General features: G+C 72.1%; 42 protein-coding genes and 3 pseudogenes (2 of these 45 running past the window's edge). 24 read left to right on the top strand and 21 right to left on the bottom strand.

Going from position 1 to position 57,671, the window contains the following annotated elements; translation table 11 throughout:
- Positions 1–321: the 3' end of a glucose-1-phosphate adenylyltransferase gene (gene glgC, locus V6U89_RS15675; RefSeq protein ID WP_210775147.1), read on the top strand. Its footprint begins 912 nt before the window's first position; the window shows 321 of its 1,233 coding nt (coding positions 913–1,233); its start codon lies beyond the left edge, outside the window; its stop codon occupies positions 319–321.
- 70 nt (positions 322–391) lie between these two features.
- On the top strand, positions 392–2,035 hold the full coding sequence (gene pgm / locus V6U89_RS15670; RefSeq protein ID WP_334571853.1) for a phosphoglucomutase (alpha-D-glucose-1,6-bisphosphate-dependent): 1,644 nt from the start codon (positions 392–394) through the stop codon (positions 2,033–2,035).
- A gap of 15 nt (positions 2,036–2,050) precedes the next feature.
- Here pgm and V6U89_RS15665 read toward each other — a convergent pair whose 3' ends face one another.
- Both V6U89_RS15665 and V6U89_RS15660 read right to left on the bottom strand, forming a co-directional pair.
- Positions 2,051–2,980, bottom strand: a complete 930-nt coding sequence (locus V6U89_RS15665) for an NAD(+)/NADH kinase (RefSeq protein WP_334571849.1) — start codon at positions 2,978–2,980, stop codon at positions 2,051–2,053.
- 88 nt (positions 2,981–3,068) lie between these two features.
- Positions 3,069–6,185 (bottom strand): M14 family metallopeptidase, encoded by a 3,117-nt coding sequence (locus V6U89_RS15660; protein ID WP_334571847.1) that lies wholly within the window; start codon positions 6,183–6,185, stop codon positions 3,069–3,071.
- Positions 6,186–6,551: 366 nt separating this feature from the next.
- On the opposite strand from V6U89_RS15660, the pseudogene V6U89_RS15655 reads away from it, so the two are divergent.
- Positions 6,552–6,790, top strand: a pseudogene (locus V6U89_RS15655) (transposase); the annotation flags it as partial.
- A 98-nt stretch (positions 6,791–6,888) separates the two neighbouring features.
- Positions 6,889–8,613: an asparagine synthase C-terminal domain-containing protein gene (locus tag V6U89_RS15650; protein ID WP_334571842.1), complete on the top strand. Its 1,725-nt coding sequence runs from the start codon at positions 6,889–6,891 to the stop codon at positions 8,611–8,613.
- Positions 8,614–8,721: 108 nt separating this feature from the next.
- Here the strand turns inward: V6U89_RS15650 and V6U89_RS15645 are convergent, their stop codons facing one another.
- Positions 8,722–9,945 carry a hypothetical protein gene (locus V6U89_RS15645; protein WP_334571838.1) on the bottom strand — a complete coding sequence of 408 codons (1,224 nt, stop codon included), beginning with the start codon at positions 9,943–9,945 and terminating at the stop codon, positions 8,722–8,724.
- A 724-nt stretch (positions 9,946–10,669) separates the two neighbouring features.
- On the opposite strand from V6U89_RS15645, the gene V6U89_RS15640 reads away from it, so the two are divergent.
- On the top strand, positions 10,670–11,389 hold the full coding sequence (locus V6U89_RS15640) for a class I SAM-dependent methyltransferase (protein ID WP_334571833.1): 720 nt from the start codon (positions 10,670–10,672) through the stop codon (positions 11,387–11,389).
- A gap of 54 nt (positions 11,390–11,443) precedes the next feature.
- Here the strand turns inward: V6U89_RS15640 and V6U89_RS15635 are convergent, their stop codons facing one another.
- Positions 11,444–11,803, bottom strand: a complete 360-nt coding sequence (locus V6U89_RS15635) for a hypothetical protein (RefSeq protein ID WP_334571830.1) — start codon at positions 11,801–11,803, stop codon at positions 11,444–11,446.
- Positions 11,804–12,102: 299 nt separating this feature from the next.
- Here V6U89_RS15635 and V6U89_RS15630 point away from each other — a divergent pair, with 299 nt between their 5' ends.
- Both V6U89_RS15630 and wecB read left to right on the top strand, forming a co-directional pair.
- Complete coding sequence (locus V6U89_RS15630; protein ID WP_334571825.1) at positions 12,103–13,302, top strand: glycosyltransferase family 4 protein; 1,200 nt, start codon at positions 12,103–12,105, stop codon at positions 13,300–13,302.
- A gap of 138 nt (positions 13,303–13,440) precedes the next feature.
- A complete protein-coding gene (gene wecB, locus V6U89_RS15625) occupies positions 13,441–14,562 on the top strand; it encodes a non-hydrolyzing UDP-N-acetylglucosamine 2-epimerase (RefSeq protein ID WP_334571819.1) in 1,122 nt (373 codons plus the stop codon).
- 71 nt (positions 14,563–14,633) lie between these two features.
- Here the strand turns inward: wecB and V6U89_RS15620 are convergent, their stop codons facing one another.
- The 3 genes from V6U89_RS15620 to V6U89_RS15610 are packed head-to-tail and all read right to left on the bottom strand — an operon-like array spanning position 14,634 to position 17,906.
- Entirely contained in the window at positions 14,634–15,545 is a 912-nt protein-coding gene (locus V6U89_RS15620) for a dTDP-4-dehydrorhamnose reductase family protein (RefSeq protein ID WP_334571816.1), read from the bottom strand.
- On the bottom strand, positions 15,542–16,810 hold the full coding sequence (locus tag V6U89_RS15615) for a glycosyltransferase family 4 protein (protein ID WP_334571813.1): 1,269 nt from the start codon (positions 16,808–16,810) through the stop codon (positions 15,542–15,544). Before V6U89_RS15615 ends, V6U89_RS15620 begins: the two co-directional genes overlap by 4 nt.
- Positions 16,811–16,856: 46 nt before the next feature.
- Positions 16,857–17,906 carry a polysaccharide biosynthesis protein gene (locus V6U89_RS15610; RefSeq protein WP_154938435.1) on the bottom strand — a complete coding sequence of 350 codons (1,050 nt, stop codon included), beginning with the start codon at positions 17,904–17,906 and terminating at the stop codon, positions 16,857–16,859.
- A gap of 874 nt (positions 17,907–18,780) precedes the next feature.
- Here V6U89_RS15610 and V6U89_RS15605 point away from each other — a divergent pair.
- The 3 genes from V6U89_RS15605 to V6U89_RS15595 all read left to right on the top strand — a co-directional run bounded on the left by V6U89_RS15605 (position 18,781) and on the right by V6U89_RS15595 (position 22,002).
- A complete protein-coding gene (locus V6U89_RS15605) occupies positions 18,781–20,217 on the top strand; it encodes a hypothetical protein (RefSeq protein ID WP_334571804.1) in 1,437 nt (478 codons plus the stop codon).
- Between the two features lie 118 nt (positions 20,218–20,335).
- Positions 20,336–21,088: a sugar transferase gene (locus V6U89_RS15600; RefSeq protein WP_334571800.1), complete on the top strand. Its 753-nt coding sequence runs from the start codon at positions 20,336–20,338 to the stop codon at positions 21,086–21,088.
- Positions 21,085–22,002, top strand: coding sequence for an NAD-dependent epimerase/dehydratase family protein (locus V6U89_RS15595; RefSeq protein ID WP_334571795.1), 918 nt, complete (start codon positions 21,085–21,087; stop codon positions 22,000–22,002). The genes V6U89_RS15600 and V6U89_RS15595 overlap by 4 nt, the downstream gene beginning before the upstream one ends.
- A 623-nt stretch (positions 22,003–22,625) precedes the next feature.
- Here the strand turns inward: V6U89_RS15595 and V6U89_RS15585 are convergent.
- On the bottom strand, positions 22,626–24,752 hold the full coding sequence (locus V6U89_RS15585) for an acyltransferase family protein (protein WP_334571790.1): 2,127 nt from the start codon (positions 24,750–24,752) through the stop codon (positions 22,626–22,628).
- 280 nt (positions 24,753–25,032) lie between these two features.
- On the opposite strand from V6U89_RS15585, the gene V6U89_RS15580 reads away from it, so the two are divergent.
- Complete coding sequence (locus V6U89_RS15580; protein ID WP_334571787.1) at positions 25,033–26,004, top strand: DUF389 domain-containing protein; 972 nt, start codon at positions 25,033–25,035, stop codon at positions 26,002–26,004.
- Here the strand turns inward: V6U89_RS15580 and V6U89_RS15575 are convergent.
- Both V6U89_RS15575 and V6U89_RS15570 read right to left on the bottom strand, forming a co-directional pair.
- On the bottom strand, positions 25,967–26,401 hold the full coding sequence (locus tag V6U89_RS15575) for a hypothetical protein (RefSeq protein WP_334571784.1): 435 nt from the start codon (positions 26,399–26,401) through the stop codon (positions 25,967–25,969). The genes V6U89_RS15580 and V6U89_RS15575 overlap by 38 nt on opposite strands.
- A 277-nt stretch (positions 26,402–26,678) precedes the next feature.
- Complete coding sequence (locus tag V6U89_RS15570; protein ID WP_334571780.1) at positions 26,679–29,180, bottom strand: Tex family protein; 2,502 nt, start codon at positions 29,178–29,180, stop codon at positions 26,679–26,681.
- A 103-nt stretch (positions 29,181–29,283) separates the two neighbouring features.
- On the opposite strand from V6U89_RS15570, the gene V6U89_RS15565 reads away from it, so the two are divergent.
- Positions 29,284–30,795, top strand: a complete 1,512-nt coding sequence (locus V6U89_RS15565; RefSeq protein ID WP_334571777.1) for a deoxyguanosinetriphosphate triphosphohydrolase family protein — start codon at positions 29,284–29,286, stop codon at positions 30,793–30,795.
- Between the two features lie 49 nt (positions 30,796–30,844).
- Here the strand turns inward: V6U89_RS15565 and V6U89_RS15560 are convergent, their stop codons facing one another.
- The 6 genes and pseudogenes from V6U89_RS15560 to V6U89_RS15535 form a co-directional block, all read right to left on the bottom strand.
- Positions 30,845–31,990, bottom strand: coding sequence for an MBL fold metallo-hydrolase (locus V6U89_RS15560; RefSeq protein ID WP_334571772.1), 1,146 nt, complete (start codon positions 31,988–31,990; stop codon positions 30,845–30,847).
- A 230-nt stretch (positions 31,991–32,220) separates the two neighbouring features.
- Positions 32,221–32,466, bottom strand: coding sequence for a hypothetical protein (locus V6U89_RS15555; protein WP_334571770.1), 246 nt, complete (start codon positions 32,464–32,466; stop codon positions 32,221–32,223).
- A 56-nt stretch (positions 32,467–32,522) separates the two neighbouring features.
- Positions 32,523–32,855 (bottom strand): annotated as a pseudogene (locus V6U89_RS15550) (alcohol dehydrogenase catalytic domain-containing protein); the annotation flags it as partial.
- Between the two features lie 170 nt (positions 32,856–33,025).
- Complete coding sequence (locus tag V6U89_RS15545; protein ID WP_334571768.1) at positions 33,026–33,787, bottom strand: succinate dehydrogenase/fumarate reductase iron-sulfur subunit; 762 nt, start codon at positions 33,785–33,787, stop codon at positions 33,026–33,028.
- Entirely contained in the window at positions 33,784–35,721 is a 1,938-nt protein-coding gene (locus tag V6U89_RS15540) for a fumarate reductase/succinate dehydrogenase flavoprotein subunit (RefSeq protein WP_334571767.1), read from the bottom strand. Before V6U89_RS15540 ends, V6U89_RS15545 begins: the two co-directional genes overlap by 4 nt.
- A gap of 2 nt (positions 35,722–35,723) precedes the next feature.
- Positions 35,724–36,455, bottom strand: coding sequence for a succinate dehydrogenase cytochrome b subunit (locus V6U89_RS15535; RefSeq protein WP_334571766.1), 732 nt, complete (start codon positions 36,453–36,455; stop codon positions 35,724–35,726).
- A gap of 35 nt (positions 36,456–36,490) precedes the next feature.
- Between V6U89_RS15535 and V6U89_RS15530 the strand changes: the two genes are divergently transcribed.
- A complete protein-coding gene (locus V6U89_RS15530; RefSeq protein WP_334571763.1) occupies positions 36,491–37,423 on the top strand; it encodes a LysR family transcriptional regulator in 933 nt (310 codons plus the stop codon).
- Positions 37,424–37,432: 9 nt separating this feature from the next.
- On the opposite strand, the gene hrpA is transcribed toward V6U89_RS15530, so the two are convergent.
- Positions 37,433–41,473 (bottom strand): ATP-dependent RNA helicase HrpA, encoded by a 4,041-nt coding sequence (gene hrpA, locus V6U89_RS15525; protein ID WP_334571761.1) that lies wholly within the window; start codon positions 41,471–41,473, stop codon positions 37,433–37,435.
- A 146-nt stretch (positions 41,474–41,619) separates the two neighbouring features.
- On the opposite strand from hrpA, the gene V6U89_RS15520 reads away from it, so the two are divergent.
- Positions 41,620–42,093, top strand: coding sequence for a cytidine deaminase family protein (locus V6U89_RS15520; RefSeq protein ID WP_334571760.1), 474 nt, complete (start codon positions 41,620–41,622; stop codon positions 42,091–42,093).
- 55 nt (positions 42,094–42,148) lie between these two features.
- Here the strand turns inward: V6U89_RS15520 and V6U89_RS15515 are convergent, their stop codons facing one another.
- The gene (locus V6U89_RS15515) at positions 42,149–42,508 is read right to left on the bottom strand and encodes a YciI family protein (RefSeq protein ID WP_334571758.1); all 360 of its coding nucleotides are present in this window, start codon (positions 42,506–42,508) and stop codon (positions 42,149–42,151) included.
- Between the two features lie 136 nt (positions 42,509–42,644).
- On the opposite strand from V6U89_RS15515, the gene V6U89_RS15510 reads away from it, so the two are divergent.
- The 4 genes and pseudogenes from V6U89_RS15510 (at position 42,645) to V6U89_RS15495 (ending at position 46,844) form a co-directional block, all read left to right on the top strand.
- Positions 42,645–43,691 (top strand): FecCD family ABC transporter permease, encoded by a 1,047-nt coding sequence (locus tag V6U89_RS15510; protein ID WP_334571757.1) that lies wholly within the window; start codon positions 42,645–42,647, stop codon positions 43,689–43,691.
- A gap of 56 nt (positions 43,692–43,747) precedes the next feature.
- Positions 43,748–44,830, top strand: coding sequence for a FecCD family ABC transporter permease (locus V6U89_RS15505; RefSeq protein ID WP_334571755.1), 1,083 nt, complete (start codon positions 43,748–43,750; stop codon positions 44,828–44,830).
- 26 nt (positions 44,831–44,856) lie between these two features.
- Positions 44,857–45,618: pseudogene (locus tag V6U89_RS15500) on the top strand (ABC transporter ATP-binding protein); the annotation flags it as partial.
- 281 nt (positions 45,619–45,899) lie between these two features.
- Entirely contained in the window at positions 45,900–46,844 is a 945-nt protein-coding gene (locus V6U89_RS15495; RefSeq protein ID WP_334571753.1) for an ABC transporter substrate-binding protein, read from the top strand.
- A 254-nt stretch (positions 46,845–47,098) separates the two neighbouring features.
- On the opposite strand, the gene V6U89_RS15490 is transcribed toward V6U89_RS15495, so the two are convergent.
- From V6U89_RS15490 to V6U89_RS15480, 3 genes are all read right to left on the bottom strand, one after another.
- Positions 47,099–47,746, bottom strand: a complete 648-nt coding sequence (locus V6U89_RS15490) for an endonuclease domain-containing protein (RefSeq protein WP_334571751.1) — start codon at positions 47,744–47,746, stop codon at positions 47,099–47,101.
- A gap of 399 nt (positions 47,747–48,145) precedes the next feature.
- Positions 48,146–48,703: a GNAT family N-acetyltransferase gene (locus V6U89_RS15485; protein ID WP_334571749.1), complete on the bottom strand. Its 558-nt coding sequence runs from the start codon at positions 48,701–48,703 to the stop codon at positions 48,146–48,148.
- Positions 48,700–50,766, bottom strand: coding sequence for a penicillin acylase family protein (locus V6U89_RS15480; protein WP_334571748.1), 2,067 nt, complete (start codon positions 50,764–50,766; stop codon positions 48,700–48,702). Before V6U89_RS15480 ends, V6U89_RS15485 begins: the two co-directional genes overlap by 4 nt.
- Before the next feature lie 100 nt (positions 50,767–50,866).
- On the opposite strand from V6U89_RS15480, the gene V6U89_RS15475 reads away from it, so the two are divergent.
- The 6 genes from V6U89_RS15475 to V6U89_RS15450 all read left to right on the top strand — a co-directional run.
- On the top strand, positions 50,867–51,577 hold the full coding sequence (locus V6U89_RS15475; protein WP_334571746.1) for a siderophore-interacting protein: 711 nt from the start codon (positions 50,867–50,869) through the stop codon (positions 51,575–51,577).
- Positions 51,574–52,830 (top strand): MFS transporter, encoded by a 1,257-nt coding sequence (locus tag V6U89_RS15470; RefSeq protein WP_334571743.1) that lies wholly within the window; start codon positions 51,574–51,576, stop codon positions 52,828–52,830. Before V6U89_RS15475 ends, V6U89_RS15470 begins: the two co-directional genes overlap by 4 nt.
- 114 nt (positions 52,831–52,944) lie before the next feature.
- The gene (locus V6U89_RS15465) at positions 52,945–54,504 is read left to right on the top strand and encodes a pyridoxal phosphate-dependent decarboxylase family protein (protein ID WP_334571741.1); all 1,560 of its coding nucleotides are present in this window, start codon (positions 52,945–52,947) and stop codon (positions 54,502–54,504) included.
- 26 nt (positions 54,505–54,530) lie between these two features.
- Positions 54,531–55,823 (top strand): lysine N(6)-hydroxylase/L-ornithine N(5)-oxygenase family protein, encoded by a 1,293-nt coding sequence (locus V6U89_RS15460; protein ID WP_334571739.1) that lies wholly within the window; start codon positions 54,531–54,533, stop codon positions 55,821–55,823.
- Entirely contained in the window at positions 55,820–56,389 is a 570-nt protein-coding gene (locus V6U89_RS15455) for a GNAT family N-acetyltransferase (protein WP_334571738.1), read from the top strand. Before V6U89_RS15460 ends, V6U89_RS15455 begins: the two co-directional genes overlap by 4 nt.
- Positions 56,386–57,671, top strand: partial view of an IucA/IucC family protein gene (locus V6U89_RS15450; RefSeq protein ID WP_334571737.1) — the 5' portion only. 499 nt of this gene lie beyond the right edge of the window; 1,286 of the gene's 1,785 nt are visible here — the first part of the coding sequence; its start codon is at positions 56,386–56,388; its stop codon lies beyond the right edge, outside the window. Before V6U89_RS15455 ends, V6U89_RS15450 begins: the two co-directional genes overlap by 4 nt.

The raw sequence follows: 57,671 nt of genomic DNA, 5'->3' as shown, positions 1-57,671 counted from the left end.
CACCAGTGGGGCGAGCGGGTCGGCCGGGCGGTCGGCTCGATGGTCTCGCCCGGCGCGGTGATCTCCGGCTCGCTGGTGGAGAACTCGATCGTGTCGCCGAAGGTCAAGGTCCACTCCTGGGCGCACGTCGACGGCGCGGTGCTGATGGAGGGCGTCGAGATCGGCCGGCACGCCGTGGTCCGCCGGGCCATCCTGGACAAGAACGTCTTCGTCCCCGAGGGCGCGGAGATCGGCGTCGACCTGGAGAAGGACCGGCAGCGCTACACCGTCTCCGACAACGGCATCGTGGTGATCGGCAAGGGCCAACGCGTCGAGCCGTGAACCAGGTGTGATCCCGGCCGTGGCCGGGAAGCAATGAGCGTCGGAGCACCAGCCCTTGGAGGTTGCAGCAGTGGCCCATCCCCGCGCCGGACAGCCCGCCGAGCCCGCCGACCTGGTGGACGTGCCGCGGCTGGTGACCGCCTACTACGCCGAGCACCCGGACCCCGACGACCCGGCGCAGCAGGTCTCCTTCGGCACGTCCGGGCACCGCGGGTCGTCGCTGCGCAACGCCTTCAACTCCGACCACATCCTCGCGGTCACCCAGGCGCTCTGCGACTACCGCCGGGAGCAGGGCCTGGACGGGCCGCTCTTCCTCGCCCGGGACACCCACGCGCTCTCCGCCCCCGCCGAGGCCGACGCCCTGGAGGTGCTCGCCGCCAACGGCGTCACCGTGCTGCGGGACAGCCGCGACGGCTACACGCCCACCCCGGCGCTCTCGCACGCCGTGCTCACCCACAACCGGGGGCGTACCAGCGGCCTCGCCGACGGCATCGTCATCACCCCGTCGCACAATCCGCCCGACGACGGCGGGTTCAAGTACAACCCCACCCACGGCGGGCCCGCCGACAGCGACGTCACGAAGTGGATCCAGGACCGGGCCAACGCCATCCTGGCCGCCGGCCTCAAGGAGGTCCGGCGGATCCCGTACGCCCGGGCCCGCGCCGCCGACACCACCGGCGGGTACGACTTCCTCGCCGGCTACGTCGACGACCTGCCCGCCGCGATCGACATCGACGCCATCCGCGACGCCGGGGTGCGCATCGGCGCCGACCCGCTCGGCGGGGCCAGCGTCGCGTACTGGGGGGAGATCGCCGAGCGGCACCGGCTGGACCTGACCGTGATCAACCCGACGGTCGACCCGACCTGGCGGTTCATGACCCTGGACGGCGACGGCAAGATCCGGATGGACTGCTCCTCGCCGAACGCGATGGCCTCGCTGATCGCCGCCCGCGCCGACTACCAGGTCTCCACCGGCAACGACGCCGACGCCGACCGGCACGGCATCGTCACCCCCGACGGCGGCCTGATGAACCCCAACCACTACCTGGCGGTGGCGATCGGGCACCTGTTCCGTACCCGGGAGCAGTGGGGTCCGGCGGCGGCGGTCGGCAAGACGCTGGTCTCCTCCTCGATGATCGACCGGATCGCGGCGGACCTGGGTCGTCCGCTGCTGGAGGTGCCGGTGGGCTTCAAGTGGTTCGTACCCGGGCTGCTCGACGGCGCGGTCGGCTTCGGCGGCGAGGAGAGCGCCGGCGCGTCCTTCCTGCGCCGTGACGGGAGCACCTGGACCACCGACAAGGACGGCATCCTGCTCTGCCTGCTCGCCTCGGAGATCATCGCCACCACCGGGCGGACCCCCAGCCAGCACTACGCCGAGCTGACCGAGCGCTTCGGCGCCCCCGCGTACGCCCGGATCGACGCCCCGGCCACCCGGGAACAGAAGGCCGTGCTCGGCAAGCTCTCCCCGGAGCAGGTGGGCGCCACCGAGCTGGCCGGCGAACCGATCACCGCGACGCTCACCACCGCGCCCGGCAACGGTGCGGCGATCGGCGGGCTGAAGGTGACCACCGAGTCGGGCTGGTTCGCCGCCCGCCCGTCGGGCACCGAGGACGTCTACAAGATCTACGCCGAGTCGTTCCAGGGGCCGGAGCACCTGGCCCGCATCCAGGAGGAGGCGAAGGCGCTCGTCGACGGGGTGCTGGCCAAGGCCTGAGCGCGGGGCGCGCGGTCAGCGCGGCGGGGGCAGCTCGCGGCGGTTCAGCTGCTTTCGCATCCCGTCCGGCAGCAGCTCGCGTAGCTGCTCGGGCAGCAGGGGCAGGTCCAGCAGGCTGAGCTTGAGCTGGTTGCGTTCCGCGTAGCGGCGGGGGTCGAGGCGGACCACCAGGCCGGCGTTCTGCTGGTACCGCACGTGCACCGCACCCTCGGTCGAGGCGTCCCGGATGATCACGCCGTCCATCTCCACGGCCACCGGCGCCGAGTCGGGCAGCAGGTCTAATCGGATGAGCTCGTCGGAGGAGAGCACCACCGACCGGGAGATGCCGGCCATCGGCGCCGACGGCGTCACCACCACGGCCTGGGCCGCCGGCGAGATCAGCGGCCCGCCGGCCGCGTAGCTGTACGCCGTGGAACCGGTCGGCGTGCTGACCACCAGCGCGTCGCAGCGGTAGTAGCCGTACCGCTGCCCGTCGACGGCGAGGGTGGCGGTGACGAAGCCGGACCCCGGATGGCGGACGAGGGCGATGTCGTTGAACGCCACCACGTCGTCCCCGCACACGTCGCAGGCCAGGCAGGCGCGCGACTCGACGGTGAAGTCGTGGGCGACCAGCCGGTCCAGCGCCCGGGGCAGGTCCGGCGGCTCGACCTCGACGAGGAAGCCGAGCTTGCCCAGGTGCACCCCGAGCACCGGCTTCGGGTCCCGCACGGCCGAGCGCAGCGCACCGAGCATGGTGCCGTCCCCACCGATGCTGATCAACGCGTCCGACCGGTGGGCCAGCTCCGCCGCCGGCACCGGCTCCACCGACGGTGGCACCCGGTGCCGGTCCTCCGCGCGGACGGCGAGGCTCTTGCCGTGCCGGGTCGCCCACCGTTCGACGATCTCCACGACCTCGGAGGCGTCCCGGGTGGGATGCAGCACCAGACCGAACACGTACCCCGCCACCGGTACAGCTCATCACACGGGCGGACGGTCCGGCAGCCGTACGGACAGGTGCGGCGGCGGTGGGAGTCCGCCGCCGCACCCGCGTCCGTCAGCGGCGCGGTCGGCCGCTCAGGTGGGCCAGCGACCGGGCGACCAGGTCGTCGCGGACCGCCGGGGCCAGCCCTTCCAGGCCGAAGCCGAGGTACACGGTGTCGTCGGTGACCACCGCCGCGCCCTCGGTGAACGCCTGCTGGCTACGGGCCCAGTCGTTGCCGCCCGGCGCGGAGCCCGGCGGCGGCCCGGCCACCGTCCATCCGCCCAGGTCCGGCGTCTCGAAGGAGGTCTCCGAGACCACCGTGCCGTCGGTGATCACCCGCGCGTCGTCCAGGAACACACCCAGGCCCTGGGTGCCCCAGTCGGAGACGTACGAGATGGAGATCTCGACCTGCTTGCCGGCGTACGCCGACAGGTCGACGGCGAACTCCCGCCAGCCGCCGGAGCTGCCGGTGGCCGCGTTCCAGCTGCCGGTGCTGCCCGTGGGTGAGCAGTCGGCGCCCTGGTAGTGGGCGAGGAACGGATGCAGGGTCTCCGTCCAGCCCGACTCGCAGCTGTCGCCGGTCTCGGTGCCGGTGCGGCCGTTGGCGTCCGGCAGCGTCGTCCAGTCGTCGCTGCCCACCTCGTGCGCCTCGACGATCAGGAAGTCCCAGTTCTGCTCGATGTCGTACGAGGCGAAGAAGCGCAGCTGCCCGCTGCTCGCCGAGGTGAGGTCGACGGTCCGGGTGAGCCGCTTGTACGACTCGTCGGACCGCCCGCTGTACAGGTACCAGTCGCCGGTGCGGGGGTCGAACGGGGCGCTGCCCGGCCGGGCCCAGTCCACCGCCGCCGAGCTGGCGAACTGCGGGAACTCATCCGGGGCCAGGAAGCTCGACGTGGTCAGGAACGAGGCCGTGTGGTCCTGGTTCCCCGCCGAGCCGGGCGCGTTGAGCTGCCCCTCGAAGCCGGCGAAGGCCCCGTCCGCGCCGCGCAGCGGATACGGCGTGCCGTCCGGGTCGCTGCCGCCGTCGCTGACGTAGTTGTACGCCCCCAGGTAGTACTGCTGGAAGTCGTTCAACAGCGGCAGGCAGGTGGCGTCGTCGGGGTCGGCGCACTCCGGCGCGGCCGGATCGGGCTGGTAGACGTAGCTGCCGTTGGCGGCCTGGGCGAAGAGCGCGTACTTGCCGCTGACCAGGAGCTTGCCGCCCTCGTTGAGGTAGTCGCGGACGGCCAGCTCGGTGTCGAGCGCCGCCCGGGCGGCGGTGCCGCCGACCTGGCCGGGCGAGCGCAGGATGATGTCGTCGCCGGTCTCCCACACCACCGCCCGGTAGTGCGAGAGCACACCCAGCGGGTGCGGGGCCGTGCGGCCCATCGCGTCGAAGTCGTACACGTCGCTGCTGCGGCCCGCCTTGGCCAGCGACGCGGCCACCTCGTCGGCGTACTTGGCGCCTGCGCCGCCGGTCTGCGCCGGGCTGAGCCCGGTCACGTCCTCCACGGCGAGCACCAGCACGTCCCCGCCGATGTCGGTGTGCACCCGGTAGGTGAAGTGCTCGCTGGCCACCGGGCCCTGGCGCGGCTTGACCCCGGTGAACCACACCTCGACCCGGTCACCCGGCTTCGTGCCGGTGACCGTGCCGCGCAGCTCGGCGTAGTAGTCGTCGTTCGTGTCGCCGTACCGCTCGCCGCCGCGCCACTCGCGGACCTTGACCGTCTTCGGACGGCCGCCGTTGACCACGTAGTGCATCCGGACGTCCTTGAGCGCCCGCCGGGTGATCGACGCGACCTGCTGGGTACGCCCGTACGAGGTGTCGAAGGAGTCGACCACGAAGTCGGGGGTGCTGCGGCCGACCACCGACACCGGGTCGTCCGGGTCGGCCGCCGACTTGGCCACCGACAGCGCGAACGGCAGGTTCTTCGCCACCTCGGCGGAAATCAGCTTCTCGTCGTCGGGGAAGATGAACCCGCTGATGCAGTCCTCCGGCCGCCACTGGTCGTCCGGGTCGGAGGCGGCTGCCGACTGGCAGGTGGACATCTCCGGGGTGAAGCCGAGGGTGCCGTAGCGGACCTGGGCGTGCGAGTCGGTGTCGCCGTTGGTGGTGTACAGCTCCGCGGAGATGTCCGGGTCGTAGCCGGGCACCGCCGGATGCGCGTCGTCGCCGGCCATCGCCTGGTAGATGACGTCGTCCGGGGTCGGCGTGCTGACCTGCCAGCCGACACCGTAGAGCAGCAGCTGGGCCGCCGAGTGGTAGTTGACGAAGAACTCGAAGCGCACCCGCTTGAAGAGCGCGTCGAGTGCCTTCGTCTCCGGCTCCGAGTTGGGGGCCGGGCCGCGGTAGGTGTCGCTGTTCGGCTCCGGCGAGGAGCCCTCGTCGTCGTACCCCCACTTGTAGCTGAAGTTGCGGTTGAGATCGACGCCGTCGGCGGTGGTGATCTGGCCGTTGCCGTCGTTGTCGCGCAGGTTCTTGCGCCACAACCGGTTGCCCGGGGTGAAGGTGTGGTCGTAGCCGTCCGGGTTGGCCACCGGCAGGAACCACAGCTCGGTGCGGTCCACCAACCGGGTGATCTCCGGGTCGGTGCCGTAGTTGTCCAGCACGTGGTGCAGCAGGCGGCGGGTCATCTCCGGGGTGATCCACTCGCGGGCGTGCTGGGCGCTGCCGTAGATCACCGCCGGGCGTCGCCCGTCCGGCACGGTGCGCGCGTTCTTCGTGACCTTCACCGCCAGGATCGGCTTGCCCTGGACGGTCCGGCCGATGGTCTCCAGCTTCGCCAGCTTCGGGAAGCGGGCCGCGGTCGCGGTGAGCTCGTCGCGGATGCCGCCCGGCTCGCTGTACGACCGGAACGCGTCCCAGCCCGCCGCCGCCTGCTTGCGCAGCGCCTGCGACGCCTCCTTGCCCCTTACCTTCTTCACGTCCAGCTTCACGCCCTGGTCGGCGAGGCGGGCCGCCTCCCGCTTGCTGAGCACCGTCTCGACCCGGGTGGTTCCATTCGCGTCGGTGCCGCGGTGGTCGTGGCCGAGGTCGACACCGGACGCGCGCAGCTTCTCCAGCTGTTGCGGGTCGAGCGTGCCGACGTACACCTCCAAGCTGTCGCGGCCGGCCGGGTCAGACGGTGGCCGCGCACTCGCCGGAGCGGTCAGCGTCAACGCGCCGACCAGGGTGAACACGCCGGCGATCGCCAGCCGTGTTGGTCTCATCGCATCCCCTTTGGTGGAAGGACCGGTAACGGAGAGCCTTCCCAACATGACTCACGCGTGTCAATGGGGCGCTCGGCTCCGCCGGTGTACCGGGATGCCGTCGCTGTCGTCGGTGGTGGCCCACCTGGCCGGCCTGCCTTCGTAACCCGCCTTCTGTCGCCTCGTTGAGGGAGGTGCTGATGAATGGGCGGTGCGGCGAAGATCAGGACGCCCCGGCGGTCGGCAGCCAACCCAGGGAGCGATTGACGGTGGATGCGTTGACGCGGGCGAAGGTGATGTTCGCGGAGCGTCGTCGGCAACTCGCCCGGAAGGCTGCCCTGCATGACGAGCGCCGGCGCACCCCCGACCGCTACCGGCGCGCACGCCCGGTCAGGTGGGCCGATCGTCCGGCTGTGAAGAACGCCTGGGCCGAGTTCACGCCGTTCCTCGCCATCGGCGTCGAATTCCACAAAGTCATCTGTTCCACGAACGCGATCGAGAGCGTCAACGCCCCCAATGCGCAAGGCCGTACGCGCCCGCGGGTGCCTCCCCAACGAGCAAGCAGCACTCAAGTGCGTGTACGGCCCCTGATGAGCCTGGACCTCACCGGCACCGGCCGCCGCCGATCCACACTTCCAGCCGGATGATTTCCGGATACACCCGCGGATTGATTAAAGGCCCTAATATTGCATTTCGGGCTCGTCTAATTGCGTTGGAGGAGTGAGTGATTTTCGCCATGTACCGTGGCCCGGGCCAGCTCGATTGGCGCCGGCAGGTTGAGGAGCATGCCCGCTGGCTCGGCCTGGTATCGGCGTATGTCACGTATGGAGCCGTTACGTGCGCACAGCTTTCCAAGCTCGGGGAATCCCCTGCGATCAGTCAGATCGGTGATGTGATCCGGCTTCGTACGACGCGATCAACGGCGGCCAACGCCATGGCGATCGCGGCCAGCGAGCCAGCTGGGAACGACATCTGGATCGATCATCGGCTGGGCACTGACACCGTGCAGGTCCACGTACCGCCAGCTACGCCGGAACAGCTGGTCTTCCGGGCTGCGGACGGCGGCTTCTGCCTCAGCAACGACCTACGCCTCCTCGGCCGTATCGGGTGCAGTCGCCTCGATCGCCGCGCGGTGCACGCGCTCCTGCAGTACGGCGCCATCCCGGCTCCGCTCACCCTGCTGTCCGGCGTCGAGCGTGCGGCACCCGGGCATGTCACCAGCATTGATCTCAGCAGCGGCGTGGCAACTGCCGCCGTCAATCACCTTCAGTCCCCGAAGGCTGTCGACGGCATACGCTTCGATCGATGCCTCGACGTCATCCTCGACACCGCGCCCAAGGGTTCGGTACTTACCTTCAGCGGTGGAGTGGATTCGGGGCTTCTCGCGGCCCGACTGTCCGCCCTGGGCCGCACCGATGTCTGTTTGCTCAACTTCTCCTTCGGCGACGCCGACCCGGAGGCGAAGCATGCGGCCGCGATGGCCAGGCATTTCCACCTGAACTTCGAGCAGACGACGTACGAGTCTACGGAGATGAGCGCCTTTCTGGCCGACGTCGGCCGCGACTACACGTACCCGTTCGGGGACTTCGCCACCATATCTGCCAACTTGATGGTGCGGGCCGGCATCAAGATGGCCCCCGATGCCCCGCAGTTCATCGACGGAACCGGCGCGGACGGCGCTTTCGGCGTCGGCCAACTGGCAACGTGGCAAAGGCTCTACCGGCTGCCTCGGCCGCTACTGAGTGGCGCAGCAGGGCTCTACTCCTGGGCCGGACTTTGGCGGCGGCCAAGCCGGTTCGAACATCGCACGAGGGCTCTCCGGCGAGCCGCCCAAATGCCGCTCTTGGAAGCCGCGGTGGTGGCAACCAATGCACTCGACGGCGTCCTCTACCGCTTGCCCCCGCCGGACCGCGCGTACCTGTCGCGGGCGATACGCACGTACATCATCGACTGCGCGCCCTCGACCGACGTCCGTGACCAGTATCAATGGCTGGACCTTCTCCATGTCTGCGCCGGCGAGTATGCGGCCAAGAGCTTCGATCCATTGCGCATGCGGGGAGTACGTGCATCCTTCCCTTTCCTGGAGCCAGATCTGCTCGCCGAAGCGTTCGCCATGCCGCGGGAGATCAAGTACACCTTCCGAGATGCCAAACTAGCGCTGAAAAACAGCCTTGCCGCGTCCGTACCGGCTGAGCTGGTCTACCGCCCCAAGTCCGGTTTCGTTCCGCCGCTAGACCGGTGGCTGACCGAGGAGCCGCTGCGTGGTGTTGTGCAGCGGATCTCGGCAGAACCTGGGGCATTGGCCGATTACCTCGAGATCACCCGTCTACGGAGGATCGTCGAACGCGCTGCAGAGGGCCAGCCGTTGACCCAGGGTGTGAGGAACTTCGTCTGGATGGTGACTTTCTTGAAGCTCTGGTTGGATCAGCAGCCGTGGTTTGCCGATTAGCCTCGCGCCTTCAGGCTGGCGGTGGTGGGTCGGGAACATGAAGGTGCCCTCTGGGTTGGGCGGACGTGACGTGGCGGCCGCGCCACCGGGGCGCCGGAGCGCTGCTCGTCACCTGCCGACGGCAGTGGAGGAACGGGGCCGGTCACGATCCTGTTCGGCGGCAGCGGTGTGCGACCCGTTCGCCCTCGTGCGTCCGTACCAGCGCAACGCGGCCAGCGCGACCAAGACGCCGGCGACGGCCGCTTCCGCGATGCAGGTTGCGGCGGCGACGCCCGTCGGACGGAGCGTCAGGGCCTGGACGAGCAGTCCACCGGTGACCACCACGGCGATGGACACGGCCACCCGGGTGGCAGCCCGGTAGTTGCCGTCGCCAATGCGATTCAGCATGAAGGCCCGGTTGACCGTGGCGAACGGGAGGGCGAGCGCCAGCAGTTGTAACCAGATCGCCGATTCGGGGATCGGCAGGCCGAGCAGGCTGGTGGCCATCCAGGGAGCCCAGGCGACGACGCCTGCGGCGATCACCGCCCCGGTGGTCACGGAGATGACCTCGGCCTCCCGGCTGACCGCACCGGTCGGCCCCAGATTGTGCCGGCGCCGCGTGCGCATCGCCATCGGCACCCGCAGCCCGCTGAAGACGACGGCGACCAGCGCCTGATAGACGCTGACCAGGGCACCGAAGCAGCCCACGACGTGCGGGCTGGCGACCAGGGAGAGGGCGATCGTGCCGGCTCGCCCGGTGAGCGACTCCGCGAAGCTGTGGGTGAACAGTTGACGGTTCAACCGGAACGCCCGCCTCGCCCACGAGGGCGACAACCCGGTCCACATCGGGGGGCCGCCGGACGGGCTGCGGCAGACAAGCGCCTCGGTCGTGGCCAGGTAGGCGGCCGCGCCGGCCGCCAGCGCGATCGTCAGCGGCACGCCGGCGATCAGCAGCAGCAGCGCGAAGAGCCGGGTGGCGGTCATCGCTGCCGAGGCCGCGATGAATCTCATCTGGCGGACGAGATCGCTGAAGCGTAGCTCGGCGAGACTGTTCAGGATCATTACGCCGCCGGCGCTCAGCAGGGCCACCGTCCCGTACCCGCGACCGCCATACAGCCAGGCGAGCAGCACGGTGGCGGCGGCCATGGCCGGCGCCGCGATCAGTAGACGCTGACAGCGGACCGACCGGCGTTCGTCCTCGCTCCCCGTCGCATAGAGGAGCGACGATCCGCCCATGATCAGGATCGCGATCCAGGTGAGCGCGGCGGTCATGACGCTGTAGGCGGCGATTTCACCGGTCTGCCCCTGCCGTGCGCTGTAAGCGAGTATCCCGGCGTTGAGTACGCCACTCACCAGACTCGACGCAGACGCCACGATGGTGTTCGACCGGACTCCTGTCCCGCGGGTCCGGCCCGCCCTGGGAGGCGCGGCGGGCGAGGGGGCCATCGTCTCCCGCGTCAACCGGTCGTTCAAGCGCATTCCTTTCGCGGCAACGAGCGGGTCGACGAGCCAATGGTTGATTGCTCGCCGGTGAGGCTGGCCCCACAGGCTCCCGACGATCCGGCGTCAGTGCCCCCGACTGTCAGCCTGATCCGGTCGAGAATGTCCAGACGGCTCCGACGAGCCCAGCTCCCGGTCCCTGGTCACCATCGTGACCTCGACCGCTGGCGACACGACGCCGAGCAACTGGGCGATGGACCGGGCTGGCCCCCCGGCGCGGAATCCCGGCTCGAAGAAGTCACCCGTCAGCGGCACGCGAATCGGCCGGAAGGGTGCCGGTGGATGGGTGCTTTCCCCGGGACGTGCCGTGGGTCGCCCCGGATGGACCGTCACGGCGGATCCCCTGGGCCGAGAATATGGTTCGAGGCTGAGCGCGTGTTGCCGCCAAGGGAGACGTCGGACAATTCAGCCACGCTGGACTAACGCTGAAGAGTTCGAGTCGGTGACGCCGGAACTGCTCGGTCGGAGTGTCGGCGCTCAGCCGGAGCGCCCGTGTCGACGGCCTCGGACACGTCCCGGGTCGGATGCCTGCCTCACCGGACGTTGCATTCCAGGATCTTTTCGGGGAACGGACAGCATGAACAAGATCACGATTCGCGAGCTGGTGCGGCACGGCCTGCACGCCACGTCGCTCGACCAGCTCCTGCTCCGACGCCGCGCGTCCCGCGGTCTGGACGTGAGCTACCTGCGGGCGGGGGCCCGTAAGGAGGCGTTCGAGCGGATCTACCGACAGGGGATCTGGCTGGTCGGTCCGAACCGCGACTGCCTCTCCGGCGCCGGTTCGCGGCTGGAGGCGACGGCGGTGCTCCAGGCCGAGCTGCCGAAGATGATCGCGCAGCTCGGCGCCGACTCCCTGCTGGACGTCGGATGTGGCGACTTCACCTGGATGCAGCACGTGCAACTTGGGGTTCCCTACCTAGGGGTGGACATCGTCGAGTCGGTCATCGAGGAGAACCGGAGGCGGCACGGCTCCCCGCTGCGGGAGTTCCGGTGCGTCGACGCGGTCACCGAGCCGCTGCCCGCCGCCGATGTCGTGCTCTGCCGGGAGGTCCTCTTCCACCTCTCGCTCGCCGACGCGACGAGCCTGTTGTCGAACGTCCGGGCGTCCGGTGCCCGGTACCTCATCGCGACGACCGACGAGGCGACCGCGTTCAACGCCGACATCCGCAGCGGCGACTTTCGGGTGCTCAACCTGCGCAAGCGTCCGTTCCACCTGCCGGCGCCGATGTACGAGATCAGGGACGACGCGGTCCAGCACGGGCGGGTCATGGGCGTCTGGCGGGTCGCCGACCGCTGAACGGCGCGGACGGGGTCGACCGCAGGGCCGGGCGCGTGTCGCCGCGATCCGCGGTCACCGCCGAGCCCGGCCCACCGGCGGCGGGTTGATGATCCAGGCCGACAGCCGGCCACGCCGGCGCAGCACGGCCAGGCCGAGCACCTCGGCCGCGAGGGTGGCGGCCGCCGCCCCCACCGCCAGCATGGTCGGCAGGGTCAGGAAGACCCGCTGGCTGCGCACCGCGCGGCGTTGCCCCGCGTCTCCGCTGAGGTACAGCAGAGGCGAGCCGACGGCGACGGCGACGGCGACGAGGGTCAGGGCGGCGGTGACGACGGCGTAGGTGGCGATCTCTCCGGTCTGGCCGGTCCGGGCGCTCAGGGCGAGCACCGCCGCGTTCAGCAGACCGCTCGCCAGGCCCGAGGCGGAGGCGATCAACGAGTTGCGGGTGGACGAGGGGAGCTGCCGCGGTACCCACGGGCGTCGCTGACGCGGTGTCGGCGTGGCGGTGCCGAGTGCTGACCAAAGGCTACTTCGGGGTTTCTGAATGGCGCTCTGTTTCCTGCCGTCGGAAGCGCCGGTCACGATTACCGCGGTTTGTCGCGGTGATCCGTGACCTCGGCGCGCGGAAACGGGTTTGTATGACGGGCGGACCCGGTGTCCAACCGGGCCGACCCCCAGCAGGCTCTTCGGGTCGGTGTTCGAGGTGATCGCATGCGTATGAAGGCGAGGTCGGTGTGAGCGGAGACCGCGGGTTGCTGTCGATCGACATCGACCAGATGTCGGACGGGACGCCGGTGACCTATCGCGTGCTGGCCACCAGCCGGGCCTTCCAGCCGGGCTACCGCGGCGGAGGTCCGGTCCGGTCCCTGGAGAAGATCCTGGACAGCTGTCCGGCGCACGTCGAGGTCATGCTCGTCACGCGCGACCGGGACCTGGGCACGTCCGACCCGTACCCCGGCCTCTCGGGGCGGTGGGTACGCCGCCGGGGGGCGCTGGTCCACTATCTGCGGGTCGGTGACGTCCGCAACTGGGTGCGCCTGGCCCGGCAGCTGCGGGCCCGCCGGATCGACCTGCTCTACGTCAACAGCCTGTGGTCGCTCTTCTCGCAGGTGCCGGTGCTCGCGGCCGCCGTGGGGCTGCTGCCGGTGCGCAGCATCCTCCTCGCGCCCCGTGGTGAACTCTCGCCGGGCGCGCTGCGCCTCAAGGCCGGCAAGAAGCGGTTCTTCCTGCTGTTCTGGGCGCCTCTGCTCAAGCGGCTGCGGGTCCGTTGGCAGGCCTGCAGCGATCTGGAGGCACGGCACATCGCCGCGCGGTTCCCCTGGGCCCGGATCATCGTGCACGGCCAGCAGACGTCCCTGCCCGACGACGCGAGGCCGCCGCAGGACCGTCCCGACGGGCCGCTGCGCCTGGTCTTCATCAGCCGGATCTCGCCGATGAAGAACCTCGACCTGGCACTCGCCGGCCTGCACAAGGTGACCCGGCCGGTGAACTTCGACATCTTCGGCCCACTCGAGGATCAGGCCTACTGGGCGCGCTGCCAGCGGCTGATGGCCGGCATGCCGGCGAACGTCACGGTCCGCTACCGCGGATCGCTGCCGCCCGAGCAGGTGATCCGTACCTTCGGCGAGTACGACGCCTTCCTGCTGCCGACCCGGGGCGAGAACTTCGGTCACGTCATCCTGGAGAGCCTGGCGGCGTCCTGCCCGTTGATCTGCTCCGACGAGACCCCGTGGAACGATCTGATCGAGGCCGGCGGCGGCGCCGTCGTGCGGCCCCTCACCGCCGACGCGGTCGCCGCCGGCGTGGAACGCTTCGCCGCCCTCTCGCCGACCGACCGCCGGCGAGCCAGGGACCACGCCGCGGAGGCCTTCGGGGCCTGGCGCGGCCAGCAGCGCTCCACCAACCTCTTCGAAGAGGTACGCCTGCTGGGCTGACCGCGCCACCGGGTCACGTCGGATCCGCCGCCACATCCACCATTTCGATCGGTGACGTTTCTCGTCGACTCCACGATTCGTTGTAGCTACGGGCGCCCGGTGCGTCGGACACCGGTCGTCGGTCGGAAGGGACGTGAGATGACGCGGGTTGTGACGGTGGTAGGGACGCGACCGGAGATCATCCGGCTATCCCGGGTCGTCGACCGGCTCGACCGCACGGTTGACCACGTCCTCGTCCACACGGGGCAGAACTGGGATCCGGCGCTGTCCGAGGTGTTCTTCCGCGAGCTACGGATGCGCGAACCCGACCGGTTCCTCAACGTCGACACCACGTCGCTGGGCCGGATGCTGGGCGGGGTGCTCGCCGGTGTCGAGGACGTCATCCGGGAGGTCCGGCCGGACGCGATGCTGATCCTCGGCGACACGAACAGCTCCATCGCCGCCCTGATCGGACGGCGGATGCGGGTGCCGGTGTACCACATGGAGGCCGGCAACCGGTGCTTCGACCTGAACGTGCCGGAGGAGACCAACCGCCGCCTCGTCGACCACGTCTCGGACTTCAACCTGGTCTACACCGAGCACGCCCGGCGCAACCTGCTGGCCGAAGGGCTGCACCCCCGCCGCATCCTGCACACCGGGTCACCGATGCGTGAAGTGCTGGATCACTACCGCGCCGACATCGACGCCTCGACGGTGCTGCGGCAGCTGGAACTCGCCCCGGGAGGCTACTTCCTGGTGAGCGCCCACCGCGAGGAGAACGTGGATCAGCCGGAGCGGCTGCGCCAGCTGCTCGGCTGCCTGCGGGCGGTACGCGACGAGTGGGACCTGCCGGTGCTGGTGTCCACCCACCCGCGCACCCGCAAGCGGCTCGAGGCGCTCGCCCCCGACCCCAGCGACCTCGACGGCCTGGCCTTTCACGAGCCATTCGGCCTCTTCGACTACGTCCAGCTCCAGCGCAACGCCCGCTGCACGCTCTCGGACAGCGGCACCATCAGCGAGGAGGCGGCTATCCTGGGCTTCCCCGCGGTGACGCTGCGGGAGTCCATCGAGCGTCCCGAGGCACTGGACGCCGGCAGCGTCATCATGACCGGACTGGACCCGGCCGGCGTGTCGGAGGCCGTCCGGGTCACGGTCGACCAGAGCCGGGACGGCGTCCCGTGCCCCGCCGACTACCAGGTGCGCGACACCTCCCGCCGGGTCGTCGACTTCATACTGTCCACCGTTCGCCGGCACCACGGGTGGGCCGGCATCCGGCGGTGAGGTCGGCCCGGGACGGCGGACCCAGTCGTCCGGCCGGGTGACCACCCGGCCGGACGAGTCTCCGAGGTCGGTCAGATGGCCGGAGTGAGACCCGCCGGGCGTCCCGACGGCAGGTTCCACCGCGACATCGCCTCGTGCAATTGGCTGATCATCTCCGGCCAGGCGGGCGGGCGGTACCCCGTGGCGGCGAAGAGCGCGTCGGCCGACAGGGATCGGTCGCAGCGGAAGCCGTCCTCGGGCAGGATCCGTCCCGTCCAGCCGTAGGTGCGGGCGACGAGCCGGAGCAGGTCGTACTTGGACACGGGCGCGGCCGCGAGGTGGTAGAGCCCCTGAAGATCCTCGCGAGGCAGCACGACCGTCCTGAGGAATCGGGCGAACTCGGTGGTGGTGACCCCGGTGTAGATCGCCTTGGTGTAGCCCCGGACGTCGGTCGTCTGGGACAGGAACCAGTCCACGAGTGACCGGTTGCTGGTCAGCTCGTGGCCGATGATGGACGTCCGAAGCGTGAGGGTTGGGGGAGCGGTCTCCCCGAGCAGCTTGGACCGACCGTAGAGGTCCGGGGGATCGGGAATGTCCGTCTCCAGGTAGTTGCCACGGTCGCCGGAGAAGACACAATCGGTGCTCACGCTGACCAGGCGGACACCGCGCGTCCCGCACTCGTGCGCCAGGATCTGGGGAAGGAGCGCGTTGATCGTGACCGTGCGGACGGCGTCGTGCACATCGGACCGTTGCTTGATCACACCGACGCCGTTGACCACCAGGTCGGGTCGGACGTCGTCCAGCAGGCGACGGACGCGGTCGGTGTCGAGAGCGTCGACGCCGGGCGTGATGCGACGTGCGAGGTGCGGCGGGAAGAAGCGTGACAGGTCGTCGGCGGAGCGGGCCGAGCCGAACACGTCCAGCTCACCGCCGCGGTCCAGTTCTCGCAGCAACGTGTGCCCCAGCATTCCGGTGGCGCCGAGGACGAGCACCCGCTGACTCATGCCATCTCCTGTCCCCGCCCGCGTGGCACCCTGCCGGTGTTCCGGGCCGCGCAGGCGACGGCCACGTCCGCGAGCAGCTGCGAGCTGACGGATTCGCTCATGTGTTCGAGGTAGTAGGCGCGCCCGGCCTGCCCCATGGCTCGCCGGCGGTCTGCGGAGGCGGCGTGCGCCTGTCGGAGCGCCGCGGCCAGTCCGGCCGGATCGCCCGGCGGGCAGGTGAAGCCCGCACCGGCGTCGTCGACCACCCTCGACGCGTCACCCGGTACGCAGGCCACCACCGGCTGCCCACAGGCGAAGATCGACTGGATCTTGCTCGGCATGGTGATCCTGAACAGCGGTTCGTCCGCCAGGGACACCAGCTGGATGTCGGCCGAGGCCATCAGGCCGGCCATCCGCTCCGGTGGCTGCGCCGGCAGGAAGTGCACGGTACGCAGGCGGAGCCGGTCAGCCAGCGACTGCAGCGCGCGCTTCTCGATGCCGTCACCGACCAACACGAGGTGGACGTCCGATAGATCGTCGAGGCGTGCCAGGGCTTCGATCGCGACGTCGAGTCGCTGGGCCATGCCGTGATTGCCGCCGTACATGACGACGAACTCGTCGGTGAGGCCCAGCTGCCGGCGCAGCTCCCCGTCGGGCTCCGTCGGGTGCATGACCTTCTCGTCGACCCAGTTGTAGACGACGGAGACCCGGTCCGGGGCCACTCCCCGGGCGACGATCGCGTCGCGTTGTCCCGGAGACGTGACGGTGACATGGTCCGCGCGCCGGTACGTCTGGTTGGTGAACCAGCTGAGGGCGTTCTCCGCGACCCGCCGGCTCACGCCCCCGGTCAGGAACCCGGACGCGAAGACCGAGTCGGGCCAGAGGTCCATCACCATGGCCACGTAGGGCGTCCGCCACCGGAGCCGGGCGGTCATGGCCGCCGTCGCGGCGGTGGCCGGGCCGGAATAGACCAGCGCCACGTCGGCGCCCCGGAGCGCCTTCGCGCCGAGGGCCGAGGACGAGGCGGCGTAGCTGAGGTAGTTCGCGGCCCGGCCCACCGCCGAGTGGTTGTGGCTGGGGTAGAGCGGGGTCCGGACAACGCGCAGGCCGTGCTCCGTTCCGGTCGTCCGACGCCAGGCCCGATATCCCGGCTTGAGCTTGCCGTCGGGATAGTTCGGCATGCCGGTCAGGACGTCCACCTCGAATCCCCGCCGGTGCAGGGAGTGGGCGATGCTCAGCGGGACGGGGGTGGGCTCGGGTGGGAACCACTGGGTGATGAGTGTCACCCGGCAGGGCGTCTCCGACTGGACGTGGTGGCCGCGCACGCTGCCGTCAGGCCCTTCCCGCGCCAGCGAGGTCCATGACCTCGGTCAGCCGGGCACGCACCTCCGGGAGCGTGTCCAGCAACCTCATGACGTCAGTGACGTCGAGGCGCTCGGCGTTGTGCGAGGTGTAGTCCCACGGGTGGTGCCGGCGGGGGTCTCCCTCCTCGAAGTACAGCGAGTAGTTGAGGTCCCGACTGTCCACCGGCACGCGGAGGAACTGCCCGAGGTCTTCCGCCCTGGCCAACTCCTCCTGACTGGCCAGCGTCTCGTGCAGTTTCTCGCCGTGCCGGATACCCAGCACCTCGATCTTGGCGGGGACCTCGAACAGGTTGCACATGGCGGTGGCGAGGTCGCCGATCGTGCAGGCGCGGGCCTTCTTGATGAAGATGTCGCCGCTGCGCCCGTGCTGGAACGCGTGCTCGACGAGTTCCACGGACTCCGGCAGTGACATCAGGAAGCGCGTCATTTCCGGATCGGTGACCGTCAACGGCACGCCGTTGCCGATCTGGTCGAGAAAGAGCGGAATGACGGAGCCCCGCGAACACATGACGTTGCCGTACCGGACGATGCAGATGCGGGTGCGGGCACCGGGGTTGTTCCGTGTGTGCGCCTGGGCGACCTTCTCCATCAGGCCCTTGCTCATGCCCATGGCGTTCACGGGGTAGACCGCCTTGTCGGTGCTCAGGAACACCACGGCCTCGACGCCGTTCTGCACCGCCGCGTCCGCGACGTTCGCGCTGCCCAGGATGTTCGTCCGGACGGCTTCGAGCGGGAAGAACTCGCAGGAGGGGACCTGCTTCAGCGCCGCGGCGTGAAACACGAACTGGACCCCGCGGCTCGCCTTCGACACGGTATCGAGGTCGCGCACGTCACCCACGTAGTACCGGACGCGGTCGTCCCGGAGCCGGAGCCGCATGGCGTCCTGCTTGGACTCGTCCCGGCTGAGGACGCGGACCTCTGCCGCCCCGGTGGACAGCAGCCGGTCGACCATCGTCTGACCGAATGAGCCGGTCCCGCCGGTGATCAAGAATCGTCCGTTCGCTAGCGAAGGCGTCACCCTTTGTCCTTTCGTCTTCGACCTCCGGCCGGAGCCGGGTCGGGGCGGTCTCGCCAAAGGCTGAGGTTAGCCCAGAATCGGACTCTATGCCCTTAAAGCGGCAAAATGGCTTTTCCGGCGTAAGACGGGACCTGCGCCCCGAATCATCGGCGGCGTCCGGCGGGTCCCGCCCCCGGCGGCCGGCCCGAGTGCGACCCGCCCGACGACCGGGCCTCGGAAACGACGCGCAGGCGCGGCAGGAGGCGGCGCGGAGCGGCTGAACGTCGGAGGCGACGCACGGGGCCACCGGCCCGGAGTTCGGTCACCCGGATCGGGGTCCCGTCGTCGGCCGCGACCTCTGGTCGACCTGACCGCTGGCGCTGGCCCGACCGCCGGTCGCGCCAGGAGATCGCCGCCGTCGTGACCTCAGGTCGGACGCGCAGTCGGCGGACCGCCGCGTCGTTCCGCCGGCCTGCCTGGTCAACGACGAGCGGTGCGCCCGGTGACGACGGCCCGCGTACCGTCACCGGCGGGGCGCCTCCCGGGGTGGTGACGGCCGTAACCAACCCGCGACGCTCCCGTTGAGCCCGGTGTTCCGGCCCGGTCGGAGGTGACTCCTCGCCGACGTCGCACCCGAGCTGGTCGCGACCGCGCCGGTTCTCCGGTCGCGACCGGAAGGCCGTTGCTCGCTCGTCGGTGCGCTCACCTGTGCATCCGCTCCGGCCGGCAGTTGCGCAGCGCTCAGGAGGTAGTCGTCATGGGGGATCGCCGGCCGGATGAACCGCGCCCACTCGAGCCGCGAGGGCGGCCCCTCGTCGGAGCACCCAGGGGCGGCCCGGTCGGGTCGGTCGAGCCCGAGGCGCGAACTCGGTTCGCCGAGCGGCGGTACGCGCAGGTGCTGGCCGGTCTGAGCTGGCTCTGCCTGGGGTGCGTTCCGCTCGTCCTCGACTCCCTGACCGCGATCGAGGATCGGCGTTACCACGGCACCATGGTCTTCGCCGTCCTCGCCCTGTTCTTCGGGATCTGGGTCTTCTGGCGGGATGGCGGGCCGAGGATCACTGTCGTCGGCACCTACAACCTCGGCTTCGCGCTGTTCGTCGGCTTCGCCGCCGCCTACCACGCCGTCCGGGACACGTCACCGGAGCTTCCGCTCTTCCGCGCGGTGACCCTCTGCTACTTCGTCCACGTCCTGACCTGGCTGCTGTTCTGGAGCGCGCCGTCCGCCAGGCCGGCCACGAGCCCGGCCCTGCGGGTGGACCCGGCCGTCTCCCGGTGGGCCGTCCGGTGGGGTCTGGCCCTGCTGACCCTGGCGGTCCTCCTTCAGCTGTCGCTGCCGGAGCAGGACAAGCACATCATCATCAATGCGGCGGGATTCGTCGGTGTCGTGCTGTTGAGCGTCGGATTGCTGCGTACCCCGCTGCGCAAGCCGCCGCTGGTGTACGGCCTTGTGCCGGTCGCCGGCTTCGCCGTCTACTGCACCTTTCTCTTCGACGGTTTCGGTCGGATCGTCGTGGGTTCGCTCGGTCTTGCCCTGGCAGCCGTCCTGATCGACCGGAGCGGTCGCGGACGGCACGTCAAGGTCGCGATCCTCGCCCTGACGCCGATCGCGGTCCTGGTGCTGGCGCGGATCCGCGCCGCGGCCCCGGTCGAGTCGGTGGTGGACAACGCCAATCGAGACATCGACGGCCTCTACTCGGTGGTGTGGCCGTTGCGCGACTTCGCTCAGCTCCTCAGCATGAACGACCTCGGAGTGCTGCCGCGGGCGTGGGGCGGGACGTTCTACGCCGCGGCCGTCTTCCTGGTGCCGAGGGCCGTCTGGCCGGACAAGCCGCTGGGACTCGGCGCCGAGTTGGTGCCGTTTCTGTCTCCCGAGATGGTCGGAACCAACCAGTCCGACGCGGCGCTCTTCTTCGGCGAGTGGCTGTTCAACTTTGGCGTTGTCGGTCTGGCGCTGATGATCCCGGCGGCCGGTCTGGCTATCCAGTACCTCGACCGGCTCGCCCGACGGATCACGTCGGTGCCGCTGATGACGCCCCGGACGGTGCTGGCGTACGTGACCGGGATCGTCCTCACCGTGGGGCTCTTCGACGTCATCTGGGTCGGCGCCGCCACCTTCGCCGGACGTACCGGGTGCCGCCTGCTGGTGCTCGCCGCGCTGCTCCTGATCATCCCCAAGGGCGCTGCGGCGCAGCGGACGACCGCGGTGCCGCACCGCCCCGGCGGCGCCGGGGTCCACGCCGAGCGGCTGCTCCCGGCCGCTGCGGGCTTGTCGTCCTCCGCGCCTGGCCGCCAGGACCCGGCGGTGGCCCGACCCCCGCACGGAGGCGGATGACCGCGCGCCCGGCCGGCCACCGGGACGGTCGGAGAGCGCGGGGAGCGCCGGGACATGAAGGGCCGTCTTGTTCTACTTTGTGGCCTTTCGTGGCTTTTCATACTGATAGGACTATTGTATGGCTAAAGGCATTCTCGAAGAACCGGTGGGGCGAGCCCTGGCTCACCCCCCTGCCGCCGCCGACCAGGCCCGTTCCGGCGCCTTGGCGGGGCGGCCGTACGACCGCTGGAAGCGGTTGATCGACATCGTCGGTGCGATCGTCATCCTGATCCTCGCCGCGCCGGTGATGGCCGCCGTGGCCGGCGCGATCCTGCTCGTCCTGGGCCGTCCGGTGCTGTTCCGGCACACCCGGCCCGGTCGCGACGGCAGGCTGTTCGAGCTGGTCAAGTTCCGCACCATGCACCCCGTCGACCCGGCGCGCGGACTGGTGTCGGACGCCGACCGGCTCAACCCGCTGGGTCGGTGGTTGCGTGCCACCAGCCTGGACGAGCTTCCCGAGTTCTGGAACGTGCTCCGCGGTGAGATGAGCATCGTCGGGCCGCGGCCCCATCTCGTCCGCTACCTCACCCTGTACAGCCCGCGACAGGCGCGGCGGCACGAGGTGCGACCCGGCATCACCGGGCTCGCCCAGGTGCGCGGCCGCAACGCCCTCGACTGGCAGCACAAGTTCGAGTACGACGTCGAGTACGTCGACCGGCGATCGTTCTGGTTGGACGTGCGGATCCTCGCCGCGACGGTGCGGGTGGTGCTGAGGCGGGACGGCATCTCGGCGCCGGGCGCCGCCACCTGGCACGAGTTCACCGGCAACGCGGAGCCCGACCCCGGCTTGCTGCGGCCCGCCGGAGAGTCCGTCGGTCCCGGCGCTCGATGAGCCGGGTACTGCTCTTCGGCGCCGGCGGCTTCCTGGGCCGGCACATCCACGGTGCGCTCGCGTCGCATTCCATGGTCCTGGCGCCGGATCGATGGGAGTGCGACCTGGTCGGCATCGAACTGTCGGCGCTGGTCGCCCTGCTCCGCCGGGAGAAACCGGATGCGGTGGTGACCGCAGCGGGTCGGATCAGCGGCTCCGGGTACGACTTCGTGCAGGCGCACGTGACCACCACCGCCAAACTGATCGAGGCGGTGGCTGCCGGCGCGCCCCAGGCCCGGCTGGTCCGGATCGGTTCCGCGGCGGAGTACGGCGCCGTACCGCACGGGAGCGCCGTGACGGAGGACCATCCCGCCAGCCCGGTGGGCGAGTACGGACTGAGCCATCTCACCGCCACCCGGCTGGCGCAGCTCGCCGGGGAGTCGGCCCGGGTGGACACGGTGGTCCTGCGGGTGTTCAACCCGGTCGGTCCGGGCATGCCGGCCGGCAACGTGCTCGGCCGGGCGGCGACGCTGATCAGGACGGCGCTGGCCCGGGGGGAGGAGCGGGTGTCACTCGGCCTGCTCAGCACCTACCGGGACTTCGTCGACGTACGGGACGTGGCGGACGCGGTGCTGGCCGCGATCCGCAGCGGGCCGCTCGCCGAGCGGATCTTCAATGTCGGCAGCGGGCGGGCGGTGGCCACCCGGGAGGCGATCGGCCGGCTGGCCGAGGTCGCGGGCTTCACGGGAGAGGTAGGCGACGGCTCGTTGGCGCCCGACGCCGGTCGGTCGGCCGCCGTTCCCTGGATGTGCGCCGACATCGGGCGCAGCGCCCGTGCGTTGGGCTGGGCCCCGCGACACACCTTGACCGGCTCGCTGATGGCGCTGTGGCAGGAGACGGCCGCTGGCCGGCCGACGCCGGAACTCGTGCCGTAGATCCGTGGAGCCGCAGTGGACGTGCAGCGCTGCTGACTGGAGTCGGTACAGTGCTGCGGCCAGTGACAGGCACACGTCCGACCGCAGGGAGCCCGACAGCGGTGCACTTGAGGATCATCGCGCCGGGTGACCGCGCCACCGCCGTGACGGCATGCTCGGCGACGACCTCGGCTGGCTCCACCCGGTGGTCGTACCCGGTGCTGCCCGGCAGCTCCGCCGGCGACCTCATCCGCTGCGAGGCTGTACGCCGTCGCCGTGATTCGGTCCGGGCGCAGACCCCGTCTGGTCGCCTCGGTGGCGAACCGGGCCACCAGTTCCGCGGCCGCCGTCTGCTCGGTCGCCTGCCGGCGCTCGTCGGCCGCCGCGTGCGCGGCCACCGCGCGCCGCTGCCGCTCCCGCCAGTCCACGCCGTCCTGCTCACCCACGACCGCGACGGTACGCCCCGACGCCACCCGCCGCCGGCCACCGCGCTCGCAGAGGTGGGGAGGGGCACGGCCATCACCGAGGCAGCATCGTCCCGACCGTGTGGAGCTGGCCCGGGTGGTCGTAACGGCAGATCTGAAGGACGGCGCGATGTGGTCGCCCCCGGGCCACGTGGTGGCGTGGGCCGGGGGTGTGAGACTTCAGCTTCCGCCCGTCCGTACGGTGGCCAGGGCGCTGTCGAGCCGGGGCGCGAGCGTCCGGGCGTAGGTGGCGGTGAGGTGGTTGGTGTCCCGATAGACGAGTACGCCGCCGATGACCGGCGCGCAGCGGTCGGTGGGACAGATCGCGTCGTTGAGGTCGACCAGGTGGACCCCCGGCTGTCCCTTGGCGGCCCGCTCCTGGGCGATGCCACCTCCGGCAGCCAGCACCTCGTCACGCGGCGGTGCGCACCGGGTGAGCCGGTCCGGGTTGGCGGAGACACACTCGACCGGGTCCCGACGGTGGTACGGCGGGTCCCGGAGCACCACCACCGGCACTCCGATCCCGGTCATCTCCCGCCACGTGTTTCGTAGCCCGGTAACCAGGATGTCGTGCGCATCCCGGGTCACCAACTCGCCATCGCGCACCGTCAGGTAATGGGAGTTGCCCACCAGCAGCAGGTCGGGCGGGTCGGCGCGCAACTGGCCGCGGACCCGCTGGTTCCACTCGGTGCAACTGGTGTACGGCCGGCCGTCCAGCGCCACCTCCATCGCGAGGAACGGGCACGAGGACTTGGTGTGCGTCACCACCCGCCACTTCCGCTGCACCGCGACCGCCTCCAGTGCCGGCAGCCACTGCGCGGCGTGGGAGTCGCCGGCGAGCACGACGGTGTAGGAGGCGTCCTTGACCCCGTACACACAGGTCAGTGGCTCGCTGCTGTTCTGCTGGACGTGACAGTTGGTGCGGGTCGTCGCCGGGACGTCCTTCGCGGCGATCAGCGGGTCGGGGGTGATCGAGTCGACCCGGTCGACCGGTCTCCCGGCCTGGTCACCCCGGGGTGACTTGCGCAGGACGGCGGCTCCCGGTGGCCCGGCCGGGGCGGGGGCGCCCGCCGACGCGCTGCCGCCCAGTGGCGGCACCGCGGACGTGGACACCGGCGGTCGGGCCGGCGACCAGACGGTCAGCTGGAAGAGCAGGCCGGCGATCACCGCCGTGCCCGTGCAGGCGGCACCGATGCCCAGCGCCTGCGCCGGCTGCCAGTGCAGCGTCTGCGATCGGCGGATGGGGTTCTCGACGAAGTGGTAGGTGAGGACCGCCGGCACCGCGGAGAGCGCGACCACCGCCAGGCGCGCGGACGCGCTCAGCTCGCCGAACCGGTAGTCGGCGACGATCAGCAGCGGCCAGTGCCACAGGTAGAGCGAATACGACAGCGCTCCGACGCCGCGCATCGGCGGCAGGCTGAGGAGCCCGGCCGGCCCGGCCCGGCCAGCGGCCACCGCGAAGGCGATCACCACCGCTGTGCCGGCGGTCGGCAGCAGGGCGACGTACCCGGGGAAGGCCGACGCCGAGTCCAGCAGGAAGGCCGAGGCGACCACGGTGACCAACCCGCACCAGGCGAACACGACGGCCAGCGCACGCGGGGTGCGGTGCAGCCGGGCACCGACGATGGCCACGGCGCCGCCCAGGGCGAGCTCCCAGAGTCGGGTGGTGGTCACGAAGTACGCCGGTGCCCGATCGGCCGACGTCAGGTATACCGACCAGGCGAAGGACGGCAGGGCCACCACGGCGAACCCGACCATCAGCACCCCGCGGCGTAGCCGTCGCCGGCCACCGAGAACGGCCAACCCGAGCAGCAGCAGCGGCCAGATCAGGTAGAACTGCTCCTCGACGCTGAGCGACCAGTAGTGCTGCAGGACGCTGGGCGCCTGGTCGACGAACATGTAGTCCACCGACTGCTCGGCGAGCCGCCAGTTCATCACGTACAGCGCGCTGCTCACCACGTCCCACGCGATGGTGGAGAAGCGGACCTTCGGCAGGAACAGGTACGTGAGCAGCAGGGTGACCACGAGCACCAGGCCGGCGGCGGGCAGCAGCCGCTTCGCCCGTCGGGCGTAGAAGCCCACCAGCGAGATCCGTCCGGTGCGGTCGAGTTCCTCGACGAGCAGGCCGGTGATCAGGAAGCCTGAGATGACGAAGAAGACGTCCACGCCGACGAAGCCGCCGGGGATGAACTGGCTACCGGCGTGGCCGACCAGTACCAGCAGGACCGCCAGGGCGCGCAGTCCCTCGATGTCACCCCGGAAGGAGGCCCGCGGTGGGGCCTCCGGCCTGCTTCGTGTCTGCGTCATCGTCCCGTCCTGCGTCAGAAATCCGCTTACAGCATCGCTAGGGTTTATATCCCACTGACGCACCTTCATCCGTTTTTCGCCTTTCTGCGCCGTGTCGCCATTCCTCGTCGGAGTTCGGTCGACCGCGGCTCCCCTACTGGGCGAGCGGCGCCCGGACCGGCCTCGGTGGACAATGAGGGCTGACATCTCGAAGGTGCGCCGTGGCGACGTAGGTCCGCGGCGCTGGCGGTAGGGTTCTCCGGGCCGCGCCCGGCGGTTGGTGCCTCGAGGGGAGCGATTCTTGCTGCACCTGAGGGTGATCGTCCCGTCGGACCGGTCGTCCGCCGTGGTTGACCTGCTCGCCGACAACCCGGGGGTGGCGCACCTGGCCGTGATCCCCGGCGCGGCCCGGCAGCCCCCCGGCGACCTGGTCCTCTGCGACGTGGTCCGGGAGAGCGCCGACCGGGTGCTGCACCAGTTGCAGGAGCTGGGGGTCGAGGCGCACGGCGGGATCTCCGCCGACGACGTCGAGCTGACCCTGTCGAACGCGGCGAAGCAGGCCGCCCGGGACGCCCCCGGTCACGGCGAGGACGCGGTCGTCTGGGACGAGATCGCCGCCAAGACCGGCGAGCAGACCGAGCTGACCGGGACGTACCTGGCGCTGATCATCGTCGCCACGATGATCGCCGGCGTGGGCGTGCTGCTGGACCAGCCGATCCTGATCGTCGGCGCGATGGTGGTCGGCCCCGAGTTCGGCCCGCTCGCCGCGCTCTGCGTCGCGCTGCTGCGTCGCAAGCCCCGCACCATCGTCCGCTCGGTGCAGGCGCTGACGGTGGGCTTCCTGGCCGCCATGGTGGGCACCGTGCTGAGCACCTGGGTGCTCACCGCCGCCGACCTGGTCAACCGGGAGATGCTGCTCGCCGAGCGGCCGCTGACCGACTTCATCTGGCGGCCCGACGCGCTCTCCTGGGTCGTCGGCATCCTCGCCGGGATCGCCGGGATGCTCTCGCTCACCTCGAAGAAGTCCGGCTCGCTGGTCGGCGTGCTGATCTCGGTCACCACCGTGCCGGCCGCCGCGAACGTCGCCGTCGCCGCTGCGTACGGGGTGTGGCACGAGGCGGCCGGGTCGGCGCTCCAGCTGGTGATCAACCTCTGTGCGATCGTGCTCGCCGGGCTGGCCACCCTCGCCGTGCAGCAGCTGTGGTGGTGGCGGGTGGGCCGGCGCGCCGGCCGGGTCACCGCCAGTCGTCCCCAGCCTCCAGTCGGCGGGTGAGCAGCGTCCGCAGCGGGATCGACTCGCCGTCCCGGCCGCCCCGGCCGAGCACCAGCGGCGCCGGGTCGGGCTCGGGGTCGACGCCGAAGAGCCGGCCGCGCAGGCTGGGCGGCACGCTGAGCAGGTGGAACCGGCCCGCCGTGTCCACCGCCCGGGTTCCGGCGCGGTCGACGTACCAGCCGGTCAGCCGGGTCCGGTAGCGACCGCGACCGTCGTGTCCGCGGGCGACCAGCGGCGTGGTGCGCAGGCCGCGCCGGGTCGCCTCGGCGGCGAACCAGGCGACCAGCTCCGCGGCCTCCGCGTGCTCCGCCGCCCGCTGCCGGTCGGCGGCCTCCGCGTGCGCCCGCACCGCCCGCCGCTGCCGCTCCCGCCACTGCAGGCCGTCGTCCGCACCCATGCGCCGACGGTACGGGAGATCGGTCGTTGGCGGATCGGCTGATTCGCTACGGGAAGTAACGGCAGTCGAGGCGCGGACCGTGGTGAGCGATATACCCCAGAGTCATCAATATGCCTCTGGGGTATATCGCTTGAAGGGTCTTCGCCCTCCGGCCCACGACACGCCGGGCGGACACCCGCCATAAAGGCATCGGCCGTGCCGGAACGAACAGGAGTAGCCGAGGCCCCCGTGCAGGCGGGTGCGGCCCCACCGCCGGGGACCACACCCTGCCGCCGGGTCAGGCCAGGCCGGCTCGGCGCAGCGCCTCGGCCATCGCGTCGTTCACCGGGGCCGGAGCGGACCCACGGCCCTGACGCGGCTGCTGCCCGCCCCGCGAACCGCCGCGCCCGGGGGCGCTGCCACGTCCTTCGGCGCCTCCGCGCCGCTCGGCGCTGCCGCGTCCTTCGGCGCCTCCGCGCCCGCCCGAGGCGCGGCGCGCGTCGGCGCTGCCCTGTTGACCGCGGCCGTCCGAGCCGGCCCGCTGCCCGCCCTGCTCGCCGCCGCCGCGCTCGCGGCGTCCGCCGTCGGCGGGCGGGCGACCCGTCCCGGCCGGAGCCTCGTCCTCCAGTCGGAGGGTGAGCGAGATCCGCTTGCGGGGCACGTCCACGTCGAGCACCTTGACCCGGACCACGTCGCCGGACTTGACCACGTCCCGGGGGTCCTTGACGAAGGTGTGGGACATCGCCGAGACGTGCACCAGGCCGTCCTGGTGCACGCCGACGTCGACGAACGCGCCGAACGCCGCGACGTTGGTGACGACGCCCTCCAGCAGCATTCCCGGGGTCAGGTCGCCGATCTTCTCCACCCCCTCGGCGAAGGTGGCGGTGCGGAACTCCGGCCGCGGGTCGCGGCCCGGCTTCTCCAGCTCGGCGAGGATGTCGGTGACGGTGGGCAGGCCGAACGTCTCGTCGACGAAGTCGGTGGCCCGCAGCCCGCGCAGGATGTTGCTCTTCCCGATCAGCGAGCGCAGGTCCTGCCCGGTGCTGGCCAGGATCCGCCGCACCACCGGGTACGCCTCGGGGTGCACGCTGGAGGAGTCCAGCGGGTCGTCGCCGCCGGGGATGCGCAGGAAGCCGGCGCACTGCTCGAACGCCTTCGGGCCGAGCCGGGGCACCTTCTTCAGCTGGGCGCGGGACCGGAACGGTCCGTTGGCGTCGCGGTGCAGCACGATGTTCTCCGCCAGGCCGGCGCCGATGCCGGAGACCCGGGTCAGCAGCGGCGCCGAGGCGGTGTTGACGTCCACCCCGACGGCGTTGACGCAGTCCTCGACCACCGCGTCCAGCGAGCGGGAGAGCTTCACCTCGGACAGGTCGTGCTGGTACTGCCCGACGCCGATCGAGCGCGGGTCGATCTTGACCAGCTCGGCGAGCGGGTCCTGGAGGCGGCGGGCGATGGAGACCGCGCCGCGCAGCGACACGTCCAGCCCGGGCAGCTCCTGGGAGGCGTACGCGGAGGCGGAGTAGACCGACGCGCCGGCCTCGGAGACCACCACCTTGGTCAGGTTGAGCTGCGGGTACCGCTTGATCAGGTCACCGGCGAGCTTGTCGGTCTCCCGGCTGGCGGTGCCGTTGCCGATGGCGACCAGCTCGACGCCGTGCGCCCCGGCGAGCTTCGCCAGGGTCTCGATCGAGGCGTCCCACTGCCGGCGCGGCTCGTGCGGGTAGATGGTGTCGGTGGCGACCACCTTGCCGGTGGCGTCGACCACCGCGACCTTGACGCCGGTGCGCAGGCCCGGGTCCAGGCCCATCGTCGCGCGGGTGCCGGCGGGCGCGGCGAGCAGCAGGTCACGCAGGTTGGTGGCGAAGACCCGGACGGCCTCCTCCTCGGCCGCCTGCCACAGCCGCGTCCGCAGGTCCGCGCCGAGGTGGATGAGGATCCGGGTACGCCAGGCCCAGCGCACCGTGTCGGCGAGCCACTTGTCGGCGGGCCGCCCCTGGTCGCTGATCCCGAACCGGCCGGCGATGGCCGCCTCGTACCGGGTCGGGCCGGTGACCACGGCGTCGGTGTCGCCCTCGGCCTCCGGGTCCATGGTCAGGTCGAGCACGCCCTCCTTCTCGCCCCGGAACATCGCCAGGATCCGGTGCGAGGGCAGCCTGGTGTACGGCTCGGCGAAGTCGAAGTAGTCGGCGAACTTGGCGCCGGCGGCCTCCTGGCCGTCGCGTACCCGGGAGACCAGCCGGCCCCGCGACCACATCTGCTCGCGCAGGGTGCCGATCAGGTCGGCGTCCTCGCCGAAGCGCTCGATCAGGATGGCCCGGGCGCCCTCCAGCGCGGCGGCGGCGTCGGCGACGCCCCGGTCGGCGTCGACGAAGCCGGCCGCGGTCTCGCGCGGGTCCCGCGTCGGGTCGGCGAGCAGGGTGTCGGCGAGCGGTTCCAGCCCGGCCTCGCGGGCGACCTGCGCCCTGGTCCGCCGCTTGGGCTTGTACGGCAGGTAGATGTCCTCCAGCCGGGACTTGGAGTCGGCCGCCATGATCTGCGCTTCCAGGGCCTCGTCGAGCTTGCCCTGGCCGCGGATCGACTCCAGCACGGCGGCCCGCCGCTCGTCCAGCTCACGCAGGTACCGCAGCCGCTCCTCGAGGGTGCGCAGCTGCGCGTCGTCGAGCAGGCCGGTGGCCTCCTTGCGGTAGCGGGCGATGAACGGCACGGTGGCGCCGCCGTCGAGCAGCTCCACGGCCGCCCGCACCTGGCGCTCCGCGACGCCGAGCTCGTCGGCGATCCGCTGATGAACTGACTGGGTCACGATCTTGATCCGCCTTCGCTGTGGGTTCCGTGCTGCATTCTGCCGCCCGCCCCCGACGCCGCTCGCCATACCCGCCGGACGCGCCTGCGCTAGCGTTGCGATCATGGAACAACCAGCGGATCCGCGGGCCCGCCGGCTCTTCGGCGGCAGCGCCCGAGCCCTCGGCGACCTGGCCGCCAGCCCGTTCCGGGCCGACCGGGACCGGATCGTCGGCTCGCCGTTCTTCGCCCGGCTCAACGGCGTCACCCAGGTGATCAGCCCAGGTGGGTCCGGCCTGCTGGTGCACAACCGGCTCACCCACAGCCTCAAGGTCGCCCAGGTGGCCCGGGCGATCGCCGAGCGGCTCACCGCCGACCCGGCGCACCGGCCGCTCCTCGCCGAGCTCGGCGGCTGCGACCCGGACGTGGTCGAGGCCGCGGCGCTCGCCCACGACCTCGGCCACCCGCCGTTCGGGCACCTGGGGGAGCGGGTGCTGGACCGGCTGGCCCGGCAGCGGCTCGGCCTGGCCGACGGCTTCGAGGGCAACGCGCAGTCGTACCGGATCGTCACCAGCACCGAGATCCGGGGCGCGGCCACCACCGGGCTCGACCTCACCGCCGCGGTCCGCGCGGCCCTGCTGAAGTACCCGTGGACCCGGCTGGACCATCCGGACCCGCACCCCCGGCACCGCACCCCGGCGCCCCGGGGCGCGGCCGCCCCGGCCGACGACCCGGAGAGCGGGTCGGCGAAGTTCGGCGCGTACCGGACCGAGCTGGCCGACCTGCGGCAGGCCCGGGAGCCGTTCGCCGGCCGGATCGCCGACTGGCAGCAGACCGTCGAGGCCTCGGTGATGGACACCGCCGACGACATCGCGTACGCGATCCACGACGTGGAGGACTTCTACCGGGTGGGGGTGCTCCAGCAGGGGGCGGTGGCCGCCGAGCTGATGGCTTGGCAGCGCGACGGCGGTCACCTGCGCGCGGTCACCGACGCGGCGCTGACCGGCGCGGCCCGCCGGCCCGGCTCGGCGATCGAGCGGCTGCGCCGCCAGCTGCACCGCAAGGACGGCTGGATCGCCGACGACGACGCGTTCGCCGCCGCCGTCGAGCACGTCCGCCAGGAACTGGTCGAGGGCCTGCTGGCGATGCCCTTCGACGGCTCGATCGAGGCCGAGCAGTACGTCGCCCGCTTCTCCGCCCGCTGGACCACCCGGTTCGTGGACGCGATCGACGTGGTCCGCGAGCCGTCGGTGCGTTCGGGGCACGTGCTGCTCGCCCCGGCCCAGTGGCACGAGGTGCAGGTGCTCAAGTTCGTCCACCACCGGTTCGTGCTGGCCCGCCCCGACCTGGCCCTGCACCAGCGGGGCCAGGCCCGGCTGCTGGGCGCCCTGGTCGAGGCGCTCTGGGAGTGGCTGCTCGACCCGGAGGAGGAGTCCCGGCTGCCGCGCCGGCTGCACGACCTGGTCGAGCTGGCCGAGGCGGAGCTGCACCCGCGTACGGCGGACCGGATCGGCCGGGCCCGGGGCCGGGCCATCGTCGACTTCGTCGCCCAGCTCACCGACGGCCAGGCGGTCGCCATGCTGGACGCCCTCTCCGGCCGCTCCGGCGCCCTCTGGACCGACGCCTTCGTCCTCTGACCGCCCGCCCAGGGTGCCGGCCGGTGCGCCGGCACCGGCGGCGGGTACGTCAGGCGACCGCCTGCCACCAGCCGTCCACCGGCGGCGGGTCGTCGACCACCACCCGCTCGCCGGGGCGGGGCACCGCCAGCCGCACGTCGCGCGCCTTGGCCTCGGCCCAGAGCCGGTCCACCGGCTCGGACCAGTCGTGCAGGGCGAGGTTGAACGTCGCCCAGTGCACCGGCAGGAAGAGCCCGCCGCGCAGGTCGAGGTGGGCCGAGACGGCCTCCTCGGGGAACATGTGGATGGCGGGCCACGCCCGGTCGTACGCGCCGATCTGCATCAGGGTGACGTCGAACGGCCCGTGCTCCGCGCCGATCTCGGCGTACCCGTCGAAGTAGCCGGAGTCGCCGGTGTAGAAGACCCTGCGGTGCGCGCCGGCGACCACCCAGGAACTCCACAGGGTGCCGTCGCGGCGCAGCCCCCGGCCGGAGAAGTGCTGGGCGGCGGTGGCGATGATCTCGAGCCCACCCACCCGGTGCCGCTCCGACCAGTCCAGCTCGATGATCCGCTCCGCCGGCACGCCCCACCGGTCGAGGTGGGCGCCGACGCCCAGCGGCACCAGGAACGGCGCGGACTGCCGCCGGGTCAGCTCCTGCACGGTGGCCATGTCGAGGTGGTCGTAGTGGTCGTGGGAGATCAGGATGGCGTCGACCGGGGGCAGGTCGGCCAGGCGTACCGGGGGCTGGTGCAGCCGCTTCGGCCCGACCGTGGCGGACGGGGAGCAGCGGTCGCTCCACACGGGGTCGACCAGCACCTTCCGCCCCTCGATCTCGATCAGCGCGGAGGCGTGGCCGTACCAGACGATGTTCAGTTCGCGCTCGACGTCGGTGGCGGGCGGGGGCGTCGGGGGCAGCAGCGGGACCGGGGCGCTGGGGCGTCGGCGTTGCTTGCCGAAGATCAGCTCCCAGACCAGGTTCCGACCCGGGTCACCGGTGGTCATCGTCCGGGTGGCGGCCCGGTTGTGGAAGGTGCCGTCGCGGAACTGGGGGGAGCGCGCGGCTCGTTCCGCCCGGGCGCCGGTCAGCCGCCCGCCCAGCGCCGCCGGCACGTCCCGCGCCGCCCAGGCCAGGCCGGCCACCGCGGCCAGCCCCGTCATCCGCCACAGCCGTCCGCCGAGTGCCCGGTCGAGTTCCCGGTCCGCTGGTGCCCGCATCGCCACGTCCCCTCCGCCGTCTCCCGAATACACGGTAGCCACCACACCCCCCCGCGCCGGACCCGCACCGCACCCTGACCCGGCCCATCCCGAGAAAGCCTCGCCAGCCCGCCCCCGACCACCCCCCTCACCCACGCACTTTCAGAGAAAGCGTGGCTATTCCGCGCGCCATGGCCACGCTTTCTCTGAAAGAGCGGCCAGAAAACGGGGCGGGGCTGGGGAGGTGGGGGTCAGCGGAGGCGGCGGAGGGCGGCGGCGCCGGCGATGACCGCGGAGGTGGCGGTGTTGCTGATCGTCCGGGCCAGGTGGGGGAGGTCGGGCAGCCAGCCGCCGCGGACGGCCTCGCCGGCCGGGTCGGGGGCGAACACCGCGCCCTCGTGCTGCGGTACCTGCCGGTCGGTCAGCCCGCCCCAGCGCATCAGCGGCCCCACCAGCGCGTCGTAGACGCCGGGCAGCACGGTGAAGCCGGCCCGCATGAGCAGGTTGAGCCGGCCCACCGAGATCTCGCGGCGGGGCCGGTCGGCGCAGTCGACGAGGTGACCTGGGTGGTCTCGCACTGGGCGTAGAGCTGCCGCCGGCACATCCAGCAGTCCCCGCAGGAGATGTTGAACGGGACGACGACCCGGTCGCCCGGCGTGAGTCGGGTCACGCCCGGGCCGACCTCCTCGACGATGCCCATCGGCTCGTGCCCGAGGATGTCGCCGGGCTTCAGGTACGGCCCGAGCACCTCGTACAGGTGCAGGTCGGAGCCGCAGATCGCGGTGGAGGTGATCCGGACGATCGCGTCGGTGGGCTCCTCGATCCGCGGGTCGGGTACCTCCTCGACCCGGACGTCACGCTTGCCGTGCCAGGTCAGTGCCTTCATGCCTGACCGCCCCCTCTCGGTGCCGTCCATGGGACTGCTACCCCGAGTGGGCGGCTTGAACCGGGCGGGCCGCCCGGGCCGGCGCCGGCGCTGCTTTCCCGCCGTACCCCTGGGAAAACGCCGACCGCCGCACCCCCGGTGGGATGCGGCGGTCGGTGCGCGACGGGCGGTCAGGAGCCGGGGGTGCCCGCGCCCTTGGTGGTGGCCTTCAGGTAGTCGCGGTTGAGCCGGCCGATGGTGTTCAGCGGGATGCCCTTCGGGCAGACCACGGTGCACTCACCGGCGTTGGTGCAGCCACCGAAGCCGGCCTCATCGTGCGCGTCGACCATGCCGATCACCCGGGTGTAGCGCTCCGGCTGGCCCTGCGGCAGCAGCGAGAGCTGGGTGAGCTTGGCGGCGGTGAAGAGCATGCCGGAGCCGTTGGGGCAGGCCGCCACGCAGGCGCCGCAGCCGATGCAGGCGGCCGACTCGAAGGCGGCGTCCGCGTTGGCCTTGGCCACCGGCGTGGAGTGCGCCTCGGGGGCGCTGCCGGTCGGTGCGGTGATGTACCCGCCGGCGGCGATGATCTTGTCGAAGGCGCTCCGGTTGACCACCAGGTCCTTGATGACCGGGAAGGCGCGGGCCCGCCACGGCTCGATGTCGATCGTCTCGCCGTCGGAGAACTGCCGCATGTGCAGCTGGCAGGCGGTGGTGCCGCGCTGCGGCCCGTGCGCGTCGCCGTTGATCATCAGACCGCACATGCCGCAGATGCCCTCGCGGCAGTCGTGGTCGAACGCGACCGGCTCCTCGCCGGCGAGGATGAGCCGCTCGTTGAGGACGTCGAGCATCTCCAGGAACGACATGTCCGGGGAGACGTCGTCGACCTTGTACGTCACCATCCGACCCTTGTCCTCAGGGCCGGACTGGCGCCAGATGCGCAGGGTCAGGTTCACTTGTAGCTCCGCTGCGTGGGGTGGACGTATTCGAACTTCAGGTCTTCCTTGTGCAGCACGACCGGCTCACCGGTGCCGGTGTACTCCCAGGCCGCCACGTAGGCGAACCGGTCGTCGTCGCGCTGCGCCTCGCCGTCCGGGGTCTGGTGCTCGGCCCGGAAGTGGCCGCCGCAGGACTCCTCGCGGTGCAGGGCGTCGATGCACATCAGCTCGGCCAGCTCGAAGAAGTCGGCCACCCGGCCGGCCTTCTCCAGCGACTGGTTGAGCCCCTCGCCGTCGCCCGGCACCCGCACCCGCTGCCAGAACTCGTCCCGCAGCGTGCGGATCTCGTCGATGGCCTTGCGCAGCCCGGCCTCGCTGCGCTCCATGCCGCAGTGCTCCCACATGATCTGGCCCAGCTCCCGGTGGAACGAGTCCACGGTCCGGTCGCCGTTGACCGCCAGCAGCCGGGTGATCCGGTCCTCGACGTCGCGGCGGGCCGCGATCGCCTCGGGGTGGCTGGCGTCGACCTTGTCGAGCGGGCCGGTGGCCAGGTAGTGGGCGATCGTGCTGGGCAGCACGAAGTAGCCGTCGGCCAGGCCCTGCATCAGCGCCGAGGCGCCGAGCCGGTTCGCGCCGTGGTCGGAGAAGTTCGCCTCACCGATCACGAACAGACCCGGGATGGTCGACTGGAGGTCGTAGTCGACCCAGAGGCCGCCCATCGTGTAGTGCACGGCGGGGTAGATCCGCATCGGGACCTCGTACGGGTCCTCGCCGGTGATCCGCTCGTACATCTCGAAGAGGTTGCCGTACTTGGCCTCGATCGCCTTGCGGCCCAGCCGGCTGATGGCGTCGGCGAAGTCGAGGTAGACGCCGAGCTTGGTCGGGCCGACGCCGCGGCCCTCGTCGCAGACGTTCTTCGCGGCGCGGGAGGCGATGTCCCGGGGGACCAGGTTGCCGAAGGAGGGGTAGATCCGCTCCAGGTAATAGTCCCGCTCGTCCTCGGGGATGTCCCGCGGCGCGCGGTCGTCGCCCTTGGCCTTCGGCACCCAGACCCGGCCGTCGTTGCGCAGCGACTCGCTCATCAGGGTCAGCTTCGACTGGTGGTCGCCGGAGACGGGGATGCAGGTCGGGTGGATCTGCGTGTAGCAGGGGTTGGCGAAGTACGCGCCCTTGCGGTGCGCCCGCCAGGTGGCGGTGACGTTGCAGCCCTTGGCGTTGGTGGAGAGGTAGAAGACGTTGCCGTAGCCGCCGGAGGCGAGCACGACCGCGTCGGCCATCTCGGTGCTGATCTCGCCGGTGACCAGGTCCCGGACGACGATGCCCCGGGCCTTGCCGTCGACGACGACCAGTTCCAGCATCTCGTGCCGGGCGTTCATCTCCACGTTGCCCAGGCCGATCTGCCGCTCCAGCGCCTGGTACGCCCCGAGCAGCAGCTGCTGGCCCGTCTGGCCCCGGGCGTAGAAGGTCCGCTGCACCTGGGCGCCACCGAAGGAGCGGGTGTCGAGCAGGCCGCCGTACTCGCGGGCGAACGGCACGCCCTGCGCCACGCACTGGTCGATGATGTTGACCGAGACCTCGGCCAGCCGGTGCACGTTGGACTCCCGCGAGCGGAAGTCGCCGCCCTTGACGGTGTCGTAGAAGAGCCGGTGCACCGAGTCGCCGTCGTTGCGGTAGTTCTTGGCGGCGTTGATGCCGCCCTGCGCGGCGATCGAGTGGGCCCGGCGCGGGCTGTCCTGGTAGCAGTAGGACTTGACCCGGTAGCCCTGCTCGGCCAGCGTCGCCGCGGCGGAGCCGCCGGCCAGGCCGGTGCCCACCACGATCACGGTCATCTTCCGGCGGTTGGCCGGGTTGACCAGCTTCGCCTCGAAGCGGCGGCGGTCCCAGCGGGTCTCGATCGGGCCCTCGGGAGCCTTGGTGTCGGCGATCGGGTCGCCCTCGGTGAAGAGATCCATGGTCAGGACACCAATCCGGTGAGTACGGCGAACGGGACCACCAGGTAGCCGACGCAGAGGCCGACGGCGACGACCAGCGCGATCGCCCGGTTGCGGCGCTCACCCTGCGGCGTCTGCTGGCCCAGGCTGCGCAGCGCGCTGAAGATGCCGTGCCGCAGGTGGAAACCGACGGTGACGATCGCCAGGGTGTAGAAGAGCGTGACGTACCAGCGCTCCGGCGCGAAGTCCGCGACCACGTTGCCGTACGGGTTGCTGGCGTCGCCCTGAGGGTTCAGGTCACCGGTGGTCAGGTCCAGGATGTGGTAGATCACGAAGAGCAGGATGATCACCCCACCCCAGCGCATCGTGCGGGCGGCGTAGCTGCCCTGGATCTTCTTGCGGTGGGCGTACTTCACCGGGCGGGCGGCGCGGGCGCGCCGGGCCAGCACGGTGGCGGCCACGATGTGCGCGACCACGGCGGCCGTGAGCACGGTCCGCTGGATCCACAGGTACCAGGTGTGGGGCAGCAGCGGTGTGCCGATGTCCCGCAGCCAGTGCGCGTAGTGGTCGAACGACGTCTCGCCGGTGAAGATCTTCAGGTTCCCCAGCATGTGCACGACGAGGAAGAGCACCAGGAGGATGCCCGTCACCGCCATGACGGCCTTCAGGCCGACGTTCGAGCGGATGGGCGACCGAGTTTTCGTGATTACCACCTGACCGACGCTAGGAGGACTTTGATCAGTCGTCCAATGCATCGACCTCGCAGTCTTGATAGCCATAAGCTATGTAGATGCAGCTCCATCAGCTCAAGTACTTCGTGGCGGTGGCAGAAGTACGACATTTCACCCAAGCCGCCGACCTCGTCGGCATAACCCAGCCCTCACTGAGTAAGCAAATTCACGCCCTGGAGACCGACCTGGGGGCCCCGCTCTTCGAACGGGTAAGGGGCAACATCGCTCTCACCGCTGCCGGCGAGGTGCTGCTGCCGTTGGCCAAGCGGATCCTCGCCGACGTCGACACCGCCACCCGCGAGGTGCAGGAACTGGTCGGCCTGCGCCGGGGCCGGGTCCGCCTCGGCGCCACCCCCAGCCTGGCCACCTCGCTCGCCCCACCGGTGCTGCGCCGGTTCCGCGACGCCCACCCCACCGTGGACCTGCGGGTGGAGGAGGGCGGCTCCCAGGACCTGGTCCGTGACCTGCTGCGCGGCGACCTCGACCTGGCGTTGATCATCATGCCGGCCCAGGGCACCGACCCGGGGCTGCGCGCCGACCCGATCCTGCGGGAGAGCCTCGTCGTCGCGTCGGTGGACCCGCTGCCCGCCGCCCGGGACAACGGTCAGCTGCGCATCACCGACCTGCGTGACCAGCCCCTGGTGATGTTCCGCGAGGGCTACGACCTGCGCGACGCCACCATCCAGGCCTGCCGGGAGGCCGGCTTCGAGCCGACCATCTCGGTCGACGGCGGCGAGATGGACGCCGTGCTCAGCTTCGTCGAGGCCGGGCTGGGCATCGCCCTGGTACCCGGCATCGTGGTCGCCCGCCGGGCCGGCGTCCGGGTCACCCGGCTCGCCCCGCCGGGAGTCCGCCGGACCATCGCGGTGGCCCGCCGCCGGGACGTGGTGCCCACCCACGCCGGCCGGGAGCTGCGCCGGATACTGCTGGAGTACGTCCACGACGCCACCGCCACCGACGAGCTGCCGCCGGGGGTGGAACCGCTGCCGTAGCCGGGCCGCTCAGCGCCCCTCGGCGTCGTCCATCGCCCGGTAGATCCGCTGCTCCGACACCGGGTACGGGGTGCCGAGCGCCTGGGCGAAGACGCTCACCCGCAACTCCTCGATCATCCACCGGATCTGCCGTACCGCCGCCGAGTTGCGTCGGCTCGGCGGCAGCGCGGCGAGCATGTCGGCGTACTCCTTCTGCACCACAGCGATCCGGTCCTGCTGCTGCTTGTCCCGCTGCGGGTTGCCCGGCAGCCGGTCCAGGCGCCGCTCGATCGCGGTCAGGTAGCGCAGCAGGTCGGGCAGGCGCGCGTACCCGGCCTCGGTGACGAACCCCTTGTGCACCAGCCCGGAGAGCTGGTGGCGGATGTCGGCCAGGGCGGCCACCACGGCCAGGTTCCGGGTCGCGCCGAGGCGCTGCTCCACCGCGTACGCGGCGGCGAGGACCCGGCGGACCCGGTCCATCACGTCGACCACCGTGTCGATCAGGTCGGCGCGGACCCGCTCGCGCAGCGCGGCGAAGCCCTCGGCGTCCCAGGCGGGCCCGCCCGCGTCGGCGATCAGCTTGTCGATCGCGGCCCCGGCGGCGTCGGAGATCAGCTCCTGCACCCCGCCGTGCGGGTTGCGGCTGAGGGCCAGCTTCGCCTCGTTGGAGAGCCGGCCCTGGAGGAACTTCGCCGGCGACGGCACGGTCAGCCGCAGCAGCCGCCGGGTGCCCGCCCAGTGCGCCGCGGCCTGCTCGGCCTCGGAGTCGAACACCTTCACCCCGACCGTCGCGCCCTCGTCGACCAGCGCCGGGTACGCGGTCACCGCGTAACCGGCCCGGACCTGCTCGATGGTGCGAGGAAGATCGTCGATGCTCCATTCACGGAGGCCCGTCCGGGCGACGTCCGGCGCGGCGGCGGCCACCACCTGGCGTACCTCCTGGCGGAGCTGGCGTTGCAGGGTCGGCAGGTCCTTGCCCTCGGCGACCGGCTTGTTCTCCTCGTCGAGCACCCGGAAGCTGACCCGCAGGTGGGCCGGCAGCCGGTCGACGTCCCAGGCGTCGCGCGGCACGGTCACGCCGGTCATCCGGCGCAGCTGCCGGGTCAGCGCGTCCAGCAGCGGCTCCTCGCCCGCCGGCATCGCCGCCAGCGCGGCCCGGGCGTAGTCCGGCACCGGGACGAAGTTGCGCCGGATCGCCTTGGGCAGCGACCGGATCAGCGCGACGACCAGTTCCTCGCGCAGCCCGGGCACCTGCCAGTCGAAGGTCTCCGCCGGCACCTGGTTGAGCAGCGGCAGCGGGATGTCCACGGTCACGCCGTCGGTCGGGGTGCCCGGGTCGAAGGTGTAGGTCAGCGGCAGGGTGACCCCGTCGGCCTGCCACTCGTCCGGGTAGTCGGCCTCGTCCACCCCGCCGCGACCGGCGTTGATCAGCAGCTCGCGGGTGAAGGTGAGCAGCTCCGGCTGCTCCCGGCGGGTCTTCTTCCACCAGGAGTCGAAGTGCCGGCCGGAGACCACGTCGGCGGGGATGCGCTGGTCGTAGAAGTGGAAGATCGTCTCGTCGTCGACCAGGATGTCCCGCCGCCGGGCCCGGTTCTCCAACTCCTCGATCTCGGTGAGCAGCCGCTGGTTGTCCCGCCAGAACTGGTGGTGGGTCTGCCAGTCGCCCTCCACCAGGGCGTGCCGGATGAACAGCTCCCGCGACAGCGCCGGGTCGATCCGGCCGAAGTTGACCTTGCGGGAGGTGACCAGCGGGATCCCGTACAGGGTGACCTTCTCGTAGGCCATCACCGCGGCCTGCTTCTTCTCCCAGTGCGGCTCGCTGTAGCTGCGCTTGACCAGGTGCTGCGCCAGCGGCTCGACCCACTCCGGCTCGACCCGCCCGGCGACGCGGCCCCAGAGCCGGGACGTCTCCACCAGCTCGGCGGCCATCACCCAGCGCGGTGGCTTCTTGAACAGCGCCGAGCCGGGGAAGATCGCGAACTTCGCACCGCGCGCCCCCAGGTACTCGTGCTTCTGCGCGTCCTTGAGCCCGACGTGGGACAGCAGACCGGGCAGCAGCGACTGGTGCACCTTCGGGGTGTCGATCTCCTCCGGCAGGTCCGCGGTCGGGCCGCGCCGTCCGCCGTCCGCCGGGGCCTCCGTCGCGCCGCGCCGGCCGCGCCCGCCGCCGCCCTGGTCCGGGGTACGCAGCACCTGGCGCAACTGGCTGACGATGTCCTGCCACTCGCGGACCCGCAGGTAGTTCAGGTATTCCGCCTTGCACATCCGGCGGAACGCGCTCGACGACAGCGCCCGCTGCTGCTCCCGCAGATAGCGCCACAGGTTGAGGAACGCGACGAAGTCGGACTCCTTGTCGGCGAACCGGGCGTGCGCCTGGTCGGCCTGCGCCTGCTTCTCCGCCGGCCGCTCGCGCGGGTCCTGGATGGAGAGCGCGGCGGCGATCACCATCACCTCGGTGGCGCAGCCGTTGCGTTCGCCCTCCAGCACCATCCGGGCCAGCCGGGGGTCGACCGGTAGCTGGGCCAGCCGCCGGCCCAGCGGGGTGAGCCGCTTCGCCGGGTCGGACTCGGTCGGGTCGAGCGCGCCCAGCTCGTGCAGCAGGTTGACGCCGTCGGTGACGTTGCGCCGGTCCGGCGGGTCGATGAACGGGAACGCGGCGATGTCGCCGAGCTCGATCGAGGTCATCTGGAGGATGACCGAGGCGAGGTTGGTGCGCAGGATCTCCGGGTCGGTGAACTCGGGCCGGGATTCGAAGTCCTGCTCGTCGTAGAGCCGGATGCAGATGCCGTCCGAGGTACGCCCGCAGCGACCCTTGCGCTGGTTGGCCGAGGCCTGCGAGACCGGCTCGATGGGCAGTCGCTGCACCTTGAGCCGGCTGGAGTAGCGGGAGATGCGGGCCGTACCCGGGTCCACCACGTACTTGATGCCGGGGACCGTCAGCGACGTCTCGGCGACGTTGGTGGCCAGCACCACCCGCCGCCCGGGGTGCGGGGCGAAGACCCGGTGCTGCTCGGCGGTCGACAGCCGGGCGTACAGGGGGAGGATCTCGGTGCCGAGCAGCGACCGTTTCTTCTCCACCAGCTTGCCCAGCGCGTCGGCGGTGTCCCGGATCTCCCGCTCGCCGGAGAGGAAGACCAGGATGTCGCCGGGTCCCTCGGCGGCCAGCTCCTCGACCGCGTCGCCGATCGCCTGGATCTGGTCGCGGACGTTCTCCTCGTCGTCGCCCTCGTCCTCCTCGGCCTCGCTCACCTCGACCAGCGGCCGGTACCGCACCTCGACCGGGTACGTCCGCCCGGAGACCTCGACGATCGGGGCCGGCTCGCCATCGGCGTCGGCGAAGTGCCGGGCGAACCGGTCCGTCTCGATGGTCGCCGAGGTGATGACCACCTTGAGGTCGGGGCGGCGGGGCAGGAGCTGCCGGAGGTACCCGAGGATGAAGTCGATGTTGAGGCTGCGCTCGTGCGCCTCGTCGATGATCAACGTGTCGTACTGGCGCAGCATCCGGTCGGTCTGCAACTCGGCCAGCAGGATGCCGTCGGTCATCAGCTTGACCAGGCTGCGGTCGCTCACCTGGTCGCTGAAGCGCACCTTGTAGCCGACCACGTCGCCCAGCTCGGTGCCGAGTTCCTCGGCGATCCGGTCGGCGACGGTCCGGGCGGCCAGCCGCCGGGGCTGGGTGTGCCCGATCAGGCCGTGCACCCCGCGCCCCAGCTCCAGACAGATCTTGGGCAGCTGGGTGGTCTTGCCGGAGCCGGTCTCGCCGGCCACGATCACCACCTGGTGGTCGCGGATCGCGGCGGCGATGTCGTCCCGGCGCTCGCTGACCGGCAACTGCGCCGGATAGGTGATCACCGGCACGGCGGCCCGCCGGTCCGCCAGCCGCGCCTCGGCGCGGGCCACGTCCACGGCGATCTCGGCGAGCGCGCCGTCGCGCCGCTCGGGCTCCCGGAGCTTGCGTGCGCCGTCCAGCCGCCGCTGCAGGCGGCGCTGGTCGCGGAACATCAGCGAGGAGAGGCGGCGGTGCAGGTCGCGGACGGTGACGGCCTCGGCGGGTACGGCTGGATTCTGCATGTCGTCGCCAAGGATAGGCAGCCCGCCGCCGGAGCGCCCCCGGGTTACCTCCGGCCGCCCGGCGTACCCCGTCGGCGTCGCTGCCCGGGCCGGCGGGCCGGCCAGGCTACAGTTTCCGGCGAGCGACACGATCCGGGGGCGGCGACATGACGATGCTGGACACCGACCGCGCGCTGGTGCAGGCGGCGACCGCGGTCGCCAAGCTGCGCTGCCGCAGCGACAACCACACCGTCGCCGCCGCGGCCCGGACCGCCGACGGCCGGGTCTTCACCGGCGTCAACGTCTACCACTTCACCGGTGGCCCGTGCGCCGAGGTGGTCGCGATCGGCGCGGCCGCCACCCAGGGGGCGGGCGAGCTGGAGGCCATCGTCGCGGTGGGTGACCGGGGGCGGGGCGTCATCCCGCCCTGCGGGCGGTGCCGGCAGGTCCTGCTGGACTACTTCCCGTCGATCAAGGTGATCGTCGGGCCGATGGACGCGCTGCGCCCGGTGCCCGTCGCCGACCTGCTGCCCGAGACCTACGTCTGGGGCGACCACCAGCTCGACGCGCCGATGTCGTCGCGCACCGGGCAGTGGCCGATGCCCACCGTGCCGAGCAGCCGGCCGGCCTCCGAGGACTGACCCTCCACCGGGTGGGCCAGTCGCCGGCGGCGCCTCGGCCCGCTGCGACGGCGGGTCAGTCGCCGGCGGCGGCCTCCAGCATCGAGCGGGGCACGCCGACGCTCTCGTAGCGCACGTTGCCCTCCGGCACCAGCCAGCTCGCCACCCGCACCACGAGTTGGCCGGCGCGCACCGCCGGGTCGTTGGCGTACAACTCGCGGGCCTCGTCCGGGCTGATCGGCAGCACGGCGAGACCGCGCAGGGTCGCATCGTCCGGGTCCACGAACGGCCCGGCGGCGAGCACGAGTCCCTGCTCCACCAGCCCCGACTGGTGGGCCAGGTGGGTGTCGTGCAGCAGATCCGCCGCGTCCCGGGGCAGCTCCGGCGCGTCCGCCGGGCGGCTGAAGAGGACGAGGGTGTGCTGGTCGAATCGCATGGACCCAGGGTAGGGGGGATTTTCCCCGGTTGGTTCCGGTGTGCCCGGGTCGACGGCTTATCGACGATGCTCGGTTAGGCCACCCTTCACGTCTCGGCTAAGGTAAGGCGTACCTTAGTCCCAGCTCGGGAGCATCGTGACCACCCTCGCCGCACGTCCGGTCGGCGCCGCCCGCCGCACCGGCGGCCAGCGGGGCCGCCGCACCGCCGTCGCCGTCGCGGCCGGAGTCGCACTGCTGCTCGCCGTGCTCGCCAGCCTCGCGCTCGGCAGCCGGCCGCTGGGCGTGGGCCAGGTCTGGGACGCGCTGGTCGCCCCGGACGGGGGCACGGCGAGCACCATCGTGCGCGAGCTGCGGATGCCGCGTACCGCCCTGGGCCTGGTCGTCGGCCTCGCCCTCGCGGTCGCCGGGGTGCTCTTCCAGGCGCTCACCCGCAACCCGCTCGCCGAGCCGCGGATCCTCGGCATCAGCGCCGGCGCCTCCTTCGGCGTCGTGCTGGCCATCGCCGTCCTCGGCGTCGGCAGCCTCGCCGGGTACGTCTGGTTCGGCATCGCGGGCGCGCTCGGCGCCGGCCTGCTGGTCTTCGCTGTCGCCAACCGGACCCGGGAGGGCGCCAGCCCGGTCACCCTCGCGCTGATCGGCGCGGCCCTCGACGCCAGCCTCGCCTCCGTGGTCTACGCGCTGCTCAGCATCGACGCGCGCACCTTCGAGGAGTACCGGTTCTGGGTCGTCGGCGGGCTGACCGGGCGGGACCTTGGCGTCGCCGCCCAGGTGCTGCCGTTCGTGCTCGCCGGGCTGGCCCTGGCCGCGGTGGTCGCCCGGGGCCTCGACGCGCTCGCCCTCGGCGACGACGTCGCCCGCGGCCTGGGCCACCGGATCGGCCTGGTACGCCTCGGCGGCGGCGCCGCCGCCGTGCTGCTCACCGGCGCCGCGGTCGCCTCGGCCGGGCCGATCGCCTTCGTCGGGCTCGCCGTGCCGCACCTGGCCCGCGCCCTGGTCGGCACCGATCACCGCTGGACCCTGGGCGTCTCCGCCCTGCTCGGCCCCACCCTGCTGCTCGGCGCCGACATCGTCGGCCGGCTGATCGCCCCACCCGGTGAGGTGCCGGCCGGGATCATCACCGCGCTGATCGGCGCGCCGCTGCTGGCGTACCTGGTCCGCCGCGCCAAGGTGGTGACCGCGTGAGCGCGAGGAGTGGGCCGGGTCTGCGAGCCCCGCAGTCGCCACCTGAGGCTGGCACCGTGAGCGCCCCCGACCTGACCGTTGCCCCGGCCGCCGCCCCGACCGGCCTGGCCGGGCTGCCCGGGCGGTCGCTGGTGCGGGTCGGGCCGGTCAGCCTCCAGGTGCGCCGCCGTGCGGTGCTCGTCGCGCTCGCCTCGACCGTGCTGCTCGCCCTGGCCGCGCTGCTCAGCCTCTGCCTCGGCACCCCGTACGTCGCGCCGGCCGACGTGCTCCGCGCCCTCTCCGGCGCCGGCACCCCGTACGACCTGGTCGTGCTCGACCTGCGGCTGCCCCGGCTCGTGCTGGCCGCGACGGCCGGCGCGGCCTTCGGGATCGCCGGCACGCTGATCCAGAGCGTGGCCCGCAATCCCCTGGCCAGCCCCGACGTCATCGGCATCACCCAGGGCGCCGGCCTGGCCGCCACCGTCGCGATCACCACCGGCGCGGCGGCCGTGCTGGTCGCCCCGGCGGCCCTGGTCGGCGGGCTGGCCGCGGCGGTCCTGCTGCTCGCGCTCGGCGCCCGGCACGGGCTGGCCGCGCAGCGGTTCGTGCTGGCCGGCGTCGCCGTCGCGTTCGCCCTGCGGGCGCTGACCGAGGTGGTCATGCTCTCCGCCGACCCGATCGACGGGCTGCGGGCGCAGATCTGGCTGATCGGCACCCTCGCCGGCAAGGGCTGGACCGAGACGGTCTGGATCGCGCTCACCCTGGCCGTGCTGTTGCCGGTGCTGGCCTGGGCTGGCTGGGCGCTCAACGGCTCCGCCCTGGACGACGACACCGCCCGGGGGATCGGGCTGCGCCCGGTGGCCCGCCGGATCGGCCTGGCCGCCACCGGCGTCGTCGTCGCGGCCACCGTCACCGCCCAGGTCGGCGCGGTCGACTTCGTCGCCCTGGTCGCCCCGCAGGTGGCCCGCCGGCTGGTCCGGGCCGAGCGGCCGCCGATGGTGTGCGCCGCGCTGCTCGGGGCCCTGCTGCTGGTGCTGGCCGACCTCGCCGGCCGGCGGCTGTTCGCCCCCACCCAACTGCCGGCGGGCGTGCTCACCGCCGCGATCGGCGGGCCGTACCTGATGTTCCTGCTGGTCCGCGGCCGTCGGCGGTCGTCGTGACGTCCACCCCTGGCACAGGAGGCGCGATGCTCTCCACCCGCGACCTGGTCGCCGGCTACGACGAACGGACCGTGCTCGACGGGCTCGACCTGGAGCTGCCCGCCGACGCGTTCACCGTCATCGTCGGGCCGAACGCCTGCGGCAAGTCCACCCTGCTGCGCACCATGGCCCGGCTGCTCACGCCCCGCCGGGGCGCGGTGCTGCTGGACGGCACCGCCATCCGCGACCTGCCCACCCGGGAGGTGGCCCGCCGGCTGGGCGTGCTGCCGCAGAGCCCGCTGGTGCCGGAGGGCGTCACCGTGGCCGACCTGGTCGGGCGGGGCCGGCAGCCCTACCAGCGGTGGTGGCGGCAGTGGTCGGAGCAGGACGCCGTCGCGGTGGACCGGGCGATGACGCTCGCCGACGTCGCCGGGCTGGCCGACCGGCCGGTGGACACCCTCTCCGGCGGCCAGCGGCAGCGGGTCTGGATCGCGATGACCCTCGCCCAGGACACCGAGGCGTTGCTGCTCGACGAGCCGACCACGTTCCTCGACCTGGCCCACCAGGTCGAGGTGCTGGACCTGCTGCACCGGCTGCGCGCCGAGCGGGGCCGCACCGTGGTCGCCGTGCTGCACGACCTCAACCAGGCCGCCCGCTATGCCGACCACCTCGTGGCGATGCGGGCCGGGTCCGTGGTCGCCGCCGGGCCGCCACGGGAGATCCTCACCGCGGAGCTGGTCCGGGACGTCTTCGGGCTCGACTGCGTGGTGGTGCCCTGCCCGGTCACCGGCGCCCCGCTGGTGGTGCCCGGTCTCACCAGCCCGTCGCTGGCCCCGCTGCCCGGGGCCCCGGTCGCCGCTCCCGCTCCGGCCGCGGACGTTCCGTCCGCCCTCGGCGTGCCTGCGGCCGTCGGTCCGGCGGCGCCCGCCGGTCCGGCGGCACCCGTCGGTCCGGTGTCCAGCGCCGGCACGTCCTCCGTTGCCGGCCCGGCCGGCTCGAATCCCGTGGGCCAGACCGCTCCGGCGGCCCGCACTTCCGTCGACGACGCGGACCCCCCGCGCGTCGGCCCGTACCCCTCGAAAGGACTCTGATGCGTCGTCTCGCCGCCACCCTCACCGCGGCCCTCGCTCTCGGCGTGGGCCTCACCGCCTGCGGGGAGAGCGACCCGGTCGCCGGCACCGCCACCGGGGAGACCCGGGAGATCACCCACGCCATGGGCAGCACCAAGGTCCCGGCCGAGCCGAAGCGCGTCGTGGTCCTCGACACCGACAAGATCGACACCGCTCTCTCGCTCGGCGTCACGCCGGTCGGCGCCGCCACCGCCGGTGAGGCGAAGAGCTGGCCGACCTACTTCGGCGAGGAGAAGCTCGCCGGCATCAAGGAGGTCGGGGTGCTCACCGAGCCCGACCTGGAGGCGATCACCGCGCTGAAGCCGGACCTGATCCTGGGCAGCAAGTTCCGGCAGGAGAAGTTCTACGACGAGCTGAGCGCCATCGCGCCCACCGTCTTCACCGAGAAGGTCGGCATCACCTGGAAGGAGAACCTGCTCCTCGACGGCCAGGCGCTCGGCAAGGAGCAGCAGGCCCGCGACCTGCTCGGCGCGTACGAGAAGCGGGCCAAGGAGCTCGGCGCGAAGCTGGGCGACGCCGCCTCCCGCAAGGTGTCCATCGTGCGCTTCATCCCGGGCAACATCCGGGTGTACGGCCCGGACTCCTTCTCCGGCATCGTCGTCGGCGACACCGGGCTGGGCCGCCCCGAGCGGCAGCGCCTGGAGGGCAAGGAGGACAAGCGGTTCGACCTGGTCAGCGCCGAGCGGATCAACGAGGTCGACGGTGACGTCATCTTCGTGACCGCGTACGGCGAGAAGGCCGCCGCCGAGCAGGCCAAGGTCACCGCCGGCTCGCTCTGGAAGGGCCTCTCGGCCGTCAAGGCCGGCAAGGCGCACGTCGTCTCCGACGAGGTCTGGATGACCGGCATCGGCGTCGGCGCCGCCAACAAGATCCTCGACGACCTCGCCAAGTACCTCACCGCCTGACCCCCCCGCATCGCGCCCTCCTCGTGGGGGCACTTTCAGAGAATGAGTGGCTATTCCTCGTCGAATAGCCACTCATTCTCTGTATGTGCGGGCTGAGTTCTCCGGGGCGTGGGGCGCGTGGGGCGGGGGGTGTGGCGTGCGCCTCGGTCGGCGCCGCTTGGGCGCTGAGTGTGCACGGGCCGGCGGGCGGCATGGATGCGTCGTGCAGTCCCCGCATCCCTGGGCGATGCGGGGGATGCGGGGCGCGGGTTAGGTCAGCGGCGGGTGCGGGAGATGAGGGCGGTGCGGACCTCGGTGAGGAAGGTGTCGAAGTCCTCGCGCATCCGCTTGCTGGTGACGTGCAGGACGATCCAGTCGTCGCCCAGCATCCTGTTGAGACGCTGGCGGTCGCGGTGGAACTGGTCCGGGTCGTGGTGCCAGAGCCCGTCGTACTCGATGGCCACCTTCAACTCGGGCCAGGCCAGGTCGACCCGGGCGACGAAACGGCCGGCCCGTTCGATGACGTGTTGGGTGACCGGTCGGGGCAGACCGGCCTCGATGAGTCGTACCCGCAGCTGCGACTCCGGTGGCGATGCCGCGCCGGAATCGCTGAGGCTGACCGCCCGGGCGAACTTCCGCCAGCCCCGCTCGCCGCGGTGCGTGGCCAGGTAGTGCTCCAGCTGCGCCAGGTCGACGGCGCCGACGTGTCGGAGCGAGTCGATCAGTGCCACCGCGTCGATGACGTCGAGCCAGTTCGCGAGGTCCCAACAGGTGCGCACCGGGGTGGTGACCGCGCAGCCGTCGACGCGCTGCACCTCGCCCTCGCGCCACGCGGCGACGTGGATGAGCAGACCGGCGAGCGGACCGAATCGCGAGTCGGGCTGGACCACCACCTCGACCGGATCGTCGGCCCGGGGACTCACCCCACCGTGCAGCGCGACCGCCGACCTACCGGCGAGCGCGCATCCCGGCGGAAAGAGCCACGACGCGGCGGCGCGGCACCTGCTGCGATGCGACAGGTCGAGACGGGCGTCCGCGTAGACGTTGTGGAATACCCTCCGCCAAGCACTGCTCCGAAGATCGTTCCTGGTCAACAGCCCACCATGAACCGCCTCACGAGCAAAGAAGACCCGCCCCACGAGGGCATCAGGACGTCGAGGTGTACGAGCCACCCCACCACCCTGCTTCCCCCACCCCCGCCCCGAAACCCCCTGTGGACAACCCCCTCACACCCCCGCCGCGCTTTCAGAGAAAGCGTGGCTATTCGGCGAGGAATAGCCACGCTTTCTCTGAAAGTGCACGCCCCCCAACGGGGGGCGGGGTCAGGGGGTGGGGTGGGTGGACTGGAAGCGGGGGCGGGTGAGGAAGGCCAGTTGGGCGCGCTTGTCGGGCATGTCGATCTGCTCGTCGAAGGTGAAGCCCTCGCGTTCGAGGCGGCGCAGCGCGAGGTGGTTGCGGACGTCCGGCTCGACCACGATCCGCTGCCGGGTGGGGTCGCGGAACAGGAAGCGGGCCAGTGCCGGGCCGACGGCGGTGGTCAGGCCGCGGGGCGGCCCGTGGCCGGGGGCGAGCAGCAGGTGCATCCCGATGTCGCCGTCCCGTACCGGGTATCGCTCGCCGACCGGGTCCGCCTCCGGCAGGTAGGTCTGGAACAGGCCGACCGGCTCGCCGTCGAGCATGATCAGGTACGCGTGGTGCGTGTCCAGCCCGTCGATGAACGCGTAGACCTCGCGCACCTCGTCCACGGTGTACCCGCCCATGCCCCAGAACGTCGCGCGCGGCTGGGTGACCCAGCCGTGCAGCAGCTCGGCGTGGGCGGTCGGGTCGACCACGACGAGCCGCAGCTCGCCGAAGCCGGGGATGTCCTGCTGGTACGTCACGGGTTCTCGTCTCCTGGTTGTCGGGTCAGGTGTCGCCAGTCGGTGTCCACCGGGTCCAGTTCGCCGGCTGCCCAGCGGGGAAGCTGGTCGGCGAAGTGCGGGTCGTCGGGGCGTCCGGACGCGCCGAACGGGACGATCCAGCGGCTGCGGGCGCGGTCGCCGAGGTCCCACACGTAGCGGGCGACCGGTCCGCGCCAGCAGGCGTCGGAGACGCCGGGGACGCTGGTGGTGGCGAGCACGCAGTCGGTGTCGCCGCCCAACGGTGTCGCGGCCCGCATGGCGACCACCGCGGCGTCGACGGCGGGGGCCACCCCGAGGTGCACCGGATGCAGCAGGTGCCGCCGCCCCCAGGCCGTCGGCGGCCCCTCGGCGGCCACGTCCGCCAGGGCCGCGGCCGCCACCGGCGCGACGTCGGCACCGAGGTGGTGCAGCCCGGCCGCGACGCCGTCGAGGGCATGGCCGATCCGCGACAGCGGGTCCGTCCACGGCGTGAAAAACTCGTCGTACGCGCCGGGGGCGCGCAACGGGCGCAGGCTCGGGTGCTCGTGCAGCCGGCGGGCCAGCGCGGTACGCCAGGCCGCGAAGGCGCCGGCGTCGGTGCTGTCGGCCCGCATCGACCCGTCCCAGGCGGTGAGCCGGTCCAGTAGCTCCCGGACGGGCGGGTCGAGGTCGTCGGGATCGAGCCGGTGGAGCAGCGCGCGCAGCGGCGTCGCGGCGAGCCGGGTGTCCATGTGTACGTCCTCCGGCGCGACGCCGTCGGCCAGCAGGGCCCGGATCCGGTCGGCGCGGTGCGACGGGGCGAAGTCGGCGCCGAGGTCGGCCACGTCGGGGCGGCGGTCGTTGGCGCAGACCGCGATGTCCTCGACCGGGATCGGCTTCGTCTCGGCGTACCCGCCGCGCCACCGGTACCGCGGGTCCCAGCCGGGGACCGGTTCGCGCCGGCAGCGTTCGTCCCGGTCGGGCACCAGCCCGGCGACCAGTTGGTGGACGGCCCCGCTCCGGTCCGCCACGAGCACGCTGTTGACCGGCTCGACCCAGGCGCGCAGCGCGTCGGCCACGTCGTCGACGGTGCGGGAGCGCAGCAGTGGCAGCAGCGCCTCGAAGCCGAGGTCCGCCTCGACCCGGGCTGGGGTGCGCAGGCTGATCGCCTCGCCGGTGTGCCGGTCGTGGTCCACCACGGGACCGCGCGGCGTCTCGACGACCTCCACGGTCTCCGGGTCGCCGCCGCAAACGGTGATCCGCTCGACGTGGCGGTACGCGGGCACCCAGCCGTCGGCGTCGCGGACCAGCACCCGGTCGCCGTCGGTGCGCAGTTGCTCGCGGTAGAGGTCCTGGTAGTCGGCCATCGCGTTGGTGACCGCCCAGGCCACCTCGCCCGCGTGGCCGAAGTGGGGCAGCCCCGGCACCCCGGGGAAGGCGAAGCCGAGCACGTCGAACTCGGGGCAGGCCAGCCGTACCTGCTGGTAGATGCCGGGCAGTTCGAGGAGGCGGTGCGGGTCGCCGGCGATGACCGGCCCCCGGCCGGTGGCGGCGTCGCCGGGCACCGCCCAGGCGTTGCTGCCGGAGCCGCCCGGGCCCTCGACGGCGAAGAGCCCGGTCGCGGCCGCGCCGAGGGTGGCGGTGACGTGGGCGTGCCAGAGCTTGTTCGGGAAGGTGGAGAAGAGGATGTGCTGGACGAGGAAGACCCCCAGCGGTGACCAGGGCTGCCACCGGCCGGGCGCGCAGCCGACCGCCGCGAACTCGGGGGCACCGGCGGCGCCCTCGGCGAGCCCGTCGTTGACCCCGGCCACATAGGCGGTGACCCACCGCCGGGTGGCGGGGGAGAGGCGGTGGAAGCACCGCCGCGCGGTGTCGTCGAGCCGGGCGCGCCGGGCGAACCGGTCCCAGCCCAGCGCGTCCGGACCGACGTGCGCGGCGAGCCGGCCCTCCGAGCGCCACCGTTCGACCTCGATCTGCCAGGCCCGGTCGAGCGCGGCCACCCGGCCCTGCAACCGGGCCAGCTCGTCGACCGAGCCGGCGCGCAGATGCGGCACGCCTCGGGCGTCGCGATAGACGCCCGTCACCGCGCGGCCCGCTCCGGAATCGGGGCGAGCCGCGTGCTCCTCGAATATCAACTTAGGTTACCCTCCCCTAACTAAGGCGAACCTTACTGGAGGGCGACACGTGAAACGCAACTGGGAAGCCCTGGTCCTCAAGGCCATGGGCGGCCGGGACTTCCGGCTGACCGTGCTCGGCACCGAGGCGGTCGGCGGCCACTACCAGCGGCTGCTGATGGACGGCGGCGGCCTGCTGGAGTCGTGCGGGGTGCACCCGACCATGTGGATCCGGCTCTGGTTCGACGACGACGGCCGACCGCACCAGCGCGCGTACACGCTGGTCGACCCGGACCCGGCCACCGGGCGCTTCCACCTGGAGTTCGCCCTGCACGACGGGTGTGCCGCGCGCTGGGCCACCACGGCCGAGGTCGGCGACACCATCGACGCCACGGTCCAGGGCAGCGCCTTCCACCTGCCCGATCCCGCACCCGCGCACCTCTACCTGGTCGGCGACGCCGCCTCGCTGCCCGCGGTGAACAGCCTGCTCGACACCGCCGCCGACATTCCGGCGACGGTCTGGCTGGAGTACGCGCACGAGGGTGAGCAGGCCCTGACGCCGCGCGCCCAGGCGGGACACGAGGTCACCTGGGTGCCCCGCCGGGACGAGGGGCGGCACCTGGTCGAGACGGTCTGCGCGGCGTTGCCCGCCGCCGCCGACGCCCACTACTGGGTCGCCTGCGAGGCGGCCAGTACGCGCAGCATCACCCGGCACGTGCGGCGCACCCTCGGCGCCGGCCGGCACCAGGTGACCTCGCTCGGCTACTGGACCGCCCGGTGAACGGCCGCCTCGGCACCCTGACCTCGCTCTACGTCACCCAGTACCTCGGAGTCGGCTTCATCACCGTCGGCTTGACCGCCATCCTGCGCGACGGCGGCACCTCGCTGGACACGTTGGCGCTGCTGCAGTTCGTCGGCCTGGTCTGGCCGCTCAAGTTCCTCTGGGCACCGATCCTCGACCGGTACGGATCACGCCGGCGGGGCCACTACCGGTCCTGGCTGCTGGTGCTCCAGGCCGGCCTGGTGCTGTCGCTGCTCGCCCTACTGCCGTTCGATCGTCCCGCCGGGCAGCTCGGCCCGATCGTGGCGATCTGTGCCGCGTACGTGTTCCTCTCCGCGACCCAGGACATCGCCGTCGACGCCGTCGCCGTCCGGCTGTTGTCGGCGCGCGCCCGGGGGGCCGGCAACGGCGTCCAGGTCGCCGCCAGCTATCTCGGCAACCTGCTCGGCGGCGGCGCCTGCGTGGTCGTCTACGACCGGTTCGGCTGGCGGCCGGCGATCCTGCTGCTGGCCGGGCTGACCGCGCTGGGGCTGCTGGTGGTGTGGCGGTTCCGGGAACCGGACCGGGCCGATCGGGTGGGCTCCGCCGCGCAGGCGTACCGGGCGCTGCTGTCGGTGTTCGCCCAGCCCGGGTGTCGGTGGTGGACGTTCGGGGTCGTGCCGTTGGTCTACACCGGCGCCGGCGCGGCGTACGCGCTGGTCACGCCGGCGCTGGTGGACGCCGGCTGGTCCCTGGGGCGGATCGGGGTGGTGACCGGCGTGGTGACCAGCGCTCCCGCCGTCGTGGCCGGGCTGCTCGCCGGCGCCGGCGTGGGCCGGTTCGGTCGCGGGGCGGTCCTCGTCGTCGCGGGGGTGTCCCTCGTGGTCTCCACGGCGCTGCTGCTGCCGCTGCTGACCGGGCGGGCGCCCGTGGGCGGGACGGTGGCCGCGCTGTGCTGCTTCATGGCCGCGTACACCGTGGCCAACGTGGTGCTCTACACGGTCAACATGGACTACTCCCGGCCCGGCACCGGCGGCACCGACTTCACCGTCCTGTCCTCGTTCGGGCTGGTCTGCTCGTTCGTGGCGGCCTCGGTCGGGCTGGCCGCCGCCGACCGGGCGGGCTATCCCGCCGTCGCGGGCGCCTGCGTGGTCCTGGTGGTGCTCGGCGTCGCGGTGGGCGTCGCCCACCAGCGCCGGTTCGCGTCTGCGTCCGACGCCGGGACGGAGACGCCGATCACCGAGCCGCGGCGCGCCGAACCGGTGCGGCGTTGACGGGAACTTAGGTTAGGGTAACCTAACTTCACTCGATCAACTCGGGACCGCTGGCGGACGCCGCGCCGATGCCCGTCCGCCCGCCGTGTCCACTTTCGACCATTGAGGACTGCCATGAGTCTGCCCGGAGCAACCGTTCAGGCCCTCCCGACCGGAGCCGTCCCCGGCCCGGTGGCCGCCGACCGGGCCCACCTGTTCACCGCCGGCACCGTCGCGGACTACCGGCGGGTGCTGGCCGACGGCATCAACCGGGTGGCCGACCGGGTCGCCGCCGCCGACCGGCCCTTCACCGGCGTCACCCCGCAGGACCTCGCGCCCCGGATCGCCGGCATCGACCTGGACCGGCCGCTCGGCGACACCGGGGCGGCGCTCGACGAGCTCCAGGACGTCTACCTGCGCGACGCGGTGTACTTCCACCACCCGCGCTACCTGGCGCACCTGAACTGCCCGGTGGTGATCCCGGCGCTGCTCGGCGAGGCGGTGCTGAGCGCGGTCAACTCCTCGCTGGACACCTGGGACCAGAGCGCCGGCGGCACGCTGATCGAGCGTCGTCTGATCGACTGGACGGTCGACCGGGTCGGGCTCGGCCCGGCCGCGGACGGGGTGTTCACCAGCGGCGGGACGCAGTCGAACCTCCAGGCGATGCTGCTGGCCCGGGAGGAGGCGGTCGGCCGGGCGGCGACCTCGGGCGGCACCCGGCCGTCCCGCCCGGAGTCGCTGTCCCGGCTGCGGATCCTCACCTCGGCGGCCGGCCACTTCAGCGTGCAGAAGGCGGCGAAGCTGCTCGGCCTCGACGCCGACGCGGTGGTCACCGTCGGCACCGACGCCGAGCGCCGGATGCGCACCGACGAACTGGCCCGGGAGATCGACCGGTGCCGTCGGGAGGGGCTGCGGGTGATGGCCGTGGTGGCGACCGCCGGCACCACCGACTTCGGCACCATCGACCCGCTGCCGCGGATCGCCGACATCTGCGCGGCGGCCGGCGTGTGGCTGCACGTCGACGCCGCGTACGGCTGCGGGCTGCTGGTCTCGCCGACCCGGCGGCACCTGCTCGACGGCATCGAGCGGGCCGACTCGGTGACCGTGGACTACCACAAGTCCTTCTTCCAGCCGGTCAGCTCCAGCGCGCTGCTGGTGCGCGACCGCCGGGTGCTGCGGCACGCCACCTGGCACGCCGACTACCTCAACCCCGCGCGGGCGGTCGAGCAGCGCATCCCCAACCAGGTCGACAAGAGCATCCAGACCACCCGCCGCTTCGACGCCCTGAAGCTCTGGCTCACCCTGCGCATCATGGGCCCGGACGCGGTCGGGGCGCTCTTCGACGAGGTGATCGACCGGGCCGCCGCCGCCTGGCACCTGCTCACCGAGGACCCCCGCTTCGAGGTGGTGACCCGGTCCCAGCTCAGCACCGTGGTCTTCCGCTACCTGCCCACCGGTCCCGGCCGGCCGCTCGTCGACGAGGCCAACCTGTACGCCCGCGAGGCGCTGGCCGCGTCCGGCGCCGCCCTCGTCGCGGGCACCACCGTGGACGGCGCGCACCACCTGAAGTTCACCCTGCTCAACCCGGAGACCAGCGTGGACGACATCGCCCACGTCCTCGACCTGATCGCCGAACACGCCGGCTGGTACGTGCGTACCCGCACGGCCGGTGAGCTGTCCTGCCCCATCCGCTGACCGGCCGTCCCGCCCTGGAGAACCCCATGTCGACCCACGACTTCATCGCCGTCGGGCTGGGCCCGTACAACCTGGGCCTGGCCTGCCTGACCGCGCCGATCGGCGACCTCGACGGCCTCTTCCTCGAGGCCCGCGACGAGTTCAACTGGCATCCCGGCATGCTGCTGGAGTCCACCCGCCTGCAGACGCCGTTCCTCGCGGACCTGGTCACCCTGGCCGACCCCACCTCGCCCTACTCGTTCCTGAACTACCTCAAGGAGTCCGGGCGGCTGTACCCGTTCTACATCCGGGAGAGCTTCTTCCCGCTGCGCAGCGAGTACAACGACTACTGCCGGTGGGCGGCGGCGAAGCTCTCCACCGTCCGGTTCGGCCACAGGGTCACCTCCATCGAGTACGACCCGGCCGACGAGCGGTACGTCGTGCATGCCACGGCGGCCGGCCAGCGGGTCACCCACCGGGCCCGGCACCTGGTGCTGGGCACCGGCACCCCGCCCCACGTACCCGAGGCCTGCCGGGACCTCGGCGGCGACGTGATCCACAACTCGCGGTACCTGGAGAACCGGGCGGCGCTGCGGGCCAAGCGCAGCGTCACCGTGGTCGGCAGCGGGCAGAGCGCGGCCGAGATCTACCACGACCTGCTCTCCGACATCGGCACCCACGGCTACCAGCTCAACTGGGTCACCCGCTCGCCGCGGTTCTTCCCGCTGGAGTACACCAAGCTCACCCTGGAGATGACCTCGCCGGACTACGTGGACTACTTCCACGCCCTGCCCGAGGCGACCCGGTACCGGCTGGAGGCCGAGCAGAAGGCCCTGTTCAAGGGCATCAACGCCGAGCTGGTCAACGACATCTTCGACCTGCTCTACGCCCGCAGCGTCGCCGGCCCGGTGCCCACCCGGCTGATGACCAACACCGCGCTGAGCACCGCCACCCACGACCCGGCGAGCGGGACGTACACGCTCGGCCTGCGCAACGTCGAGCAGGGCCGCGACTTCACCCTCACCACCGAGGGGCTGGTGCTGGCCACCGGCTACCACTACCGGGTGCCCGACTTCCTGGAGCCGATCCGCGACCGGCTCCGCTGGGACTCGCACGGCCGCTTCGACGTCGCCCGCAACTACGCCGTCGACCACACCGGCCGGGGCGTCTTCCTGCAGAACGCCGGCACCCAGGCGCACAGCATCACCTCGCCGGATCTCGGGATGGGCGCGTACCGCAACTCCTGGATCATCCGGGAACTGACCGGGCGCGAGCACTACCCGATCGAGCGGCGCATCGCCTTCCAGGAGTTCGGCGCGCCGGTGGCGGTGACCGCATGACGGTGTTCCGGCGGGTCGACGACCGGCTCGGCGAGTTCGCCCTGCGTACCCTCGATCCGGACGGTGACGCCGCGCTGCTGCACGGCTGGGTCACCCACCCCAGGGCCGCGTTCTGGCTGATGCAGGACGCCGACGTGGCCCGGGTGGCGCAGGAGTACCGGCGGATCGCCGCGCACCCGCACCACGACGCGTACCTCGGCTCGTGGCGCGGTCGCCCGGCGTTCCTGGCCGAGCGGTACGACCCGGCCCACGTCGAGCTCGTCGGCCGGTACGACGCCGCGGACGGCGACGTCGGCATGCACTTCCTCTGCGCGCCCCCCGACACCCCCGTGCACGGCTTCACCCGCGCCGTGATCACCACGGTCGTGGCGTGGCTCTTCGCCGACCCGGCCGTCCGCCGCGTCGTCGTCGAACCGGACGTGCGCAACCACGCCGTGCACGCGCTCAACGCCGCCGTGGGCTTCACCGTCGTCGGCCCGATCCGCAAGCCCGAGAAGGACGCCCTGCTCAGCGTCTGCACCCGTGAGAATTTCCTGGCCGCCACCCGAGGAGACCTGCCCGCGTGAACCCGCTCGCATCCGTGGACCACCTGACCCCGGGGCACTGGGCCGAGGCCAACCGGCTGCTGGTCCGCAAGGCCCTCGCGGAGTTCGCCCACGAACGACTGATCACCCCCGAGCCGCTGGGCGCGGACCGCTACCGGGTACGCGGCGACGACGGCAGCGTCGAGTACCGGTTCACCGCCCGGCTGCTCTCCCTGCGGCACTGGCAGGTGGACGCGGCGAGCATCATCCGGCACTCCGGTGGCCGCGAGCTGCCGCTGGACGCCGTCGACCTCTGCCTCGACCTGCGCGGGGCGCTCGGCCTCACCGACGAGATCCTGCCGGTCTACCTCGAGGAGATCACCTCGACGCTGGCCGGCACCGCGTACAAGCTCGGCAAGCCGGCGATGGACGCCACCAAGCTGGCCCGGGCGGACTTCCAGGACATCGAGACCCAGATGACCGAGGGGCACCCCTGCTTCGTGGCCAACAACGGCCGGATCGGTTTGGGGGTGCACGAGTACCACCGGTACGCCCCGGAGGCCGCCCGGCCGGTCCGGCTGATCTGGCTGGCCGCACACCGCGACCACACCACCTTCAGCTGCGCCGCCGACCTGGACTACGACACCCTGGTCCGCGCCGAACTCGGCGACGACACGCTCGCCGGCTTCGCCCGTACCCTCACCGGCCTGGGCCTGGACCCGGCCGACTACCTGCTCCTCCCGGTGCATCCGTGGCAGTGGTGGAACAAGCTCGCCGTCAGCTTCGCCGGCGAGGTGGCCCGGCGGCAGCTGGTCTGCCTCGGCGAGGGCCCCGACGAGTACCTCGCCCAGCAGTCCATCCGCACCTTCTTCAACGTCACCCACCCGGAGAAGCACTACGTCAAGACCGCCCTGTCGGTGCTCAACATGGGCTTCATGCGCGGGCTCTCCGCCGCGTACATGGAGCACACCCCGGCGATCAACGACTGGCTGGCCGACCTCGTCGCCACCGACCCCGTGTTCCGGCGCACCCGGCTGACGATCATCCGGGAGCGCGCCGCGATCGGCTACCGCCACCGGCAGTACGAGGCGGCGACCGACCGGTACTCCCCGTACCGGAAGATGCTGGCCGCGCTCTGGCGGGAGAGCCCGGTCGGCGGGCTGGAGCCGGGCCGCCGGCTGGCGACCATGGCGTCCCTGCTGCACGTCGACCGGGGCGGCCGCTCGGTCGCCGGCGCCCTGGTCGCGGAGTCGGGGCTGGCGCCGACGGTCTGGCTGCGCCGCTACCTCGACGCCTACCTGGTCCCCCTGCTGCACAGCCTCTA

The organism is Micromonospora sp. CPCC 206171, from assembly GCF_036906755.1.
Taxonomy (GTDB): domain Bacteria; phylum Actinomycetota; class Actinomycetes; order Mycobacteriales; family Micromonosporaceae; genus Micromonospora; species Micromonospora purpureochromogenes.
This window is presented reverse-complemented; position numbering and strand designations above follow the sequence as displayed.

Bases quoted from the DNA above. Each gene is read 5' to 3' on its own strand.
- V6U89_RS15535 (WP_334571766.1), bottom strand. From the start codon at position 36,455: ATGCATTGGACGACTGATCAAAGTCCTCCTAGCGTCGGTCAGGTGGTA.
- wecB (WP_334571819.1), top strand. From the start codon at position 13,441: ATGACGCGGGTTGTGACGGTGGTAGGGACGCGACCGGAGATCATCCGG.
- V6U89_RS15560 (WP_334571772.1), bottom strand. From the start codon at position 31,990: ATGCGGGCACCAGCGGACCGGGAACTCGACCGGGCACTCGGCGGACGG.
- V6U89_RS15495 (WP_334571753.1), top strand. From the start codon at position 45,900: ATGCGTCGTCTCGCCGCCACCCTCACCGCGGCCCTCGCTCTCGGCGTG.
- V6U89_RS15555 (WP_334571770.1), bottom strand. From the start codon at position 32,466: ATGCGGGCCGGCTTCACCGTGCTGCCCGGCGTCTACGACGCGCTGGTG.
- V6U89_RS15520 (WP_334571760.1), top strand. From the start codon at position 41,620: ATGACGATGCTGGACACCGACCGCGCGCTGGTGCAGGCGGCGACCGCG.
- V6U89_RS15565 (WP_334571777.1), top strand. From the start codon at position 29,284: ATGGAACAACCAGCGGATCCGCGGGCCCGCCGGCTCTTCGGCGGCAGC.
- V6U89_RS15515 (WP_334571758.1), bottom strand. From the start codon at position 42,508: ATGCGATTCGACCAGCACACCCTCGTCCTCTTCAGCCGCCCGGCGGAC.
- V6U89_RS15455 (WP_334571738.1), top strand. From the start codon at position 55,820: ATGACGGTGTTCCGGCGGGTCGACGACCGGCTCGGCGAGTTCGCCCTG.
- V6U89_RS15465 (WP_334571741.1), top strand. From the start codon at position 52,945: ATGAGTCTGCCCGGAGCAACCGTTCAGGCCCTCCCGACCGGAGCCGTC.
- V6U89_RS15575 (WP_334571784.1), bottom strand. From the start codon at position 26,401: ATGGGTGCGGACGACGGCCTGCAGTGGCGGGAGCGGCAGCGGCGGGCG.
- hrpA (WP_334571761.1), bottom strand. From the start codon at position 41,473: ATGCAGAATCCAGCCGTACCCGCCGAGGCCGTCACCGTCCGCGACCTG.
- V6U89_RS15600 (WP_334571800.1), top strand. From the start codon at position 20,336: ATGGCTAAAGGCATTCTCGAAGAACCGGTGGGGCGAGCCCTGGCTCAC.
- V6U89_RS15640 (WP_334571833.1), top strand. From the start codon at position 10,670: ATGAACAAGATCACGATTCGCGAGCTGGTGCGGCACGGCCTGCACGCC.
- V6U89_RS15530 (WP_334571763.1), top strand. From the start codon at position 36,491: ATGCAGCTCCATCAGCTCAAGTACTTCGTGGCGGTGGCAGAAGTACGA.
- V6U89_RS15585 (WP_334571790.1), bottom strand. From the start codon at position 24,752: ATGACGCAGACACGAAGCAGGCCGGAGGCCCCACCGCGGGCCTCCTTC.
- V6U89_RS15595 (WP_334571795.1), top strand. From the start codon at position 21,085: ATGAGCCGGGTACTGCTCTTCGGCGCCGGCGGCTTCCTGGGCCGGCAC.
- V6U89_RS15460 (WP_334571739.1), top strand. From the start codon at position 54,531: ATGTCGACCCACGACTTCATCGCCGTCGGGCTGGGCCCGTACAACCTG.
- V6U89_RS15620 (WP_334571816.1), bottom strand. From the start codon at position 15,545: ATGAGTCAGCGGGTGCTCGTCCTCGGCGCCACCGGAATGCTGGGGCAC.
- V6U89_RS15660 (WP_334571847.1), bottom strand. From the start codon at position 6,185: ATGAGACCAACACGGCTGGCGATCGCCGGCGTGTTCACCCTGGTCGGC.
- V6U89_RS15540 (WP_334571767.1), bottom strand. From the start codon at position 35,721: ATGGATCTCTTCACCGAGGGCGACCCGATCGCCGACACCAAGGCTCCC.